We start from the raw sequence: 57,140 nt of genomic DNA on the forward strand, positions 1-57,140 counted from the left end.
ACTGTGGCTTATTGGCTATCATGCTGAAAACAAAGGATTACATCTGAGATATCAGGCCAACAGCATTAAAGCACGGCGGGTAATCTCGTATCTGACGTTAGCGAAGAATGTCTTACGACACTCCCCGCTAATTTTAAGACGAACAGTGCTAAGCACAGTTCTTAATCATCTCGCCAAAACCTACCAGAATATGGTGTTGGTTTATTAGCGCTGATTTATGGGGATCCCTCAGCGCTTCGGCGGGTTTTTTTATGGCTAAAACCTGAATCAGCGTAAAAAATGGAAAGTTGCTTTTTGCTGCCGCCTGACAGGCAGGTAAAACAAAAACATCGCCGATAAGGGACTAAGTCAACCATTTCAAACTAAGGAATATCTCTTTTTCCCCATTTCTGGCATCGACTCACCACAAAGGCCGCAAAATCTGGTAAACTATCATCCAATTTTCTGCCCAAATGTCGGGTATTGCTCATTTTTTGTTTTATTTTTAAACAATGATGACACATTCGCAGATGGGTGACGCAACTTCTGACTGGCCACGCGGTGGCTGGTAGCAGTAAAAATTCTGACTATACCTGGAGGTTTTCATGGCTGTCGCTGCCAACAAACGTTCGGTAATGACGCTGTTTTCCGGTCCTACTGACATCTATAGCCATCAGGTCCGCATTGTGCTGGCTGAGAAAGGTGTAAGTTTCGAGATCGAACACGTGGAAAAGGACAATCCGCCTCAGGATCTGATTGACCTCAACCCGAATCAGAGCGTTCCGACCCTGGTGGATCGTGAGCTGACCCTGTGGGAATCTCGCATCATTATGGAATATCTGGATGAGCGTTTCCCGCATCCGCCACTGATGCCTGTTTACCCGGTAGCTCGCGGTGAAAGCCGTCTGTACATGCATCGCATCGAGAAAGACTGGTACACGCTGATGAACACCATCATCAACGGTTCAGCTTCTGAAGCAGATGCCGCACGTAAGCAACTGCGCGAAGAACTGCTGGCGATTGCGCCGGTCTTCGGTCAGAAGCCGTACTTCCTGAGCGATGAGTTCAGCCTGGTCGATTGCTACCTTGCTCCGCTGCTGTGGCGTCTGCCGCAACTGGGTATCGAGTTCAGCGGTCCGGGGGCGAAAGAGCTGAAAGGCTATATGACCCGCGTCTTTGAGCGTGACTCTTTCCTTGCTTCTTTAACTGAAGCAGAACGTGAAATGCGTCTGGGCCGGAGTTAATCTGTATGGATTTGTCACAGCTAACACCACGTCGTCCCTATCTGCTGCGTGCATTCTATGAGTGGTTGCTGGATAACCAGCTCACGCCGCACCTGGTGGTGGATGTGACGCTCCCTGGCGTGCAGGTTCCTATGGAATATGCGCGTGACGGGCAAATCGTACTCAACATTGCGCAGCGTGCTGTCGGCAATCTGGAACTGGCGAATGATGAGGTGCGCTTTAACGCGCGCTTTGGTGGCATTCCGCGTCAGGTTTCTGTGCCGCTGGCTGCCGTACTGGCTATCTATGCCCGTGAAAATGGCGCAGGCACGATGTTTGAGCCTGAAGCTGCCTACGATGAAGATGCCAGTATCATGAATGATGAAGCGGCATCGGCAGACAACGAAACCGTTATGTCAGTTATTGATGGCGACAAGCCAGATCACGATGATGACACTCATCCTGACGATGAACCTCCGCAGCCACCACGCGGTGGTCGACCGGCATTACGCGTTGTGAAGTAAAACAAAAACAGGCCCTGGCGGCCTGTTTTGTCTTTTTAATGGCTTAATAAAAAAGCGTGATTGTGGCAATCATATTCACCACGAAACCGACTGCCATAGGGATCGCTGTCCGCTTCACCACCGCAAAAGGTGAAACGCCGGCAATTCCTGACGTAACGACCACCACTGCAGTAATCGGCGAAACCGCGCGCGCTAACGTCGTGGCAAAATGCATTGGCATAATCATAACCACCGCTGGTACGTGTAGTCCGGCTGCGATATTTGGAATAAGACTGGCAAATGACATAAACGGCGCATTGCCTGAGCCCATCACAATGGCACAAATAGCAATGACCAGCGCCATGATAATCATCACACCAATACCGCCCAGACCAGAATGCTCCGCGCCTCTGATAACCGCATCGACAGTGCCAATCGTCGTTAAGCCCTTCGCAAATATTTCACCCGCGACCACCAGCGTTACCACGTTGGCAAACTGTGTACCCATGCCGTCAAAAAACGCCTGCACATCGTCCATTGTTTCGCGCAAGTTATGTTTGCGGAAGAACTCAACAAACATCGTCAGCGTTAAACTCAGTAACATCACCACCACCAGATGCAGTTCTGACTGCATCAGCCCGGCGTGGGCGAGAAACAGCGAGCCGAGCATCAGGATTAGCGGCATTACCGGTAAAATGGCGTAATAGAGCGGCGGGACATTATCGAGAGTTTTTTGCTCTGCCTGTTCTTGATTGATATTTTTATCTTTTTTGTCAAAAGCGCGCTGCACGAAAAAGTGGGAAATCGCCACCGAGATAATGACGCAAGAGGCGACCGGAAGCTGGTAGTGGAAGAAGTAAGTGGCGATTTTCATTCCTGCTACCTGGGCAGCAAAAATAGAGTTCGTTTCCAGAATCCCCCACTCAATGGACATTGTGGTTGCGATAACCGCCACCGCAGAGAGGCGACTTACTCCCAGACTCACCAGCGTCGGAAATAAGGTGACCATCAGCAACATACCCAGACCGGAGGCGCTGGTAATAAACTGCGCCATGATTTGGCCGATGACGTAAGTGGCCGACAGAATAAGATACGGCGAGCGAATGAGTTTTAACGGGCGGCTTAACAAGCTCACCATCGCGCGACTGGCTCCTATGCGCTCCATGTAGCGGGCATAACCGCCCACCGCCATAATCGACAGCCCCAACCCGGCAATGCGGTTGGATAGCATACGCAGAATTTCATTATAAATATCGACGATCAAGTAGCCGCTGCTTTTGGCGGGATCGAGTACACCACCAAACCCTAACCAGACACCGCACATCATCAGGAGGATACCTGCGGCAGCCAGTACCACCTGAGGTTTGTAGTTTTTCAGGATCAAATAGCCCATCGTAATTAATACGATGACAGATATAATTATGCCGAACATTGTTGAACTCCGTGTCAAAAGAAAACGGTCAATCCCATAAACGGCAGATTGAAAACAATGATGTTATATTTTTTGCAAGGCTATTTATGGTGCTGGTGTCGTATTTTTAAATTGTGGTTGAGGGGATTTTTCATTAAAAAATATGCATTTATGATTGTTTGGCAAGAACACATTCATAATAATCATAATGTCTGTGAATAGTCTTATGAATAATTCAATCGGGATGTTTTTATCTGCGTTACATTAATTTTTCACAATAGTTAATTATGATAATGATGAGGTACAAAGAGAAAAAACCGCCATTTCCCCCTACTTTCAATCCTGTGATAGGATGTCACTGATGATATTAATCACACTGACCTTACAGAATGGGCTTTATGAACGCATTTGATTCGCAAACTGAAGATTCTTCACCTGCAATTGGTCGCAATTTGCGTAGCCGCCCGCTGGCGCGTAAAAAACTCTCCGAAATGGTGGAAGAAGAGCTGGAACAGATGATTCGCCGTCGTGAATTTAGCGAAGGTGAACAATTACCGTCTGAACGCGAACTGATGGCGTTTTTTAACGTCGGGCGTCCTTCTGTGCGCGAAGCGCTGGCAGCGTTAAAACGCAAAGGTCTGGTGCAAATAAACAACGGCGAACGCGCTCGCGTCTCCCGTCCTTCTGCGGACACCATCATCGGCGAGCTTTCCGGCATGGCGAAAGATTTCCTTTCTCATCCTGGCGGGATTGCCCATTTCGAACAATTACGTCTGTTCTTTGAGTCCAGCCTGGTGCGTTATGCGGCTGAACATGCCACCGATGAGCAAATCGATTTGCTGGCAAAAGCGCTGGAGATCAACAGTCAGTCGCTGGATAACAACGCGGCATTCATTCGTTCAGACGTTGATTTCCACCGCGTGCTGGCAGAGATCCCAGGAAACCCAATCTTCATGGCGATCCACGTTGCACTGCTCGACTGGCTGATTGCCGCGCGTCCAACGGTTACCGATCAGGCGCTGCACGAACATAACAACGTTAGCTATCAACAGCATATTGCGATCGTTGATGCGATCCGTCGTCATGATCCCGACGAAGCCGATCGTGCGTTGCAATCGCATCTCAACAGCGTCTCTGCTACCTGGCATGCCTTCGGTCAGACCACCAACAAAAAGAAATAATGCCACTTTAGTGAAGCAGATCGCATTATAAGCTTTCTGTATGGGGTGTTGCTTAATCGATCTGGTATAACAGGTATAAAGGTATGTCGTTTATCAGACAAGCATCACTTCCGAGGTATTTATGGCAACGAATTTACGTGGCGTAATGGCTGCACTCCTGACTCCTTTTGACCAACAACAAGCACTGGATAAAGCGAGTCTGCGTCGCCTGGTTCAGTTCAATATTCAGCAGGGCATCGACGGTTTATATGTGGGCGGTTCAACCGGCGAAGCCTTTGTACAAAGTCTTTCCGAGCGTGAACAGGTACTGGAAATTGTCGCCGAAGAGGCGAAAGGTAAGATTAAACTCATCGCTCACGTCGGTTGCGTCAGCACCGCCGAAAGCCAACAACTTGCGGCATCGGCTAAACGTTATGGCTTCGATGCCGTCTCCGCCGTCACACCGTTCTATTATCTTTTCAGCTTTGAAGAACACTGCGATCACTATCGGGCAATTATTGATTCGGCAGATGGTTTGCCGATGGTTGTGTACAACATTCCCGCCCTGAGCGGGGTAAAACTGACCCTGGATCAGATCAACACACTGGTTACGCTGCCAGGTGTTGGTGCCCTGAAACAAACCTCTGGCGATCTCTATCAGATGGAACAGATCCGTCGTGAACATCCGGATCTGGTGCTCTATAACGGTTACGACGAAATCTTCGCCTCCGGCCTGCTGGCGGGCGCTGATGGTGGTATCGGCAGTACCTACAACATTATGGGCTGGCGTTATCAGGGGATCGTGAAGGCGCTGAAAGAAGGCGATATCCAGACCGCGCAGAAGCTACAAACCGAATGTAATAAAGTCATTGATCTGCTGATCAAAACGGGCGTATTCCGCGGCCTGAAAACTGTTCTGCACTATATGGATGTCGTGTCTGTGCCGCTGTGCCGCAAACCGTTTGGTCCGGTAGACGAAAAATATCTGCCAGAATTGAAGGCACTGGCCCAGCAGTTGATGCAAGAGCGCGGGTGAGTTTTTTCCCCTTGCTCGCCCCTACCGGGTGAGGGGAAATAAACGCATCTGTACCCTACAATTTTCAAACCAAAGCGTGTGGGCATCGCCCACCGCGGGAGACTCACAATGAGTACTACAATCCAGAATATCCCGTGGTATCGCCATCTCAACCGCGCACAATGGCGGGCATTTTCCGCTGCCTGGTTGGGATATCTGCTTGACGGTTTTGATTTTGTTTTAATCGCCCTGGTGCTCACTGAAGTGCAAGGTGAATTCGGGCTGACGACGGTACAGGCTGCAAGTTTGATCTCCGCAGCCTTTATCTCTCGCTGGTTCGGCGGCCTGATGCTCGGCGCTATGGGGGACCGCTACGGGCGTCGTCTGGCAATGGTCACCAGCATCGTTCTCTTCTCAGCCGGGACGCTGGCCTGCGGCTTTGCGCCAGGCTACATCACCATGTTTATTGCTCGTCTGGTCATCGGCATGGGGATGGCGGGTGAATACGGCTCCAGTGCCACCTATGTCATTGAAAGCTGGCCCAAACATCTGCGTAACAAAGCCAGTGGCTTTCTGATTTCCGGCTTCTCTGTGGGGGCTGTCGTTGCCGCTCAGGTCTACAGCCTGGTGGTTCCGGTCTGGGGCTGGCGTGCGCTGTTCTTTATCGGCATTTTGCCAATCATCTTTGCTCTCTGGCTGCGTAAAAACATCCCGGAAGCAGAAGACTGGAAAGAAAAGCACGCAGGTAAAGCACCGGTACGCACAATGGTGGATATTCTCTACCGTGGTGAACATCGCATTGCCAATATCGTGATGACGTTGGCGGCGGCTACTGCGCTGTGGTTCTGCTTCGCCGGTAACCTGCAAAATGCCGCAATCGTCGCTGTTCTCGGGCTGTTATGCGCCGCAATCTTTATTAGCTTTATGGTGCAGAGTACGGGCAAACGCTGGCCAACGGGCGTGATGCTGATGGTGGTTGTGTTATTTGCCTTTCTCTACTCATGGCCGATTCAGGCGCTGCTGCCAACGTATCTGAAAACCGATCTGGCTTATAACCCCCATACTGTCGCCAATGTGCTGTTCTTTAGTGGCTTTGGCGCGGCGGTGGGTTGCTGCGTCGGTGGCTTCCTCGGTGACTGGTTGGGAACTCGCAAAGCGTACGTTTGTAGCCTGCTGGCCTCGCAGCTGTTGATTATTCCGGTATTTGCGATTGGCGGCGCAAACGTCTGGGTGCTCGGACTGTTACTGTTCTTCCAGCAAATGCTTGGACAAGGGATCGCCGGGATCTTACCGAAACTGATTGGCGGTTATTTCGATACCGACCAGCGTGCAGCGGGCCTGGGCTTTACCTACAACGTTGGCGCATTGGGCGGCGCACTGGCCCCAATCCTCGGCGCGTTGATCGCTCAACGTCTGGATCTGGGTACTGCGCTGGCATCGCTCTCGTTCAGTCTGACATTTGTGGTGATCCTGCTGATTGGTCTGGATATGCCTTCCCGCGTTCAGCGCTGGCTGCGCCCGGAAGCATTGCGTACTCATGACGCTATCGACGGCAAACCATTTAGCGGTGCCGTGCCATTTGGCAGCGCTAAAAACGATTTAGTCAAAACCAAAAGTTAATCCTGTTGCCCGGTCTCTGCACCGGGCCTTTCGCTAAGGGAAGATGTATGTCGTTACTTGCACAACTGGATAAAAAAATCGCTGCTAACGGTGGCTTGATCGTCTCCTGTCAGCCGGTTCCAGACAGCCCGCTCGATAAACCAGAAATCGTCGCTGCCATGGCATTAGCGGCAGAGCAGGCGGGCGCAGTCGCTATTCGCATCGAAGGTGTGGCAAACCTGCAAGCCACGCGTGCGGTGGTGAGCGTGCCAATTATCGGGATTGTAAAACGCGATCTGGTGGATTCTCCGGTACGCATTACTGCTTATATTGAAGACGTCGATGCGCTGGCACAGGCGGGCGCGGACATTATCGCGATTGACGGTACTGACCGAGCGCGTCCGGTGCCTGTTGAAACACTGCTGGCACGTATCCACCATCACGGTTTACTGGCGATGACCGACTGTTCAACGCCGGAAGATGGCCTGGCTTGCCAAAAGCTGGGGGCCGAAATTATTGGTACTACGCTTTCTGGCTATACCACGCCTGAAACGCCAGAAGAGCCGGATCTGGCGCTGGTGAAAACATTGAGCGACGCCGGATGTCGGGTGATTGCCGAAGGGCGTTACAACACGCCAGCGCAGGCGGCAGACGCAATGCGTCACGGTGCGTGGGCGGTGACGGTAGGTTCTGCTATCACACGTCTTGAACACATTTGTCAGTGGTACAACACAGCGATGAAAAAGGCGGTGCTATGACCACACTGGCGATTGATATCGGCGGTACTAAACTTGCCGCCGCGCTGATTAGCGCTGACGGGCAGATCCGCGACCGCCGTGAACTTCCTACGCCAGCCAGCCAGACACCAGAAGCCCTGCGTGACGCCTTATCCGTATTAGTCTCTCCGTTGCAAGCTCATGCGCAGCAGGTCGCCATCGCTTCAACCGGCATTATTCGTGACGGCAGCTTGCTGGCGCTGAATCCGCATAATCTCGGTGGATTGCTACACTTTCCGTTAGTCAGAACTTTGGAACAACTTACCGATTTACCGACCATTGCGCTTAACGATGCACAGGCCGCAGCATGGGCGGAGTATCAGGCATTGGAAGGCGATATAAGCGATATGGTGTTTATCACCGTTTCCACCGGCGTTGGCGGCGGCGTGGTGAGCTGCGGCAAACTGCTTACCGGCCCAGGTGGGCTGGCGGGGCATATCGGGCATACACTTGCCGATCCGCACGGCCCGGTCTGCGGGTGTGGACGCACAGGTTGCGTGGAGGCGATTGCTTCTGGTCGCGGCATTGCGGCGGCGGCGCAGGGCGAACTGGCAGGCGCGGATGCGAAAACCATTTTCACACGCGCCGGGCAGGGCGATAAGCAAGCGCAGCAACTGATTCACCGCTCCGCACATGCGCTGGCAAGGCTGATCGCTGATATTAAAGCCACAACTGATTGCCAGTGCGTAGTGGTCGGTGGCAGCGTTGGTCTGGCAGAAGGGTATCTGGCGCTGGTGGAAACGTATCTGGCGCAGGAGCCAGCGGCATTTCATGTTGATTTACTGGCGGCGCACTACCGCCATGATGCAGGTTTACTTGGGGCTGCGCTGTTGGCCCAGGGAGAAAAATTATGATGATGGGTGAAGTACGGTCATTACCGTCTGCCGGATTGCATCCTGCGTTACAGGATGCGTTAACACTCGCCTTAGCCGCCAGACCGCAAGAAAAAGCACCGGGTCGTTACGAATTACAGGGTGACAATATCTTTATGAATGTCATGACGTTTAACACTCAATCGCCCGTCGAGAAAAAAGCGGAATTGCACCAGCAATACATTGATATCCAGCTGTTATTAAACGGTGAGGAACGGATTCTGTTTGGCATGGCAGGCACAGCGCGCCAGTGTGAAGAGTTCCACCATGAAGATGATTACCAGCTTTGCAGCACCATTGAAAACGAGCAAGCCATCATCCTGAAACCGGGAATGTTCGCCGTGTTTATGCCAGGAGAGCCGCATAAGCCGGGATGCGTTGTTGGCGAGCCTGGTGAGATTAAAAAGGTGGTCGTGAAGGTTAAGGCTGAGTTAATGGCTTAAAATTATCTGGATAATTCGTTTTAGAAATTCGCCAGACACTGTCTGGCGAATTCATTGTTACCACGCTTAAACTTCCAGCCAGTTCATAATGCCGTCTGCCGCTTTACGACCTTCGGCAATGGCGGTAACGACCAGATCGGAACCACGGACGATATCGCCACCAGCAAAGATTTTCGGGTTACTGGTCTGGAAGGCGTTGTCGCTGCCTTCCGGTGCGATGATGCGGCCTTGCGAATCCAGCTCGACGCTGTGTTTCGCCAGCCATTCCATGCTGTGTGGACGGAAACCAAACGCCATGATCACCGCGTCTGCTGGGATGATATGTTCGGAACCGGCAACGATCTCCGCACGGCGGCGACCCTTAGCGTCCGGTTCGCCCATTTCGGTACGCACCATTTTCACGCCGCAGACTTTACCGTTGCCATTCACTTCAATACCCAGCGGCTGGACGTTAAACTTGAACTCAACACCTTCTTCCCGCGCGTTTTTTACTTCGCGGCGGGAACCTGGCATATTCTCTTCGTCACGACGATAGGCACAGGTTACGTGCTTCGCTCCCTGGCGCACGGAAGTACGCACGCAGTCCATCGCGGTATCTCCACCGCCAAGGACTACCACGCGTTTGCCTTCCATGCTGACGAACAGTTCTTCGCGGGTTTCGCCAAAGCCCATTAACTGCTTGGTGTTGGCGATAAGGAACGGCAGCGCTGCGTACACGCCATCGGCATCTTCGTTTTCCAGCCCGCCGCGCATTGACTGATAAGTCCCGACGCCAAGGAACACGGCATCGTAATCTCTCAGGAGATCGTCCAGCTGTACATCGCGGCCCACTTCGGTATTGAGTCTGAAATCAATACCCATACCAGTGAAGATTTCACGGCGGCGCGTCATTACCTCTTTTTCCAGCTTAAAGGCCGGAATACCGAAAGTCAGCAGGCCGCCAATTTCCGGGTGACGATCGAAGACGACCGCTTTTACGCCGTTGCGCGTCAGGACATCCGCACACGCCAGACCTGCCGGGCCTGCGCCGATAATCGCCACTTTTTTACCGGTCTGTTTCACGCCGGACATATCCGGACGCCAGCCCATTTCGAACGCTTTATCATTGATATAACGCTCAATGTTGCCGATGGTCACCGCGCCAAACTCATCGTTCAGGGTGCAGGAACCTTCGCACAGACGATCTTGCGGGCAGACACGTCCGCATACTTCCGGCAGAGTGTTGGTCTGGTGCGACAGTTCTGCCGCTTCAAAAATACGCCCTTCGTTGGCGAGCTTCAGCCAGTTCGGGATGTAGTTATGTACCGGGCATTTCCACTCACAGTATGGGTTGCCGCACGACAGACAGCGGTCAGCCTGGGCTTTGGCCTGGCCTTCGGAAAACGGCTCGTAAATTTCAACAAACTCAATTTTACGGATCTTCAGCGGTTTCTTTGGTGGATCAACACGCTGCAGGTCGATAAATTGATAAACATTCTGACTCATTGTTGCTACCCCTTACTGCGCCTGCACGCGCAACTCTGCTGCGCTACGACTACGGTGACCCAGCAGTGCTTTTACATCACTGGACTTCGGTTTAACCAGCGCAAATTTAGTGGCGAAGGTTGACCAGTTCGCCAGAATCTCTTCACCACGCTGGGAACCGGTATGCTGAACATGCTCGGTGATAAGACCACGCAGATGCTCTTCATGGATCGCCAGGGAGTCAACGTTCAGCACTTCCACCAATTCCGGGTTAACGCGTTTGCGGAAATCACCGCTTTCATCGAGAACGTAAGCGAAGCCGCCGGTCATGCCTGCGCCGAAGTTAACGCCGGTTTTACCCAGAATACAGACGATACCGCCCGTCATATATTCACAACCGTTGTCGCCAATACCTTCTACCACGGTGATAGCACCGGAGTTACGCACGCCGAAACGTTCACCCGCGCGGCCTGCGGCATACAGACGACCACCGGTTGCGCCATACAGGCAGGTGTTGCCGATAATGCTTGCTTCATGGCTGCGGAAGGCCGAGCCAACCGGAGGACGAATGGCAATCAGGCCGCCAGCCATGCCTTTACCGACATAGTCGTTGGCATCGCCCGTCAGATACAGCTCTACGCCGCCCGCGTTCCACACGCCGAAACTCTGGCCCGCAGTGCCGTTGAAGTACGCTTTGATCGGATCGGCTGCCAGCCCCTGGTCGCCGTGCGTTTGCGCGATATAGCCTGAAAGCGACGCGCCGACAGAACGGTCGGTGTTGCGAATATCGAACCAGAAGGTTTTGCTCAGGCGTTCATCGACAAATGGTTTCGCCTGTTGCAGCAACTGCGCGTTCAGCAAGCCGTTATCAAACGGCGGGTTGTTTTCGGTACAGTACAGCGCCTTACCTGGATGCGGCTCGGCAGTCTCCAGCAGCTTCGACAGCGCCAGTTTCTGCTGTTTGGCGGTGAAACCGTCCAGCTCTTTAAGCAGGTCGGTGCGACCAATCAGATCCACCAGACGTGTTACGCCCAGCTGTGCCATTAGCTCGCGGGTTTCACGGGCGATAAACTCAAAGTAATTCGTCACCTTGAACGGCAGGCCGTGATAGTGATTCTTACGCAGTTTGTCATCCTGAGTTGCTACACCGGTGGCGCAGTTGTTCAGGTGGCAAATACGCAGATATTTACAGCCGAGCGCCACCATCGGACCGGTACCGAAGCCAAAGCTTTCCGCGCCAAGAATTGCTGCTTTGATGATATCAACGCCGGTTTTCAGGCCGCCATCAACCTGCAAACGAATCTTATGACGCAAGCCGTTGGCAACCAGCGCCTGCTGCGTTTCAACAAGCCCCAGCTCCCATGGGCAGCCTGCGTATTTCACTGATGAAAGTGGACTTGCGCCGGTGCCGCCGTCATAGCCTGCGATGGTGATTAAATCGGCATAGGCTTTCGCCACGCCAGTCGCGATGGTGCCAACGCCTGGTTCGGAAACCAGCTTCACGGAGATCATCGCTTTCGGGTTAACCTGCTTGAGGTCGAAAATAAGCTGCGCTAAGTCCTCGATAGAGTAGATATCGTGGTGCGGCGGCGGGGAGATCAGCGTCACGCCCGGCACTGAATAGCGCAGTTTGGCGATGTAAGGAGTGACTTTATCGCCCGGTAACTGACCGCCTTCGCCCGGCTTCGCGCCCTGGGCGACTTTAATCTGAATGACGTCGGCATTGACCAGGTACGCCGGAGTAACACCGAAGCGACCGGAAGCGACCTGTTTGATGCGCGAGACTTTGTTGGTGCCGTAGCGGGCAGGGTCTTCACCACCTTCACCGGAGTTCGAGTTACCGCCGATGCTGTTCATCGCTTCTGCCAGCGCCTCGTGGGCTTCCGGGCTTAACGCGCCGATAGACATTGCGGCGGTGTCGAAGCGTTTAAACAGTTCGCTTGCCGGTTCAACATCAGCAATATTGACCGCGTTTTCACCCGGCGTAATTGCCAGCAGATCGCGCAGCGTGGTAGCCGGACGTTCATTAACCAGCTTTGCGTATTCCTGATAGTCGCTGTACTCGCCGCTTTGTACCGCCTGTTGCAGCGTGCGCACCACGTCCGGGTTGTAGGCATGGTATTCGCCGCCATGCACATATTTCAGCAGTCCACCCTGGCTGATGGGCTTACGCGCCAGCCAGGCTCGTTTCGACAGATTCCGCAGATCCTGCTGGAAGTCTTCAAAGCTTGCCCCACCAATACGGCTGACTGCGCCCTGGAAGCACAGATCCACAACATCATTGTGCAGACCGACCGCTTCGAACAGTTTTGAGCAGCGGTAAGAGGCGATGGTGGAGATGCCCATTTTGGACATGATTTTGTACAAACCTTTGTTGATGCCGTTACGGTAGTTGAGCATCACGGTACGATAATCTTTGGCAATCGCATGGGTGTCTACCAGGCGGCCCAGCGTTTCATAGGCAAGGTATGGATAAATAGCCGTCGCGCCGAATCCCAGCAACACGGCGAAGTGGTGTGGGTCGCGGGCGCTGGCGGTTTCGACGATGATGTTGGCATCGCAACGCAGGCTTTGATCGACCAGACGGGTCTGGATTGCGCCAACTGCCATCGGGGCCGGAACCGGCAGGCGATCTTTAGCGATATTCCGGTCGGAGAGCACCAGCAGCACGGTGCCGCTACGTACCATTTTTTCGGCTTTGTCGCACAGTTCTTTGACAGTTGCTTCGAGCGTGGTTTTAGTGACGTCAAAGGTGATATCCAGTGTATCTGCGCGGTAGTGCTCCTCTTTAATCGTCGTGAGCTGTTTGAAATCGGAGTAGAGCAGGATCGGCGATTTAAAGCTTAAACGGTGCGCCTGGCCCTCTGCTTCACAGAATACGTTCATTTCACGACCGATGCTGGTGGCGAGCGACATAACATGCGCTTCACGCAGCGGGTCGATTGGCGGGTTAGTGACCTGGGCAAACTGCTGGCGAAAGTAGTCGTAAATAATGCGCGGCTGGCTGGAGAGCACGGCAAACGGGGTATCATCGCCCATCGAACCGACGGCTTCCTGGCCGTTTTCGCCCAGCACGCGGATCACCGAATCCAGTTCTTCCGCGCTGTAGTTAAACTGTTTCTGGTAGCTGGCAAGCGTGTCGTCATCCAGTTCGCGGCTACCCACTTCTTCATCAGGCAAATCTTCAAACGGCACCAGACGGCGGACGTTTTTCTCCATCCACTCTTTATATGGATGGCGGCTTTTCAGGTCGTCATCGGTTTCTGCCGAGTGCAGAATGCGCCCACTGCGAGTGTCGATCACCATCAGTTCGCCCGGTCCCACGCGACCTTTTTCGACCACTTCGTCAGGCTGATAATCCCAGATGCCGACTTCAGAGGCGCAGGTGATGAGCTTATCTTTGGTGATGACGTAGCGCGCCGGACGTAGACCGTTACGGTCGAGGTTACAGGCAGCGAAGCGACCATCGGACATCACGATGCCCGCCGGACCATCCCACGGCTCCATATGCATGGAGTTAAAGTCGAAGAAGGCGCGCAGTTCCGGGTCCATATCCGGGTTATTCTGCCAGGCGGGTGGCACTAACAGACGCATGGCGCGGATGATATCCATCCCGCCCGCCAGCAGCAGTTCCAGCATGTTATCCATGGAACTGGAGTCTGATCCGGTTTCGTTGACGAACGGTGCGGCGTCGTGCAGATCAGGGATAAGCGGCGTCTGGAATTTATAAGTACGCGCACGTGCCCACTGGCGGTTACCGGTAATGGTGTTGATTTCACCGTTATGCGCCAGGTAGCGAAACGGTTGCGCCAGCGGCCAGCGCGGTACGGTGTTGGTGGAGAAGCGCTGGTGGAACAGGCAGATGGCCGATTCCAGACGCAGGTCCGCAAGATCCAGATAAAAGCGCGGCAGATCTGCCGGCATACACAGACCTTTATAGATGTTCACCAGATTCGACAGGCTACAGACGTAGAAGTCTTTGTCGGCTTCGAGACGCTTTTCAATGCGGCGGCGGGCGATAAACAGACGGCGCTCCATATCGCGCGGACGCCAGCCTGCCGGGGCGTTCACAAAAATTTGCTCAATGCGTGGCAGAGAGGAGAGGGCGATTTCACCCAGCACGCCTTCGTTGGTGGGGACATCACGCCAGCCCACAATCGACAACGTTTCGCGTTGCAGTTCTTCTTCAACAATGCGGCGTGCGGCAGCGGCGAGTTCAGGATCTTTATTCAGGAAGAGCATCCCGACGGCGTAGTTTTTTGCTAAACGCCAGCCGTGCTCCTGCGCAACGATGCGAAAAAAGCGATCCGGTTTTTGTAACAGCAAGCCGCAACCGTCACCGGTTTTACCATCGGCGAGAATCGCACCACGGTGCTGCATGCGGGCCAGTGCGTGTATTGCAGTACGCACTACCTTGTGGCTAGGTTCGCCTTCTATGTGGGCGATCAGGCCGAAACCACAGTTATCCCTCTCAAGGGATTTATCGTACAACATATCGTGAACCTCCCCCAGGCTCTGCGGAAACCCCACTTCCGAACCGCTGCGCACGGGCACAGAAAGAGCGTGGCGACGGGGGTTGCGTCTCATACGCGCGCCTCGCATTCGCCCCCTTGTTGTCCTTTTCGCATCGGTTAATACGGTGAAGAGGGGATCTCAATTACTGCATAAATATGATGAGCAGACTGCTCATCCAGAAAGCTTCCAGCGGATTTCCAACTTATCGGGAAAGCTGATACAGGTCAAATGGCAAGCTTATTGGTACAGAAATGTGCTTTAGCGCAAAGTTCTTTGTTAATTTATTGAAATTAAAATGGATTTGTTAATTAAGGTTAAAAGGGGAGTCGTTAGGGAAACAGCCAATTCCTGACTGTCATGAAGGCTCGTTAACCCTTATCCTGCCTTGAACTGACGAGAAAACCAGCATTTTATACTGCTTTAATTGGTAATAGCGTTTCATGCTACTGTTTTTGCCTAAAAACCATAAGGAGATAAAAAAATCTGAGACAAGATAAGCAAAAGTGATTCAGGTGACTCTGCATGAAATTTCGGTAATTTTGATTGATTATGCAGATGGTAAAAGCAGGGCGGGGCGATTGATCCAGGTCATCGCCGAATTGAACTAAAAATGGCAGGCTTTGGCCTCTTTTCAAGGCGCAGTCTATCAGATTATGCAGTTACAGAAATTAGTCAATATGTTTGGTGGGGATCTCACCCGTCGTTATGGGCAAAAGGTGCATAAGCTGACGCTGCACGGCGGTTTTAGCTGCCCTAACCGTGACGGTACCATCGGGCGCGGTGGCTGCACATTTTGTAATGTTGCCTCGTTCGCCGACGAAGCGCAGCAACACCGCTCCATTGCCGAACAACTGGCGCACCAGGCGAGTTTAGTTAACCGCGCTAAACGCTATCTGGCCTACTTTCAGGCATATACCAGCACCTTTGCGGAAGTTCAGGTGCTGCGTTCTATGTATCAGCAGGCGGTGAGCCAGGCCAATATTGTCGGTTTGTGTGTTGGAACCCGCCCGGACTGCGTGCCGGATGCGGTGCTGGATCTGCTTTGCGAATATAAGGACCAGGGCTACGAAGTGTGGCTGGAGCTGGGGCTGCAAACCGCCCACGACAAAACGCTGCATCGTATCAATCGCGGCCATGATTTTGCCTGTTATCAGCGTACAACCCAGCTGGCACGTCAGCGCGGGCTAAAGGTGTGTTCTCACTTAATTGTCGGCCTGCCAGGCGAAGGGCAGGCTGAATGTTTGCAAACGCTGGAGCGAGTGGTTGAAACCGGCGTGGACGGTATAAAGCTGCATCCGCTGCATATTGTGAAAGGCAGCATTATGGCGAAAGCCTGGGAAGCGGGGCGTTTGAACGGTATTGAACTGGAGGATTACACGCTCACTGCCGGAGAAATGATTCGCCATACGCCACCGGAAGTTATCTACCACCGCATTTCTGCCAGCGCCCGCCGCTGCTTGCTCCGCTGTGGTGTGAAAATCGCTGGACGGGAATGGTCGAGCTGGACCGTTATCTGCATGAGCATGGCGTACAGGGATCGGCGCTGGGACGTCCGTGGCTACCTCCAACGGCGTAGGCCAATGAGGGGCGTTCCGCATTTCTCACACAATTTATAACGTAACTTTCAGAATTGGGTATTATTGGGGCAGGTTGTCGTGAAGGAATTCCCTAATGAAGCAAATTCGTCTGCTGGCGCAGTATTATGTTGACCTGATGATGAAGTTAGGTCTGGTGCGCTTCTCAATGTTGCTGGCGCTGGCCCTCGTCGTTCTTGCCATTGTGGTACAAATGGCGGTAACCATGGTGCTGCATGGTCAGGTCGAAAGCATTGATGTTATTCGTTCTATCTTCTTTGGTCTGTTGATTACGCCGTGGGCAGTCTACTTTCTTTCGGTGGTCGTAGAGCAACTGGAAGAGTCACGACAACGCCTGTCACGCCTGGTGCAAAAACTGGAAGAGATGCGCGAGCGTGATTTGAGCCTCAACGTTCAGTTAAAAGACAATATTACCCAGCTTAATCAGGAAATTGCCGTTCGTGAAAAAGCAGAAGCAGAATTGCAGGAAACCTTCGGCCAACTGAAAATTGAAATTAAAGAGCGCGAAGAGACGCAAATTCAGCTCGAACAGCAATCCTCTTTCTTACGTTCTTTCCTTGATGCTTCACCCGATCTGGTTTTTTATCGAAACGAAGATAAAGAGTTTTCCGGCTGTAACCGCGCGATGGAATTGCTAACCGGGAAAAGCGAAAAACAACTGGTGCATCTGAAACCTGCTGACGTTTACTCGCCAGAAATCGCTGCGAAAGTCATTGAAACCGATGAGAAAGTGTTCCGTCATAATGTGTCACTGACCTATGAACAGTGGCTGGATTATCCCGACGGACGTAAAGCCTGTTTTGAAATCCGTAAAGTGCCGTACTACGACCGCGTAGGTAAACGCCACGGCTTGATGGGTTTTGGGCGCGACATTACCGAGCGTAAGCGTTATCAGGATGCGCTGGAACGCGCCAGCCGAGATAAAACCACGTTTATCTCCACCATCAGTCATGAGTTGCGTACGCCGCTAAACGGCATCGTCGGCTTAAGCCGTATCTTGCTGGATACTGAACTGACTGCCGAGCAGGAAAAATATCTCAAAACCATCCATGTTTCCGCCGTCACTTTGGGGAATATTTTCAATGATATTATTGACATGGATAAGATGGAACGGCGTAAAGTTCAGCTTGATAACCAGTCGGTTGATTTCACCAGCTTCCTGGCCGACCTGGAAAATCTCTCCGCACTACAGACGCAGCAAAAAGGCTTGCGTTTCGTTCTTGAGCCGACGCTGCCGTTACCGCATCAGGTTATTACCGATGGGACGCGTTTACGGCAGATCCTGTGGAACCTCATCAGTAATGCCGTCAAATTCACCCAACAAGGTCAGGTTACGGTGCGTGTGCGCTACGATGAAGGCGATATGCTGCATTTTGACGTGGAAGACTCCGGCATCGGCATTCCGCAGGATGAGCTGGATAAAATCTTCGCCATGTATTACCAGGTGAAAGACAGTCATGGCGGTAAGCCTGCCACCGGCACCGGTATTGGTCTGGCCGTTTCTCGTCGTCTGGCGAAAAATATGGGCGGCGATATTACGGTTACCAGCGAACAGGGTAAAGGTTCAACCTTTACGTTGACGATCCACGCCCCGTCGGTGGCTGAAGAGGTAGATGATGCGTTTGATGAAGACGATATGCCTTTACCGGCGCTGAATGTGCTGCTGGTGGAAGACATTGAACTGAACGTGATTGTTGCGCGTTCTGTGCTGGAAAAATTAGGTAACAGCGTTGATGTCGCCATGACCGGCAAGGCGGCGCTGGAAATGTTTAAACCGGGCGAATACGACCTGGTGTTGCTGGATATTCAGTTGCCAGATATGACCGGGCTGGATATCTCTCGTGAACTGAAGAAGCGTTATCCTCGCGAGGATTTGCCGCCACTGGTGGCCTTAACCGCGAATGTGCTGAAAGACAAACAAGAGTACCTTAATGCTGGAATGGATGATGTGCTGAGTAAGCCGCTTTCTGTTCCGGCGCTAACCGCGATGATCAAGAAATTCTGGGATACCCGGGATGATGAGGAGAGCACGGTGACAACAGAAGAGAACAGCAAATCTGAAGTATTACTCGATATTCCCATGCTGGAACAGTATCTCGAACTTGTAGGACCGAAGCTGATTACCGATGGGTTAGCGGTGTTTGAGAAGATGATGCCGGGCTATGTGAGTGTGCTGGAGTCGAATCTGACGGCGCAGGATAAAAAAGGCATTGTTGAGGAAGGACATAAAATTAAAGGCGCGGCGGGTTCCGTGGGGTTACGCCATCTGCAACAGCTGGGTCAGCAAATTCAATCTCCTGACCTCCCCGCCTGGGAAGATAACGTCGGTGAATGGATTGAAGAGATGAAAGAAGAGTGGCGTCACGACGTAGACGTGCTGAAAGCGTGGGTGGCAAAAGCCACTAAAAAATGACCCCGGATAGACCGGGGCGCGCGAATACTGCGCCAACACCAGGGTAATCTTGGCTGCGCCGTAAATTATTATGATGCGTTACAAGGGCACAGCACTGTTTTTCAGGCCGCACGCAGTTAAGATAGCAAAACTTAAATGATTTGTTTCGTGAATCAGTTAAATGTGTGATGCATAGCATTTTTATTAAAAAAATTAATGTGTTTTAGTCAATTGCGGAAGGGTAATCACAATGAAGAAAATTGGCGTAGTTCTGAGCGGATGCGGCGTCTATGACGGTTCTGAAATTCATGAAGCGGTGTTGACGTTATTAGCTATTTCACGCAGCGGTGCGCAGGCGGTCTGCTTTGCACCGGATAAGCCGCAGGTTGATGTTATCAACCATTTAACTGGCGAAGCGATGACGGAAATGCGCAATGTGCTGATTGAAGCGGCACGTATTACGCGTGGTGAGATTCGTCCTCTGGCCCAGGCCGATGCCGCTGAACTGGATGCATTAATTGTGCCGGGGGGTTTTGGCGCGGCGAAGAATTTAAGCAATTTTGCCAGTCTTGGTAGCGAATGCACCGTTGACCGTGAATTAAAGGCGCTGGCGCAAGCGATGCATCAGGCCGGAAAACCGCTTGGCTTTATGTGTATTGCCCCAGCGATGCTGCCGAAAATTTTCGATTTCCCGCTGCGTTTGACCATCGGTACTGATATCGATACCGCAGAAGTGCTGGAAGAGATGGGCGCGGAGCATGTGCCATGTCCGGTCGATGATATCGTGGTTGATGAAGACAATAAGATTGTCACCACCCCGGCATATATGCTTGCACAGAACATTGCAGAGGCGGCGAGCGGCATTGATAAGCTGGTTTCCCGTGTGCTGGTTCTGGCTGAATGAGTAAAAGCCGCTTAACGGTGTTTAGTTTCGTTCGCCGTTTTCTTCTGCGGTTAATGGTTGTCCTCGCCGTTTTCTGGGGCGGGGGCATCGTGTTGTTTAGCGTTGCGCCAGTCCCCTTCTCAGCGGTAATGGTCGAGCGGCAGGTCAGTGCCTGGCTGCATGGCAATTTTTGTTACGTGGCGCATTCTGACTGGGCCAGTATGGATCAAATCTCGCCGTGGATGGGACTGGCGGTGATTGCCGCAGAAGATCAGAAATTTCCTGAGCACTGGGGCTTTGATGTCGTTTCCATTGAGAAAGCTCTGGCGCACAACGAGCGCAATGAACATCGTATTCGCGGCGCATCAACGATTTCTCAGCAAACAGCCAAAAATCTCTTTTTATGGGATGGGCGTAGCTGGGTACGAAAAGGGCTGGAGGCCGGGTTAACGCTGGGGATAGAAACGGTCTGGAGCAAAAAGCGTATTCTGACGGTTTACCTGAATATCGCCGAATTTGGCGACGGTGTGTTTGGCGTTGACGCTGCGGCACAACGTTATTTCCATAAACCCGCGAGCAAACTGACCCGGTCGGAAGCTGCGTTACTGGCAGCGGTATTACCTAATCCACTTCGTTTCAACGTTTCCGCGCCATCAAGGTACGTGCGTAGCCGTCAGGCGTGGATTTTACGGCAGATGTATCAGTTAGGTGGTGAGTCGTTTATGCAACAGCACCAGCTGGATTAAGCTTCGCGCGAAGCGAGGGCCTGCGTTTTGCTCTCACGAGGTTGCAGATCTTTCTGCAAGGCAATAGCCAGTGCCGGTTGGGCGATAAATCGTTTCCATAACCGCTCTTGCTTACGCAGACAACACCGCTTCGACCAGGTCGCCAGGGGAATCAACGTGCTTTCACCAATGTTGTCGCAGAGGACGGGGATAATCTCTGACTCACTGATGCGGTGACAGAGGATATTCTGTGGCTTCAGCGACATCGTCACGATACAGTTATCCTGCAAATAACGCTTCAGCTGTTTCAGTAACTGGTGCAGCTGTGTAACGTCTTCTTCGTAACGGCATTTTTCAGCAAATTCGGTCAGGGTGATGGAAGGCTTGCCGTCGAAATCGGCGATCACATCGTAGACATAACCGGTTCCGTAATCTGTCTCAACAGTACCGTGATAACGCGGTATTCCACTCCAGTCTTTTAACCGGCGACTAAGATGCGCGTAGTACTTTAACTCACGGCAGAGCTCTTTATCGCCACCATCGCCACGATAGTAAACAATTTTGATACAGCGTTGGGCATCTTCCGGATGCGCATAACATTTCCGATGTCTTCCGGTGCCCAGGGGACTTTGTTCAGATAAGCGAATCATGCCATCTCCTGGAAATATTTTCTGACAGTCTCCAGTATGGTCGATTAACTTAAACGAAACCTCAACGATGCTTCTTAAGGTTTTCTTAAGGTTCTCCTGAAAGTAAAAAGCGCACGAAATGTACAATTAACGTTGATTGATAACGATTTCACTACGCGCTTATCTTATTGCCCCGCAGGGCTAAAAGGGGATTTTGAGGGCGTTTAAATGGCAGAGTGCCGAAGATTAATCTTCATCAAAACCAGAGTTAAAGAGGGCGATAACGGCGGCCAGTGCTTCCTCTTCCTGTGGACCGGTTGCTTCAACTTCAATCTGCCGTCCTTTCGCAGAATCCAGCATCAGCAGCGCAATAACGCTGTTGGCTTCAGCCTCGGTGCCTTCGTCATTACGTAACAGCACTTCAGCGTCAAAACCCTGCATTAATTCAAAGAGTTTCATAGCAGGCCGGGCATGCATGCCCAGCTTGTTAGTGATTTCAACAGTTTGCTTGACAGTCATGGTTTGCGTTTTTCCAGCGTACGATGGCGTGACTGGACGTTTTTACCGCGCGAACGGAAGTAGTCTGCCAGTTGCTCTGCAATATACACCGAACGGTGCTTCCCGCCGGTACAACCAATGGCGACCGTCAGGTAGCTACGGTTGTTGGTTTCCAGCATAGGTAACCATAGCTCAAGATAGCTTCGCGTCTGATAGATAAAATTGTGTACTTCTGTGTGGCGATCGAGAAACGCGGCGACAGGCTTGTCGAGGCCGGTCATTGGACGCAGTTTCGGGTCCCAGTGTGGGTTGGGCAGGAAACGGACGTCAAAGACATAATCTGCGTCGATTGGAATACCGTGTTTGAAGCCGAAAGATTCAAAGACCATTGTCAGTTCACGTTCACGTTTACCCAGCAGACGGGTACGCAGCATTTCAGCCAGCTCGTGAACGGACATTTCTGAGGTATCGACAATCAGGTCCGCTCGCGAACGCAGAGGCTCCAGCAGATCGCTTTCTTTATCGATAGCACTTTCCAGCGACAGGTTTTTGCTGGAAAGCGGATGCAGTCGGCGCGTGTCACTGTAACGACGAATTAAGGTATTACGATCGGCATCGAGGAACAGTAGTTGCGGTGAGAAAGCGTCAGGCAGGTTACTCATCGCCTGTTCGAATATTTCTGGTGACTCCGGCATATTACGAACATCAATGCTGACGGCGGCAGAAATCTCGCGATCGGCCAGAGTTCGAGCCAGATCGGGTAACAACACTACGGGAAGGTTATCCACGCAGTAAAAACCCATATCTTCCAGCGCACGCAGGGCGACAGATTTACCTGAACCTGAACGTCCGCTGACGATCATCAGTACCATGTACTGTTTCTCCTCACAACGTCTAAAAGAGACATTACCGAATAACTACGCTTCATCCGGAGTACCTTCGGTATCCGTAATGATTTGATACAGCTCTTCATCGCTCTGGGCTGCGCGTAAACGGCGGCAGATGGTTTTGTCTGCCAGGCGTTTCGCCACCAGCGACAGAGTATGCAAGTGCGTTTTGGTTTGATCTGCCGGCACCAGCAGAGCAAAAAGTAAGTCCACCGGTTGGTTGTCGATGGCATCGAAAGCGATAGGCGTTTCGAGTTGAACGAAAACGCCAACGGCGCGCAGAGTATCTTCTTCCACTTTGCCATGCGGAATGGCAATACCATTGCCGATACCGGTACTGCCCATTTTTTCCCGCGTCAGGATAGCCTCAAAAACCACCTGAGGCTGCAGGCTAAGTTGTTTCGCCGCCAGCTCGCTGATGATTTCCAGGGCACGTTTTTTGCTCTGACAGTGGACGCGGCTTCGCGTACATTCCCTGTTAAGAACACTGCTAAGCTGTAGAGTTGTATCATTATTTGTCATAATTTCACCTAAGAACCTGCCCACTCAAACAGGGGAACAGGCTCGGAGCATTAACCGTACAAATGGCCCGTTGTGCCGCACAACAGGCCGCCATGCACATGCTAATTGCCCGGACAATTAGTGTTGTTTCAGTTTATCTTTATGTTTGGTCAGTTGGCGTGCCAGCTTATCAATTAAGCCATCAATGGCAGCGTACATGTCCTGACCTTCCGCGCTGGCATGAATTTCACCACCGTTTACATGCAGTGTTGCATCTGAGGTGTGGGTGACTTTCTCCACTTTCAGTACAACATAGACCTGGTTAATTCGGTCAAAATATTGCTCAAGTTTGGCAAATTTGGCAGTAACAAATTCGCGCAGTGCCTCGGTGATCTCGACGTTATTTCCGGTAATGTTGAGCTGCATAGCGTCTTCCTTATCAGTTGGGTCAAACGAGCTGTTTACGCTGGTTTGACGGCGGAATGGATAAAGACTCTCGGTACTTCGCAACAGTGCGGCGTGCCACCATGATACCTTGTTCCGACAGCAAAGAGGTTAGCTTGCTGTCGCTCAACGGTTTCGCTGGGTTTTCTGCCGCGATTAATTTCTTCACCAGCGCACGAATCGCCGTGGAGGAAGCTTCGCCGCCGCCCTCGGTATTGACGTGACTGGAAAAGAAATACTTCAGTTCAAAAATGCCTCGTGGACTATGCAGGTACTTTTGCGTGGTCACGCGAGATATCGTCGATTCATGCATTTCGACAGCCTGGGCGATATCGGCCAGCACCATCGGTTTCATATATTCTTCGCCTTGCTCAAAGAAGGCTTGCTGCTGTTCAACGATACAGCGACTCACGCGCAGTAGCGTATCGTTACGGCTTTCCAGACTCTTGAGCAACCATTTGGCATCCTGCAGATTGCTGCGGATAAACTGGCTGTCACCATCGTTACGCGCGTTATTGCACATTGAGGCATAGTGCTGGTTGATTTGCAGACGTGGAATACTGTCGCTGTTGAGTTCCACCGTCCAGTGACCGTTATGTTTACGCACCAGCACATCTGGAATGACATATTCCGGCTCGCCGGTTTGAATCGACTGACCGGGGCGCGGATCGAGCGACTGGATAAGATTGACGGCTTCTTTCAGCACATCTTCTTTCAGACGCGTGACGCGCATTAAGGTGCGGAAGTCGTGATTGGCCAACAGATCGAGATGATCGGCAATGATCAGTCGGGCCTCTTCCAGCCTGGGTGTGGTTTTGTCGAATTGGGAGAGTTGGATCAGAAGGCAGTCGCGCAGATCTTTCGCTGCCACACCGACGGGATCAAAACGCTGAATGCGTTTAAGGACAGCTTCAACTTCATCGATGTCAATCTCTTCATCGCCCATGCTTTCGAGAATATCTTCCAGTGGAACGGTGAGATAACCTGTATCATCAACGGCATCGACGATAGAGGTAGCAATAGCGCGGTCGGTGTCGGAAAACGGCGTCAGTTCGACCTGCCACATCAGGTAATCCTGTAAAGTCTGCGTCGTTTCGCCCTGATAGACCGGTAGCTCGTCGTCGATGTAGTCACCGCTGGTGCCGGATGGTGTACCGGCGGTGTAGATGGTATCCCAGCTGGCATCGAGCGGTAGTTCTTCCGGCATCTCTTTTTGTTCGAGCGCGTCGGCGGTATCAAGCGTTTCACTGTCTTGCGTTTCGCGGGTGTCGATTTCTTCATGAGTGTCGATTTGCTCAAGCAGCGGATTACTCTCCAGCGCTTGCTGAAGCTCCTGCTGAAGTTCCAGCGTCGACAACTGCAACAGACGAATTGCCTGTTGGAGCTGTGGCGTCATCGCCAGTTGTTGGCTAAGCCTGAGTTGCAAACCTTGCTTCATGTTCAGAATCGTACTCTCCTGCTAAAACGTCGCAAACTTCTACCCTATCAGAGTCTGAAGTCTTCCCCAAGGTATACACGCTTAACGTGTTCGTCTTGTAAGATTTCTGTAGGCGTGCCGTGGGCGATCAAATGCCCCTGACTGACGATATAAGCGCGTTCACAAACCGCCAGTGTTTCACGCACGTTGTGGTCAGTGATCAGCACGCCCAGGCCGCTGTCGCGCAGGTGCTCAATGATGCGTTTGATATCGATAACCGAGATCGGGTCAACCCCGGCAAACGGTTCATCGAGCAGAATAAATTTCGGATTCGCAGCCAGTGCGCGGGCAATTTCTACACGGCGACGTTCCCCCCCGGAGAGTGACTGGCCCATGCTGTCACGCAGGTGCTCAATGTGAAACTCTTCCATCAGCTCGTTCGCGCGGTCTTCACGTTGTTCTGCCGTCAAGTCATCGCGAATTTGCAGTACCGCCATCAGGTTATCGTAAACGCTGAGGCGACGGAAAATGGAGGCTTCCTGCGGCAGATAGCCGATACCGCGGCGCGCGCGCGCATGCAGAGGCAGCAGACTGATATCGTCATCATCAATAATGATGTTGCCTGCATCGCGAGGCACAATGCCTACAACCATGTAGAAAGTGGTGGTTTTACCGGCACCGTTTGGCCCCAGCAGACCGACAATTTCCCCGGAGTTGACGGTCAGGCTGACGTCTTCTACCACGCGGCGGCCTTTATAGGCTTTTGCAAGGTTTTTTGCAGTTAATGTTGCCATAACGAATTAATTACCCTTCTTCTGTGCCGGGGTCTGGCCTTTGTTGTTTTTGTCCTGCAACTGCGATGGCACCAGAACGGTCGTTACACGCTTACCTTTATCGCTAAAAGCCTGCATTTTCTGCTCTTTCACCAGGTAAGTGATCTTATCGCCCTTAATGTTGCTATCGACCTGCTGCAGATAAGCATTACCCGTCAGAACGACAAAATCTTTTGCCAGTTCGTAGTGCATCTGGGAAGCGTGACCTTCAACGGGTTTACCGTTGTCCTGCATCTGGTAGAACGTTGCCGGTTTACCGTAGCCGTCAATTACTTCTTTACCTTGTTCGCCGCCCGGACGGGTAACGACCACTTTGTCGGCATTAATTTTGATGGTGCCCTGAGTGACGATGACATTACCGGTAAAGGTAACCACGTTGCCTTGCATATCAAGAGATTGCTGGTCCGATTCAATGTGGATCGGCTGATCAGTGTCTCCGGTTACGGCAAATGCCGGAATGCTGGCGGCCAGAAGTGAGCTGGCAAGCACAAGATTAAGGCTGAGTTTGTTTGTTTTGAATTTCATAGGATGTTCTAACCTTTTCAATCAGCTCGGCGTTCTTGCTGCGTAAGTTGCCGCGCATTTTCAGACCGCTGGAGTTAAATGTTGTTCCGTATAACGTGACGAGGTCTTCAGAGGTAACATCCTGCGTCACCAGATTGATCTGCGCGTTATCCGTCGTGATTCTGCGAAGTTGAGAGTCCGGCACGAGGGCGTTGACTTCAACGTGTCCATATAAATAGAGCATCCGGTCATTGGTCAGTTTGGCTTTATCTGCTTTTACGGACCATGTCGGGATTTTATCCTTATCAAACGTGGTAAGTACCGGCTGCGTAAACCACGAAACGGCCTGATCGGAATAATATTCAACGTGTTGAGCAATCAATCGATAACTTAGTGCCCCTTCTGGGTTATAGACGAGCGTGTCCGTATGCTCGCTTTTATAGGTGGGATCATTGTTGTCGACGACCGCCTGGGTGGTGTCGTCTTTTTCGGCCATATTAATGCCGATCATCACCAGAACCGCCAGTGATAGCACAATGATAACCCAACGTCTGGCTTTACTCATATCGATTGCCCTTTGGCTTCATCCAGTTTGCCCTGCGCCAGGAGTAATAAGTCGCAAACTTCTCGCACTGCACCACGCCCGCCAGCAATGCGCGTCACGTAATCGGCGCGCGGGATCAACAGTGGGTGTGCATCGGCCACGGCGACGCTTAAGCCCACTTTTTCCATTACCGGCCAGTCGATGAGATCATCGCCGACATAAGCCACATTTTCTGGGGCGATCGCCAGTTTTTCCAGCAGATCGCTAAAGGCGATAAGTTTATTCGACTGCCCCTGATACAAATGAGTGATCCCCAATGTGGCACAGCGATCTTCTACCAGTTTAGCCTTTCGCCCGGTAATGATAGCGACTTCAATATCAGAGGTGAGCGCACAACGAATGCCATAACCGTCACGAACATTGAACGCTTTCAGCTCTTCGCCGTTATTGCCCATATAAATCAGGCCATCTGACAGAACGCCATCGACGTCGAGGATCAGCAGACGAATGTTTTCTGCTTTTGCCATAATGTCGGCGCTGACAGGGCCGTAACAGGTCGCAAGCGACGCACCTGCTTTGCTCATTGTTGTTTATCCTTGAATCTTTACACTACGCCTGCACGCAGTAAATCATGCATATGTAACACACCGAGTAAATGGTCGCCATCGGCAACCATCACGGAGGTGATATGGCGGGACTGCATTAAGTTCAGTGCCTCAACGGCCAGAATGCCAGGGCGCACACGTATTCCCCCCGGCGTCATCACATCGGCAATACTTAACTGACGAACATCCACGCCCATATCGAAGACACGGCGTAAATCACCGTCGGTAAAGATGCCTTCAATCACCATATTGTCATCGCAAATGACAGTCATACCAAGATTTTTGCGGGTAACTTCCAGCAACGCGTCACGCAGGCTGGCCGTTTTCTTAACATGCGGGATCTCATCGCCCGTATGCATAATATCGTTTACGCGCAGCAGAAGTTTACGACCCAGTGCGCCGCCGGGGTGTGAGAGCGCAAAATCTTCAGCAGTAAAGCCGCGTGCTTTTAACAGCGCAACGGCGAGGGCATCGCCCATGACCAGCGTGGCGGTGGTGCTGCTGGTCGGCGCCAGCCCTAACGGACAGGCTTCTTTCGCTACTTTAACACACAGATGCACATCTGCGGCGCGCGCCATGCTGCTCTCCGGGCGACCGGTGATGCAGATTAACGGCACGTGAAGACGCTTAAGCACTGGAATTAAGGCCGTGATTTCACTGGATTCACCAGAGTTAGAGATAGCAATCACCACGTCCTGCGGGGTAACCATACCTAAATCGCCATGCGCGGCTTCACCAGGATGGACGAAAAATGCAGGTGTACCGGTGCTGGCAAACGTTGCCGCCATTTTGCGTCCAATATGCCCCGATTTCCCCATCCCCATGACCACAACTTTCCCTTTACACCAGAACATCTTTTCACAGGCAAGCGTGAAATTCTGATTGATGTATTGATCAAGCTCCGTCAGGCATTCACGTTCAATCGCCAGGACTTCTTTACCTGCTTGCTGAAAGTCAAAACCCGGTTGTAACTCTACGTGCGACATAATGCGTTTCCAGTTATTCAACGAGTATTGGCGATAACCAGTACAACATCGCCAGCCATACGATAAATCCGCCAGTTAATAATACCCCTACACCACGGCCCGGTTGCGGGGAGCGCCGCCAGCACAGCAACGCAAAAATAATGCTCACCAGCAACATCACGCTGTAGTCACGACTGTACGCCAGTGGATCAATCTCTCCAGGCGTTATCAGCGCGGGTAAACCCAGCACGATGACAATATTAAAAATATTTGCGCCAATGATATTCCCGACAGCAATGTCGTTTTCACCTTTGCGAACTCCCGCTATTGTGGTTGCCAGTTCCGGCAGGCTGGTTCCGATAGCAATAGCCGTCAGACCCATCGTCAACTCGCTGATGGCACAGTAATTCGCCAGCACCGTGGCGTTATCAACCACCATCCGCGTGGCCACTGGCATGATGATCAGCGCAATGCCGAGCCATAAAAACGCGACGGACAATCCACCTTCACGCGGCAGCTCTGCAAGCTGCTCTCTGGCCAGGCTGTCACTCCCCTGACGTTCAGCCTGACGTGCAAGTTTAACAATGAACAGCAGCCATAGCACAGCCAGAAAGAGGAGAAAGATACCATCGCTGCGACTGAGTTGTCCGTCATAGAGTACGGAACCGGCCACCACGCTGACCAACAACATTAAGGGCAATTCACGGCGCAGAACATCGGAATGGACGGTAAAAGGACGAAACAGCGCAGCCAGGCCGAGGATCAGCAATATATTGATAATGTTTGAGCCGAGGGCTGTACCAACGGCTAAATCGCGTTGTTCGTGCAGTGACGCGGCAAGCGAGACGATGATTTCTGGTAACGATGTACCAATACTGACCACCGTCATGCCGATGATCAGCGGCGGGATGCCAAAGGTTCGGCAAAGAATGGACGCGGCAAAAACCAGGCGGTCGGCACTGTAAACGACCAAAAGTAAACCAACAATTAACAGTGCCGTAGCTAAAAGCATCTAACGTCCTTTCTTCAGGTATACTCGCCGGTCCGCTGAAGATTTTCAGAAAGCCGTAACAGATTCTTAATTTTGACTTTATGCGGCTAAAAAGTAAAACAAATGCCAGCTTTCGCTAACCACGGTGGGTAATATTCTGTAAATATGTTGGGTTCAAGGTTAAATTGAGCGCCATGCTTATAAAATCAACGCAAGACGAAGGGTGAATTATGGAGCAGTCTGTGGCGAATTTAGTCGATATGCGCGATGTCAGTTTTACGCGTGGCAATCGCTGCATCTTCGAGAATATTTCCCTGACCGTGCCGCGAGGGAAGATCACGGCGATCATGGGGCCATCGGGCATCGGTAAAACGACGCTACTCCGTCTGATTGGCGGGCAAATCGCACCAGATCATGGTGAGATCCTTTTCGATGGTGAGAATATTCCGGCGATGTCTCGTTCGCGCCTGTATACCGTGCGCAAACGGATGAGCATGTTATTTCAGTCCGGGGCGTTGTTCACTGATATGAACGTATTTGACAACGTCGCCTATCCACTGCGCGAACATACCCAACTTCCCGCGCCATTGTTGCATAGTACGGTGATGATGAAGCTGGAGGCCGTTGGGCTGCGTGGCGCGGCTAAACTTATGCCTTCAGAACTTTCCGGTGGGATGGCGCGGCGTGCAGCGCTGGCGCGTGCGATTGCCCTGGAGCCGGATCTCATCATGTTTGATGAACCCTTTGTTGGGCAAGATCCGATCACGATGGGCGTGCTGGTGAAGCTGATTTCTGAGTTGAACAGCGCGTTGGGCGTGACTTGTGTGGTGGTTTCTCACGATGTGCCGGAAGTATTAAGTATTGCGGATCACGCCTGGATCCTGGCAGACAAAAAAATTGTCGCGCATGGCAGTGCCCAGGCGTTGCAGGCGAATCCTGATCCGCGCGTACGTCAATTTCTGGACGGGATAGCTGACGGGCCTGTTCCATTCCGTTATCCTGCCGGCGATTATCACGCTGATCTTTTACCAGGGAGTTAAGCCACTCATGCTGTTAAATGCGCTGGCGTCGCTCGGACATAAAGGGATTAAAACCCTGAGAACGTTCGGGCGGGCCGGGTTAATGTTATTCAATGCGCTGGTCGGCAAACCGGAATTTCGCAAACATGCGCCACTGTTGGTGCGTCAGCTCTATAATGTTGGCGTCCTGTCGATGCTGATTATTGTGGTTTCTGGCGTGTTCATCGGAATGGTGCTGGGTCTGCAAGGTTATCTGGTTCTGACCACTTATAGTGCGGAAACCAGCCTGGGTATGCTGGTGGCGTTATCGCTACTGCGTGAACTGGGGCCGGTGGTTGCCGCGTTGTTGTTTGCCGGGCGTGCTGGTTCGGCGCTAACCGCAGAAATCGGCCTGATGCGCGCTACGGAGCAACTCTCCAGTATGGAGATGATGGCAGTAGACCCGTTGCGTCGGGTTATTTCTCCCCGTTTCTGGGCTGGGGTTATTTCATTACCACTGCTGACGGTCATCTTCGTCGCCGTGGGGATCTGGGGCGGCTCGCTGGTCGGCGTCAGTTGGAAAGGCATTGATAGCGGATTCTTCTGGTCGGCAATGCAAAATGCCGTCGACTGGCGTATGGATCTGGTCAACTGTCTGATCAAGAGCGTGGTGTTCGCCATTACGGTGACGTGGATTTCGTTGTTTAACGGCTACGACGCAATCCCGACGTCTGCCGGGATTAGCCGGGCAACCACTCGCACCGTTGTCCACTCGTCTCTGGCTGTTCTGGGGCTGGATTTTGTGCTGACCGCATTGATGTTTGGGAATTGAGTTCATGCAAACGAAAAAAAATGAAATTTGGGTGGGTATCTTTTTATTAGCAGCACTGCTGGCGGCGCTGTTTGTTTGCCTGAAGGTGGCAAACGTGACGTCCATGCGAACTGAACCAACCTACACGCTTTATGCGACGTTCGATAACATTGGCGGCCTGAAAGCACGCTCTCCGGTTAGCATTGGTGGCGTTGTAGTGGGCCGGGTGGCAGATATTACGCTGGACCCGAAAACCTATCTGCCGCGCGTGACGCTGGAAATTGAGCAACGTTATAACCATATTCCTGATACCAGTTCGCTAAGCATTCGTACTTCTGGTCTGCTGGGGGAACAATATCTGGCATTAAACGTCGGTTTTGAAGATCCGGAACTGGGGACTGCTATCCTGAAGGATGGCGATACCATTCAGGACACCAAGTCTGCGATGGTGCTGGAAGATCTCATTGGTCAGTTCCTTTACGGCAGTAAAGGCGATGACAATAAGAATAGTGGAGATGCGCCAGCTTCTGTGCCAGGTAATAATGAAACCACTGAACCTGTGAGTACAACGAAATAATTTCAGGAGAACCGACGCATGTTTAAACGTTTAATGATGGTCGCGTTGCTGGTGATTGCACCGCTGAGTGCGGCAACCGCGGCAGACCAGACCAATCCGTATAAGCTGATGGACGAGGCGGCGCAGAAAACGTTCGATCGCCTGAAGAATGAGCAACCGCAAATTCGGGCCAACCCGGACTACCTACGCACCATTGTTGATCAGGAACTGCTGCCATACGTACAGGTGAAATACGCCGGTGCGCTGGTGCTGGGCCAGTATTACAAGAGTGCAACTCCAGCTCAACGTGATGCTTACTTTGCTGCTTTCCGTGAGTACCTGAAGCAGGCTTACGGTCAGGCGTTGGCGATGTATCACGGTCAAACCTATCAGATAGCGCCAGAACAGCCGCTGGGTGATAAAACCATTGTGCCTATTCGCGTTACCATTATTGACCCGAATGGCCGCCCGCCGGTGCGTCTGGACTTCCAGTGGCGTAAAAACTCCCAGACGGGCAACTGGCAGGCTTACGACATGATTGCCGAAGGCGTCAGCATGATCACCACCAAACAAAACGAGTGGGGAACGCTGCTGCGTACCAAAGGTATTGACGGTTTGACTGCGCAACTGAAATCGATTGCTCAACAGAAAATTACTCTGGAAGAGAAAAAATAATGAGCGAGTCACTGAGCTGGATGCAGACGGGTGACACACTGGCGTTATCCGGAGAGCTGGATCAGGACGTTCTGTTACCGCTTTGGGAAATGCGTGAGGAGGCGGTGAAGGGGATGACCTCCATCGATCTTAGCCGTGTATCCCGCGTTGATACGGGTGGACTGGCGCTACTGCTCCATCTTATTGATCTGGCGAAAAAGCAGGGCACTAACGTGACGCTTCAGGGGGTAAACGACAAAGTGTATACCCTGGCAAAATTGTATAATTTGCCTGCTGATGTTCTGCCTCGTTAAATTTTTTCAGGCCGGATATGGCGTTAACCGCCTGTCCGGCAAACCAGCCTGCAAGTTGAGCCTTGTCTGATTTATCAGCGAGGCTTTTTGCTTATTTATGCCAGCGTAACTTTGCTCTAAGATGTTTCGCTGGTTTATTAACTGATGATTGAAGATCCCATGGAAAATAATGAAATTCAGAGCGTGTTGATGAACGCTCTCTCCCTCCAGGAAGTCCACGTTTCCGGCGATGGCAGCCATTTTCAGGTTATTGCCGTGGGTGAGTTGTTTGATGGCATGAGTCGGGTAAAAAAACAGCAGACGGTCTATGGTCCGCTGATGGAATATATTGCGGATAACCGCATTCATGCTGTGTCGATCAAAGCGTATACCCCTGCGGAGTGGGCGCGCGATCGCAAACTGAACGGCTTTTGAGCTATGGGCGATTCGCCGGTAGCGGATATGAATTGTTAACTGAGAACAAACTAAATGGATAAATTTCGTGTTCAGGGGCCAACGAAGCTCCAGGGCGAAGTCACAATTTCCGGCGCTAAAAATGCTGCTCTGCCTATCCTTTTTGCTGCACTACTGGCAGAAGAACCGGTAGAGATCCAGAACGTCCCAAAACTGAAAGACGTCGATACATCAATGAAGCTGCTAAGCCAGCTGGGTGCGAAAGTAGAACGTAATGGTTCTGTGCATATTGACGCCCGCGACGTTAATGTATTCTGCGCACCTTACGATCTGGTTAAAACCATGCGTGCTTCTATCTGGGCGCTGGGGCCGCTGGTAGCACGCTTTGGTCAGGGGCAAGTTTCACTGCCTGGCGGTTGTACGATCGGTGCGCGTCCGGTTGATCTACACATTTCTGGCCTCGAACAATTAGGCGCGACCATCAAACTGGAAGAAGGTTACGTTAAAGCTTCCGTCGACGGTCGTCTGAAAGGCGCACATATCGTGATGGATAAAGTCAGCGTTGGCGCAACGGTGACTATCATGTGTGCTGCAACCCTGGCAGAAGGCACCACGATTATTGAAAACGCAGCGCGTGAACCGGAAATCGTCGATACCGCGAACTTCCTGATCACGCTGGGTGCGAAAATTAGCGGTCAGGGCACCGATCGTATCGTTATCGAAGGTGTGGAACGTTTAGGCGGCGGTGTCTATCGCGTGCTGCCTGATCGTATCGAAACCGGTACTTTCCTGGTGGCGGCGGCGATCTCTCGCGGCAAAATTATCTGCCGTAACGCGCAGCCAGATACTCTGGACGCCGTGCTGGCGAAACTGCGTGACGCTGGAGCGGACATCGACGTCGGCGAAGACTGGATTAGCCTGGATATGCATGGCAAACGTCCGAAGGCAGTTAACGTACGTACCGCGCCGCATCCGGCATTCCCGACCGATATGCAGGCCCAGTTCACGCTGTTGAACCTGGTGGCAGAAGGCACCGGATTCATCACCGAAACGGTCTTTGAAAACCGCTTTATGCATGTGCCAGAGCTGAGTCGTATGGGCGCGCATGCCGAAATTGAAAGCAATACCGTTATTTGTCACGGTGTTGAAAAGCTTTCTGGCGCACAGGTTATGGCAACCGATTTGCGTGCTTCAGCGAGCCTGGTGCTGGCTGGTTGTATTGCAGAAGGGACGACGGTGGTTGATCGTATTTATCACATCGATCGTGGCTACGAACGCATTGAAGACAAACTGCGCGCTTTAGGTGCAAATATTGAGCGTGTGAAAGGCGAGTAATCGTCTGAGAGCTGGCAGCCCCGTTCGCGGGGCTACCGCCAGAGCACTTATTTTTTCGGTCTAGTGTAGCTACGCACCAACTGTGTTCTGTCGATAAACTCATGCGTCTGCGGATCATGGTAGCGTGATGGCCAGATAACCCAGGGGTCAGTTCCCAGGGCTTTTGCAATAATCATCTCTCCTTTCGGCCAGGGGCGCGATAATGCGTTCGCCAACGTAGAGGAACTCAAACCATTTCTGCGAGATTCTGCCGCCATTGACGTTCCTTTCTTGCGCAAACCCGCAATGATGTCTGCGGGATGCCAGTCAATGAAATTACTTTCCATCTTTCCTCACTCCTTAAGTTAGTCGCTATCATTCAGAACGAATGTTCTGTTGCGTATTACTATACTCCTGATGGCGGCTTGCTCTAAAAAGTTCCTGTAAAGGATGTGAATATTCAGAATATATAAAGATGTATGCACTAGTTTTCAGACATTATTACGCTGAATAAGTGTTTTTATGGAATTTACTGGAGCCATCCCGCGCACTGCGCGGGATGAGGCGAAGGGATTAACGATCGCGTTGGACCGCGATATGCGCGAGGCCGATGAGAGCCTCTCGCCACGGGGTGTCCGGGAGCACCTGTAACGCTGCGATGGCTTTGTCTGCTTCTTCCTCGGCACGCTGACGCGTCCATTCAAGAGATCCACAAGCGTTCATTGCTTCCAGAACCGGTTCCAGAAGATGGCGACCGTTACCCTGTTCAATGGCGGTACGGATCATCTGTGCCTGTTCTGGTGTGCCATGATGCATCGCATGCAGCAACGGCAGTGTCGGTTTACCTTCGTTCAGATCGTCGCCGACGTTTTTACCCAACTGTTCGCCATCGGCATTGTAATCGAGCAAATCGTCGATCAACTGGAAAGCGGTGCCGAGATAGCGCCCATAATCCTGCAGGCCTTTCTCCTCCTCCGACGTACAGCCAGCCAGAATCCCGGAACACTGCGCGGCAGCCTCAAACAGACGCGCGGTTTTGCTATAGATAACGCGCATGTAGTTTTCTTCAGTGATGTCCGGGTCGTTAACGTTCATCAGTTGCAGAACTTCACCTTCTGCGATGACGTTTACGGCTTCTGACATGACTTCCAGCACTTTGAGCGAACCGAGGCTGGTCATCATCTGGAACGCGCGGGTATAAATAAAATCGCCAACCAGCACGCTGGCGGCATTGCCAAATGCGGCGTTGGCGGTAGCTTTACCCCTGCGCATATCTGATTCATCCACAACGTCGTCGTGTAGCAGAGTCGCCGTGTGGATAAACTCGATCAGGGCAGCAATGATGACATGCGCATTTCCCTCATAGCCAACCGCTCGTGCAGCCAGTACAGCAATCATCGGGCGAATACGTTTACCGCCGCCGCTGACGATGTAATAGCCTAACTGATTGATCAGTTGGACGTCAGAATTAAGCTGCTCGAGAATTGCCGCATTAACACCCGCCATATCTTGCGCGGTTAACTCATTGATTTTTTCTAAATTCATCGCAAAAGCCGGGCTTTTCGCCCCGATTACCTTACTGTGAACAAAGGCAACTTAGGGTTTATGGTTAGGAATATAGGGTGATTGTACTGAAAAAATGGCACAGATAAACGTTACCGTACAAGTTGTGTTTTTTTTCTTCGTGTATTGACTGTAGCACTTGTCAAAGGCGTACGTTTTGCGTAATATTCGCGCCCTATTGTGAATATTTTTATAGCGCACTCTGAATCATTGAAAAGGTGTGCGCGGAAGCGGAGTTTTATATGTACGCGGTTTTCCAAAGTGGTGGTAAACAACACCGAGTAAGCGAAGGTCAGACCGTTCGCCTGGAAAAGCTGGACATCGCAACTGGCGAAACTGTTGAGTTCGCTGAAGTGCTGATGATCGCAAACGGTGAAGAAGTCAAAATCGGCGTTCCTTTCGTTGATGGCGGCGTAATCAAAGCTGAAGTTGTTGCTCACGGTCGTGGCGAGAAAGTTAAAATCGTTAAGTTCCGTCGTCGTAAACACTATCGTAAGCAGCAGGGCCATCGTCAGTGGTTCACTGATGTGAAAATTACTGGCATCAGCGCCTAAGACCTGAGGAGAGATTTCAAATGGCACATAAAAAGGCTGGCGGCTCCACACGTAACGGTCGCGATTCAGAAGCTAAACGCCTGGGCGTTAAGCGTTTCGGTGGTGAATCCGTTCTGGCGGGTAGCATCATTGTTCGTCAACGTGGCACCAAATTCCACGCTGGCGCTAACGTAGGTTGCGGTCGTGACCACACTCTGTTTGCTAAAGCAGACGGTAAAGTGAAATTCGAAGTTAAAGGCCCGAAAAACCGTAAATTCATCAGCATCGAAGCTGAATAAGTTTTTCGCGTCCCGGTAACGGATGAAAGCCCCGCAACGTGTTGCGGGGCTTTTTACATTCGATAACCGGTAAAAATGTGCATCGTGCGGCGTTAATCCGCAAATGTGCTTTGCAGGGAATACGGTATGAAGCAGCAGGCAGGCATTGGCATTCTTTTGGCGCTCACCACAGCAATTTGTTGGGGGGCGCTGCCAATCGCAATGAAGCAGGTGCTGGAGGTGATGGAACCTCCGACAATCGTGTTTTACCGTTTCTTGATAGCGAGTATTGGCCTTGGTGCCATTCTTGCGGTGAAGAAGAGGTTGCCGCCATTACGCGTGTTTCGTAAGCCACGCTGGTTGATTTTGTTAGCAGTGGCGACCGCCGGACTGTTTGGGAACTTCATTCTGTTCAGCTCGTCCTTGCAATACCTGAGCCCGACCGCTTCGCAGGTGATTGGGCAACTCTCGCCGGTTGGCATGATGGTTGCCAGCGTATTTATCCTGAAAGAGAAAATGCGCAGCACTCAGGTTGTGGGGGCTTTGATGCTCCTGAGTGGCCTGGTAATGTTTTTTAACACCAGTCTGGTTGAGATATTTACAAAGCTCACCGATTACACCTGGGGAGTTATCTTTGGGGTCGGTGCGGCGACGGTTTGGGTGAGTTATGGCGTGGCGCAAAAGGTTTTATTGCGTCGGCTGGCCTCACCGCAGATCCTGTTTTTGTTGTACACTTTATGTACAATCGCGCTTTTCCCTCTGGCAAAGCCTGGGGTGATAGCGCAGCTTAGCCACTGGCAGCTCGCATGTTTAATTTTTTGCGGACTGAATACATTGGTAGGATATGGCGCCCTGGCGGAAGCGATGGCTCGCTGGCAGGCAGCGCAGGTGAGCGCGATCATCACGCTCACCCCACTGTTTACGCTGTTTTTTTCAGATCTTTTATCACTGGCCTGGCCCGATTTCTTCGCCAGACCGATGTTAAACCTTTTAGGTTATCTCGGTGCGTTTGTCGTGGTTGCGGGCGCGATGTATTCCGCCATTGGTCATCGTATTTGGGGCGGATTACGTAAGCATACAACGGTGGTATCGCAACCCCGCGCAGGCGAATGATTTACGGAGAATAAAATGAAGTTTGTTGATGAAGCATCGATTCTGGTCGTTGCAGGTGATGGCGGTAATGGTTGCGTGAGCTTCCGCCGCGAAAAGTATATTCCGAAAGGCGGCCCGGATGGCGGTGACGGTGGTGATGGTGGTGACGTATGGATGGAAGCCGACGAGAACCTGAACACGCTTATCGATTATCGTTTTGAAAAATCTTTCCGTGCAGAGCGCGGTCAGAACGGCGCAAGCCGCGATTGTACCGGTAAGCGCGGTAAAGACGTCACGATTAAAGTGCCGGTTGGTACGCGCGTTATCGATCAGGGGACCGGCGAAACCATGGGCGATATGACCAAACACGGTCAGCGTCTGCTGGTTGCCAAGGGCGGCTGGCACGGTCTGGGCAATACCCGCTTCAAATCATCGGTTAACCGTACTCCACGGCAGAAAACCAACGGTACGCCGGGTGATAAGCGCGAGCTGCTGCTGGAGCTGATGCTGCTGGCTGACGTCGGTATGTTGGGGATGCCAAACGCGGGTAAATCGACCTTTATTCGCGCGGTATCGGCGGCTAAACCGAAAGTGGCAGATTATCCGTTTACCACGCTGGTACCAAGTCTGGGAGTGGTACGAATGGACAACGAGAAAAGCTTCGTTGTTGCCGATATTCCTGGGCTGATTGAAGGTGCTGCGGAAGGCGCAGGTCTGGGTATTCGCTTCCTGAAGCACCTGGAACGTTGCCGCGTACTGTTGCACCTTATCGATATCGATCCGATTGACGGCACCGATCCGGTTGAAAACGCGCGTATTATTATCAGCGAGCTGGAAAAATACAGCCAGGATCTGGCGGCGAAACCGCGTTGGTTAGTCTTCAACAAGATCGATCTGCTGGATAAGGCAGAAGCTGAAGAGAAAGCGAAAGCGATCGCTGAGGCGCTGGGCTGGGAAGATAAATATTATCTGATCTCTGCAGCAAGCGGACTGGGCGTGAAAGATCTCTGCTGGGATGTGATGACCTTTATCATTGAAAACCCGGTCGTGCAGGCAGAAGAAGCGAAACAGCCTGAGAAAGTCGAATTCATGTGGGATGATTATCACCGTCAGCAGCTTGAAGAGATTGCTGAAGAGGATGATGAAGACTGGGATGACGACTGGGACGAAGACGACGAAGAAGGCGTTGAGTTCATTTACAAGCGTTAATCACTGATGATAAACGCCAAATAAGCCTGATGTGCTACGTCTATCAGGCCTACAAGAGAATTTCAATATATTGAATTTGCACGATTTTGTAGGCCGGATAAGGCGTTCACGCCGCATCCGGCATAAACGAAGCGCACTTTGTCAATAATCTGAAACCCCGGTCATGCGCCGGGGTTTCTCTTTAAACTAATTATTCTGATAAATATCTTTATACAACCGGCTTTCAAAACGCACTAATGGAATACGGCGATTACGCTGATCTGCTGGTTCTACGGCATAGCCAGAAAGATATTGTACAAACGCCATTCGTTGCCCGCTCGCCGTGGTAATGAATCCCGCCAGGTTATACACCCCCTGCAACGACCCCGTTTTCGCTGAGACTTTGCCATCCACCCCCGCTTGATGCAGACCTGCACGGTACTGCAAAGAGCCGTCATAGCCCGCCAGCGGCAGCATGGAGATAAAGTTAAGTTCGTTGTCGTGTTGGGCAATATATTGCAGCACCTGCATCATCGTGGCGGGGGCAATCAGGTTATGCCGCGAAAGCCCTGAACCATCGGCAATAATGGTGTTACCAATATCGACACCGGCTTGCTGGCGCAGGATCTGACGTACGGCGTCCGACCCGGCCCGCCAAGTTCCGGGCACGTTAAAGCGCACATGACCAATCATGCGGAAAACCGTATCGGCGATCATGTTGTCCGACTTTTTCAGCATAATCTTAAGCAGATCGTGCAACGGAGCCGACTGTTTACTGGCAACTACCGTTCCGGGGGCGTTAACCTGAGTCTGGCGTAGCAGTGTTCCGCTCCAGGTGATACCTGCCTGTTTTAACTCATCTTTCAGAATTGCACCGGCATAGCTGGCGCCATCCTGCACGGCAAAAGCCAACGGGAGCGGCTCAGAACGTTGTGGCAGGCATCCCGTTAACGTAAAGCGGTTCAGGTCGCCTGGTACGACATCCAGTTCACAGTATTGCGCTTCGGCAGAGCCACGGGGAAGGGTGCGAACCTGGCTGAACATCGTAACGGGGTAATAAGATGCCACGCGTATAAAAGCCATATCACCAGGTTTTGGGGCACTGTATAGCGAGACGGAGAAACAGTTGCGGTCAACTATGGCGGCAGCAGGTGGAGCGCTAAAGCATTGTGTCATGTCATTCCATGGCCAGCCGGGGGCTTTATCGTGGCTGGCGAAAATGGAGGTATCTATCAACACATTGCCATCGATTTGGTTGACGCCAGATTTTTTCAACGTCGTGACCATATTGCGAATATCCTGACGTTTTAATGTCGGATCGGCACCAAATCGCGCCACTAAGTCACCCTTAAGTACGCCGTTTTCCACGTTGCCTTTGGTTTCAAGCGTAGTGGTAAAACGAAAATCGGGGCCGAGTTGAATCAACGCCGCCAGCGCAGTAATCACTTTCTGCGTACTGGCGGGCAGTGCCATCTGCTGACTGTGGTAGTCAATAGCGGGGGCCGACGCGCCGACTTTTTGCACCATAAGAGCAAGGTTGGCGCCTGCGGGGAGTTGAGTAATGTACTCATCAACATTCGCGGCCTGAACACTGAACGCTATACAGCTGGTCAATCCAATGATAAATCTGGAAAATCGCATAATCTCGCGCTAACAACCTGGAATCGAGTCGTCATACTACGGCGCAACGCCCTATAAAGTAAACGATGACCCTTCGGGAACTTCAGGGTAAAATGACTATCAAAATGTGAATTGTAGCTGACCTGGGACTTGTATCCGGGTCGGTATTTTTTTGCTTCTGGTCCCGGTGAGGAGTTATGCCGGGCAGGCCGAACAGCCGGGGTGGGTGGAGACTCACCCCATCAGGAATATTCAAGAGGTATAACAAATGCAAGCTATTCCGATGACCTTACGCGGCGCTGAAAAATTACGCGAAGAGCTGGATTTTCTGAAATCTGTGCGCCGTCCTGAAATTATTGCTGCTATCGCGGAAGCGCGTGAACATGGCGACCTGAAAGAGAACGCCGAATACCACGCAGCTCGTGAACAGCAGGGCTTCTGCGAAGGCCGTATCAAAGACATTGAAGCCAAGCTGTCGAACGCGCAGGTAATTGATGTCACCAAAATGCCCAACAATGGCCGTGTGATTTTTGGTGCTACCGTAACGGTGTTGAATCTGGATTCTGAGGAAGAACAGACTTATCGCATCGTTGGCGATGACGAAGCTGACTTTAAACAGAACCTGATTTCTGTAAACTCACCCATTGCTCGTGGCCTGATCGGCAAAGAAGAAGATGATGTTGTGGTCATCAAAACGCCGGGCGGCGAAGTAGAATTTGAAGTCATCAAGGTGGAATACCTGTAAGAATTACCCAATACTCAAGATGTTGATGTATTGTAAAGAAAGGAAAAAGGCCGCTATGCGGCCTTTTATCAACGAACAGAGCGTGGCATTTTGCTCTCCTGCCTGCGGAAAACCCCTCGTTTTACACAGCAAATGTGTGTAACTTTAGGATAATCTTAGCGTGGCAGCGAGATTTTACGTTCTTTAGTTGGGCGATAAAGCACCAGCGTTTTACCGATGACCTGTACATTACAGGCGCCGGTTTCGCGCACGATAGCTTCCACGATCAAGGTTTTAGTTTCGCGATCTTCGGTGGCGATTTTCACCTTGATGAGTTCATGGTGCTCTAACGCTTGTTCAATCTCGGCCAGTACCCCTTCGGTCAAACCATTACTGCCAAGCAGAACAACTGGCTTGAGCGGATGTGCCAGACCTTTCAGGTGCTGTTTTTGTTTAGTACTCAGATTCATCGTATTTTTTGCTTACGTTGGGATTGAAAACGGGTCATTCTACCGCCATCTCCCATATATCGCCAAATCGGCGCGTAAAAATTTACGCAATTGGTTACGATGAGTTATCCCAATGGGAAAGTTAAATGACAGGTAAGAAGCGTTCTGCCAGCTCCAGTCGCTGGCTTCAGGAACACTTTAGCGATAAATATGTTCAACAGGCACAGAAAAAGGGGTTACGTTCCCGTGCCTGGTTTAAACTTGATGAAATACAGCAAAGTGACAAACTCTTTAAACCGGGAATGACGGTTGTCGACCTTGGCGCTGCCCCGGGGGGGTGGTCACAATATGTGGTCACCCAAATTGGCGGTAAAGGCCGCATCATCGCTTGCGATCTTTTACCTATGGATCCTATCGTTGGTGTGGACTTTCTTCAGGGCGATTTTCGTGATGAACTGGTGATGAAAGCATTGCTGGAGCGCGTTGGCGACAGCAAAGTCCAGGTTGTCATGTCTGATATGGCACCAAACATGAGCGGAACACCGGCGGTGGATATTCCCCGTGCCATGTATCTGGTGGAACTGGCGCTAGAGATGTGTCGTGATGTATTAGCGCCAGGTGGCAGTTTTGTAGTGAAGGTGTTCCAGGGCGAAGGTTTCGATGAGTATCTAAGGGAAATTCGCTCCCTGTTTACGAAGGTCAAAGTTCGTAAGCCGGACTCTTCTCGTGCACGTTCGCGGGAAGTGTATATTGTAGCGACCGGGCGTAAACCCTAACCGGGAGATTTCAGACGAAAGTTTGAAAGATGCTGGATATAGAGTATCCTGACGCTGTTTTTAACACAGTTGTAATAAGAGGTTAATCCCTTGAGTGACATGGCTAAAAACCTAATACTCTGGCTGGTCATTGCCGTTGTGCTGATGTCAGTATTCCAGAGCTTTGGGCCCAGCGAGTCTAATGGCCGTAAGGTGGATTACTCTACCTTCCTACAAGAGGTCAATAACGACCAGGTTCGTGAAGCGCGTATCAACGGACGTGAAATTAACGTTACCAAGAAAGATAGTAACCGTTATACCACTTACATTCCGGTTCAGGATCCGAAATTACTGGATAACCTGTTGACCAAGAACGTCAAAGTTGTCGGTGAACCGCCTGAAGAACCAAGCCTGCTGGCTTCTATCTTTATCTCCTGGTTCCCGATGCTGTTGCTGATTGGTGTCTGGATCTTCTTCATGCGTCAAATGCAGGGCGGCGGTGGCAAAGGTGCCATGTCGTTTGGTAAGAGCAAAGCGCGCATGCTGACGGAAGATCAGATCAAAACGACTTTTGCTGACGTTGCGGGCTGCGACGAAGCAAAAGAAGAAGTTGCTGAACTGGTTGAGTATCTGCGCGAGCCGAGCCGCTTCCAGAAACTCGGCGGTAAGATCCCGAAAGGCGTCCTGATGGTCGGTCCTCCGGGTACCGGTAAAACGTTGCTGGCGAAAGCGATTGCTGGCGAAGCGAAAGTTCCGTTTTTTACTATCTCCGGTTCTGACTTCGTAGAAATGTTCGTCGGTGTGGGGGCATCACGTGTTCGTGACATGTTCGAGCAGGCGAAGAAAGCAGCACCGTGCATCATCTTTATCGATGAAATCGACGCCGTAGGCCGCCAGCGTGGCGCAGGTTTGGGTGGTGGTCACGATGAACGTGAGCAGACGCTGAACCAGATGCTGGTTGAGATGGATGGTTTCGAAGGTAACGAAGGTATCATCGTTATCGCAGCTACTAACCGTCCGGACGTACTCGACCCGGCACTGCTGCGTCCTGGCCGCTTTGACCGTCAGGTTGTGGTTGGCTTGCCAGATGTTCGCGGTCGTGAGCAGATCCTGAAAGTTCACATGCGTCGCGTACCGCTGGCACCGGATATCGACGCGGCAATCATTGCGCGCGGTACGCCTGGTTTCTCCGGTGCGGATCTCGCGAACCTGGTGAACGAAGCGGCACTGTTCGCTGCTCGTGGCAACAAACGCGTTGTGTCGATGGTTGAGTTCGAGAAAGCGAAAGACAAAATCATGATGGGTGCGGAACGTCGCTCCATGGTGATGACGGAAGCGCAGAAAGAATCGACGGCTTACCACGAAGCAGGCCATGCGATTATCGGTCGCCTGGTGCCGGAACACGATCCGGTGCACAAAGTGACGATTATCCCACGCGGTCGTGCGCTGGGTGTGACCTTCTTCCTGCCTGAGGGCGACGCAATCAGCGCCAGCCGTCAGAAACTGGAAAGCCAGATTTCTACGCTGTACGGCGGTCGTCTGGCAGAAGAGATCATCTACGGGCCGGAACATGTTTCTACCGGTGCGTCCAACGATATTAAAGTTGCGACCAACCTGGCACGTAATATGGTGACCCAGTGGGGCTTCTCTGAGAAATTGGGTCCGCTGCTGTATGCGGAAGAAGAAGGTGAAGTGTTCCTCGGCCGTAGCGTGGCGAAAGCAAAACATATGTCCGATGAAACGGCACGGATCATCGACCAGGAAGTGAAAGCACTGATTGAGCGTAACTATAATCGTGCGCGTCAGCTTCTGACCGACAATATGGATATTCTGCATGCGATGAAAGATGCTCTCATGAAATATGAGACTATTGATGCACCGCAGATTGATGACCTGATGGCACGTCGCGATGTACGTCCACCAGCGGGCTGGGAAGAACCTGGCGCTTCTAACAATTCTGGCGACAATGGTAGTCCAAAGGCTCCGCGTCCGGTTGATGAACCGCGTACGCCAAACCCGGGTAACACCATGTCAGAGCAGTTAGGCGACAAGTAAGTTCCCGTATCAGATGACTGTATTTGTACCAAAAACCCCGGGGCGTGCTCCGGGGTTTTTTCTTATCAATTCATACCAGGGATAACACCATGAAACTCTTTGCCCAGGGCACTTCACTGGACCTTAGCCATCCTCACGTAATGGGGATCCTCAACGTCACGCCTGATTCATTTTCGGATGGTGGCACGCATAACTCGCTGATAGATGCGGTGAAACATGCGAATCTGATGATCAACGCTGGCGCGACGATCATTGACGTTGGTGGCGAGTCCACACGCCCAGGGGCGGAGGAAGTTAGCGTTGAAGAAGAGTTACAACGTGTTATTCCTGTGGTTGAGGCAATTGCTCAACGCTTCGAAGTCTGGATCTCGGTTGATACCTCTAAACCCGAAGTCATCCGTGAGTCAGCGAAAGTCGGCGCTCACATTATTAACGATATCCGCTCCCTATCCGAACCTGGGGCGCTGGAGGCTGCTGCAGAAACCGGTCTGCCCGTTTGCCTGATGCATATGCAGGGAAATCCAAAGACCATGCAGGAAGCCCCAAAGTATGACGATGTCTTTGCGGAAGTGAATCGCTACTTTATTGAGCAAATAGCACGTTGCGAGCAGGCGGGTATCGCAAAAGAGAAATTGTTGCTCGACCCCGGATTCGGTTTCGGTAAAAATCTCTCCCATAACTATTCATTACTGGCGCGCCTGGCTGAATTTCACCATTTCAACCTGCCGCTGTTGGTGGGTATGTCACGAAAATCGATGATTGGGCAGCTGCTGAACGTGGGGCCGTCCGAGCGCCTGAGCGGTAGTCTGGCTTGTGCGGTCATTGCCGCAATGCAAGGCGCGCACATCATTCGTGTTCATGACGTCAAAGAAACCGTAGAAGCGATGCGGGTGGTGGAAGCCACTCTGTCTGCAAAGGAAAACAAACGCTATGAGTAATCGTAAATATTTCGGTACTGATGGGATTCGTGGTCGTGTAGGGGATGCGCCGATCACACCTGATTTTGTACTTAAGCTGGGTTGGGCTGCGGGTAAAGTGCTGGCGCGCCATGGCTCTCGTAAGATCATTATTGGTAAAGACACGCGTATTTCTGGTTATATGTTAGAGTCTGCACTGGAAGCAGGTCTGGCGGCTGCCGGTCTTTCTGCGCTCTTTACCGGTCCAATGCCAACACCGGCTGTGGCTTATCTGACGCGGACTTTCCGCGCAGAAGCCGGGATTGTGATATCTGCATCGCATAATCCGTTCTACGATAATGGTATTAAATTCTTCTCTATCGACGGTACCAAACTGCCGGATGCGGTAGAAGAGGCCATCGAAGCGGAAATGGAAAAAGAGATCAGCTGCGTTGATTCGGCAGAACTGGGTAAAGCCAGCCGTATCGTTGATGCTGCGGGTCGCTATATCGAGTTTTGCAAAGCCACGTTCCCGAACGAACTTAGCCTCAGTGAACTGAAGATTGTGGTGGATTGCGCAAACGGTGCGACTTACCACATTGCGCCGAACGTGTTGCGTGAACTGGGGGCGAACGTTATCGCTATCGGTTGTGAGCCGAACGGTGTAAACATCAATGCCGAAGTGGGGGCTACCGACGTTCGCGCGCTACAGGCCCGTGTGCTGACAGAAAAGGCGGATCTCGGTATTGCCTTTGACGGCGACGGCGATCGCGTGATTATGGTTGACCATGAAGGCAATAAAGTCGATGGCGATCAGATCATGTATATCATCGCGCGTGAAGGTCTTCGTCAGGGCCAGCTGCGTGGTGGCGCAGTGGGGACATTGATGAGCAACATGGGGCTGGAACTCGCCCTGAAACAGCTAGGTATTCCATTTGCGCGCGCGAAAGTGGGTGACCGCTACGTACTGGAAAAAATGCAGGAGAAAGGTTGGCGTATCGGTGCAGAGAACTCCGGTCATGTGATCCTGCTGGATAAAACCACTACCGGTGACGGCATCGTTGCTGGTTTGCAGGTGCTGGCGGCGATGGCGCGTAACCATATGAGCCTGCACGACCTTTGCAGCGGCATGAAAATGTTCCCGCAGATTCTGGTTAACGTGCGTTACACCGCAGGTAGCGGCGATCCGCTGGAGCATGAATCAGTCAAAGCTGTGACCGCAGAAGTTGAAGCGGCGCTGGGTAGCCGTGGACGTGTGCTGTTGCGTAAATCCGGTACCGAACCGTTAATTCGCGTGATGGTCGAAGGTGAAGACGAAGCGCAGGTGACTGAATTTGCACACCGCATCGCCGATGCAGTAAAAGCCGTTTAAAGCGTTAGATAACTGGCTAAAAAGGCGGCGATTGTCGCCTTTTTTCTCGGCGAACACATCGGTTTTGCTGTTTTTTTCCGCAGTTGATACAATGCGATAAAATTGCCCTTGCGAAGGTCATTCGCTTTGGTTAGTATTCACACCCGCTTCAGTGGGAAAGATTAAAAACTCCCGCTTTATTGGTTGAAGCATTGGTACGCGGCAACTCCGCAAGGAACAGGTTGATTATGTACGAAGCTCTTTTAGTAGTTTTCCTTATTGTGGCAATTGGCCTTGTTGGTCTGATCATGCTGCAACAAGGTAAAGGCGCTGATATGGGAGCCTCCTTCGGAGCAGGCGCTTCCGCTACGCTGTTTGGTTCAAGTGGTTCTGGTAACTTCATGACCCGCATGACGGCGCTGCTGGCAACGTTATTCTTCATCATCAGTCTGGTGCTGGGTAACATTAATAGCAACAAAACCAATAAAGGTAGCGAATGGGAAAACCTGAGTGCGCCGGCGAAAACCGAACAAACTCAGCCTGCTGCTCCGGCTAAGCCGACCAGCGATATCCCGAACTAAAAAGTAGTATCCGTGCCGAGGTGGTGGAATTGGTAGACACGCTACCTTGAGGTGGTAGTGCCCAATAGGGCTTACGGGTTCAAGTCCCGTCCTCGGTACCAAATTCCAGAAAAGAGACGCTGAAAAGCGTCTTTTTTCGTTATTATGCCCGTCCTGAATAGCGTTGACACGTTGACCCGTCCTGAAACTCATCAACTTGACCAATTTCCGTAGTCTTTCGTACGCCAAACGAATCCGGTGCAATAGTTCGTTCAGCTTCAGTTTTGCATGCGACAAGCGATATTAATGAACTCATGATATTGACCAGCTTTGCTGGAACAGAGATCTAAATCGTTATGCGAATCACATTATATTGGTCGTAAAAAAGGCCGCATCGGCGGCCTTTATCACGAAAATTCTGAGATTACTTAACTTTATTTTCCAGATTCTCCACCTGCGGCACGCCAGAAGCGGCAGAGGAGGTGAGCAGGCCAGTTTTGGCATAACCGAAAAGTTTCTCACGGGTATCGGTGATATCCAGGTTGCGCATGGTCAGTTGACCGATACGATCATCTGGCGAGAACACAGAGTCGCCTTTTTCCATCGTCAGACGCTCTGGCTTGTAGGTCAGGTTCTCTGAGACGGTATTCAGGATCGAATAATCATTGCCACGGCGCAGCTCCAGGGTAACTTCACCGGTAATTTGGCTGGCAACCCAGCGTTGCAGGGAGTCACGCAGCATCAGCGCCTGGGAATCAAACCAACGTCCCTGATACAGCAAACGGCCCAACTGACGACCATGCGCGTGATACTGCTCAATGGTGTCTTCGTTGTGAATACCGGTCAGCAGACGTTCATACGCAATGTGCAGCAGCGCCATCCCCGGAGCTTCGTAAATACCCCGGCTTTTCGCTTCGATGATCCGGTTTTCGATCTGGTCGCTCATGCCCAGACCGTGACGACCGCCGATTCGGTTAGCTTCCAGCATCATTTCTACGTCGTCGCTAAAGGTTTTACCGTTGAGCGCCACCGGATGGCCTTGCTCAAAGCGTACTGTGACTTCTTCTGCCGGGATCTTCACGCTCTCATCCCAGAACTTCACGCCCATAATCGGGTTGACGATTTTGACGCTGGAGTTGAGGTATTCCAGATCCTTCGCTTCGTGTGTAGCACCAAGCATGTTGGAGTCCGTGGAGTAGGCTTTTTCGACAGACATTTTGTAGTCGAAACCGCAGGCAATCATAAATTCAGACATTTCATGACGGCCACCCAGTTCATCGATAAAATCAGTATCGAGCCACGGTTTGTAAATCTGCAGTTCAGCATTGGTCAGCAGACCGTAACGATAGAAACGTTCGATATCGTTTCCTTTATAGGTGCTGCCGTCACCCCAGATATTCACGCCATCTTCTTTCATGGCAGCAACCAGCATGGTGCCAGTCACGGCGCGGCCCAGTGGCGTCGTGTTGAAATAGGTCAGGCCGCCGGTGGTGTTATGAAATGCACCGCACTGAATAGCGGCAATACCTTCGGCTACCAGTTGTTTGCGGCAATCGATCAGACGTGCGTTCTCCGCGCCATATTCCATGGCACGACGAGGGATCGCATCATAATCCTCTTCGTCTGGCTGGCCCAGGTTTGCAGTATATGCATAAGGAACCGCTCCCTTTTGTCGCATCCACAGCAGTGCGGCACTGGTGTCCAGGCCGCCGGAAAAAGCGATACCAATACGTTGACCTACCGGGAGATGCTTGAGAATCGTCGTCATAAAATAACATCCTGCTTAATTAACTGATGATGAGCCTGAATTTTCGCTCTCACTGAATTTTTATGCAAAATAACTGAGTTTTCATTTAATCATCTTTTATCGGAGACAGGAAGAGTTTAGTGTGTTTTTTGTAAAATAATGCGCTTAAGGGAGCGCAGGAGAAGGCACAAGTATTCAACAAATGAAAGTTGAACTGGATATTCATTCACGTGATTAGCAATAAACGTTGACAAAATGAGGCGTGGATCACTATAATGCATGCAGATTTTACGTCCCGTCTCGGTACACCAAATCCCAGCAGTATTTGCATTTTTTACCCAAAACGAGTAGAATTTGCCACGTTTCAGGCGCGGGGTGGAGCAGCCTGGTAGCTCGTCGGGCTCATAACCCGAAGGTCGTCGGTTCAAATCCGGCCCCCGCAACCACTTTCCCTTAGAGTCCTTTTTCAAATATACTGTGAAGACTTAGGCCTTCGTAGTGGGATTTGAAAAAAATCCTTCTGGAAAGTGCTCCAGACCGCAGTTGCGGTTATAGGGTTCAGTTATATAAAGCCCCGATTTATCGGGGTTTTTTGTTATCTGACTACAGAATAACTGGGCTTTAGGCCCTTTTTTTATGTCTTGGGGGTGGGCTTGTCCACATTAGAGCAAAAATTAACAGAGATGATTACTGCGCCAGTTGAGGCCCTGGGTTTTGAACTGGTTGGCATCGAGTTTATTCGCGGTCGCACATCCACACTGCGCATCTATATTGATAGTGAAGATGGCATCAATGTTGATGATTGTGCTGATGTGAGCCACCAGGTAAGTGCTGTGCTGGATGTTGAAGATCCCATCACCGTTGCTTATAACCTGGAAGTCTCCTCACCGGGTCTCGATCGCCCACTGTTCACGGCTGAACACTACGCCCGTTTTGTCGGAGAAGAGGTGACTCTGGTTCTCCGTATGGCGGTACAAAACCGTCGTAAATGGCAGGGCGTTATCAAAGCGGTAGACGGTGAAATGATCACAGTTACCGTCGAAGGTAAAGATGAAGTGTTCGCGCTGAGTAATATCCAGAAGGCGAACCTGGTTCCCCACTTTTAATAGTCTGGATGAGGTGAAAAGCCCGCGATGAACAAAGAAATTTTGGCTGTAGTTGAAGCCGTATCCAATGAAAAGGCGCTACCTCGCGAGAAGATTTTCGAAGCATTGGAAAGCGCGCTGGCGACAGCAACAAAGAAAAAATATGAACAAGAGATCGACGTCCGCGTACAGATCGATCGCAAAAGCGGTGATTTTGACACCTTCCGTCGCTGGTTAGTTGTTGATGAAGTCACCCAGCCGACCAAGGAAATCACCCTTGAAGCGGCACGTTATGAAGATGAAAGCCTGAACCTGGGCGATTACGTTGAAGATCAGATTGAGTCTGTTACCTTTGACCGTATCACCACCCAGACGGCAAAACAGGTTATCGTGCAGAAAGTGCGTGAAGCCGAACGTGCGATGGTGGTTGATCAGTTCCGTGAACACGAAGGTGAAATCATCACTGGCGTGGTGAAAAAAGTAAACCGCGACAACATCTCTCTGGATCTGGGCAACAACGCTGAAGCCGTGATCCTGCGCGAAGATATGCTGCCGCGTGAAAACTTTCGCCCGGGTGACCGTGTTCGTGGCGTGCTCTATTCCGTTCGCCCGGAAGCGCGTGGCGCGCAGCTGTTCGTCACCCGTTCCAGGCCAGAAATGCTGATCGAACTGTTCCGCATTGAAGTGCCGGAAATCGGCGAAGAAGTGATTGAAATTAAAGCAGCGGCTCGTGACCCGGGTTCTCGTGCGAAAATCGCGGTGAAAACCAACGATAAACGTATCGATCCGGTAGGTGCTTGCGTAGGTATGCGTGGCGCGCGTGTTCAGGCGGTTTCTACTGAACTGGGCGGCGAGCGTATTGATATCGTCCTGTGGGATGATAACCCGGCGCAGTTCGTGATTAACGCAATGGCGCCAGCAGACGTTGCTTCTATCGTGGTGGATGAAGATAAACACACCATGGATATCGCCGTTGAAGCCGGTAACCTGGCGCAGGCGATTGGCCGTAACGGTCAGAACGTGCGTCTGGCTTCGCAACTGAGTGGTTGGGAACTCAACGTGATGACCGTTGACGACCTGCAGGCTAAGCATCAGGCGGAAGCGCACGCAGCGATCGACACCTTCACCAAATATCTCGACATCGACGAAGACTTCGCGACAGTTCTGGTAGAAGAAGGCTTCTCGACGCTGGAAGAACTGGCCTATGTGCCGATGAAAGAGCTGTTGGAAATCGAAGGCCTTGATGAGCCGACCGTTGAAGCACTGCGCGAGCGTGCTAAAAATGCACTGGCCACCATTGCACAGGCCCAGGAAGAAAGCCTCGGTGATAACAAACCGGCTGACGATCTGCTGAACCTTGAAGGAATAGATCGTGATTTGGCATTCAAACTGGCCGCCCGTGGCGTTTGTACGCTGGAAGATCTCGCCGAACAGGGCATTGATGATCTGGCTGATATCGAAGGGTTGACCGACGAAAAAGCCGGAGCACTGATTATGGCTGCCCGTAATATTTGCTGGTTCGGTGACGAAGCGTAATAAACTGTAGCAGGAAGGAACAGCATGACAGATGTAACGATTAAAACGCTGGCCGCAGAGCGACAGACCTCCGTGGAACGCCTGGTACAGCAATTTGCTGATGCAGGTATCCGGAAGTCTGCTGACGACTCTGTGTCCGCACAAGAGAAACAGACTTTGATTGACCACCTGAATCAGAAAAATTCAGGCCCGGACAAATTGACGCTGCAACGTAAAACACGCAGCACCCTTAACATTCCTGGTACCGGTGGAAAAAGCAAATCGGTACAAATCGAAGTCCGCAAGAAACGCACCTTTGTGAAACGCGATCCGCAAGAGGCTGAACGCCTTGCCGCGGAAGAGCAAGCGCAGCGTGAAGCGGAAGAGCAAGCCCGTCGTGAGGCAGAAGAATCGGCTAAACGCGAGGCTCAACAAAAAGCTGAACGTGAGGCCGCAGAACAAGCTAAGCGTGAAGCTGCTGAACAAGCGAAACGTGAAGCTGCGGAAAAAGACAAAGTGAGCAATCAACAAGACGATATGACTAAAAACGCCCAGGCTGAAAAAGCCCGCCGTGAGCAGGAAGCAGCAGAGCTCAAGCGTAAAGCCGAAGAAGAAGCGCGTCGTAAACTCGAAGAAGAAGCACGTCGCGTTGCTGAAGAAGCACGTCGTATGGCGGAAGAAAACAAATGGACTGATAACGCGGAACCGACTGAAGATTCCAGCGATTATCATGTCACTACTTCTCAACATGCTCGCCAGGCAGAAGACGAAAGCGATCGTGAGGTCGAAGGTGGCCGTGGCCGTGGCCGTAACGCGAAAGCAGCGCGTCCGAAGAAAGGCAACAAACACGCTGAATCAAAAGCTGATCGTGAAGAAGCACGCGCAGCAGTACGTGGCGGTAAAGGTGGAAAACGTAAAGGTTCTTCGCTGCAGCAAGGCTTCCAGAAGCCAGCTCAGGCCGTTAACCGTGATGTTGTGATCGGCGAAACCATCACCGTTGGCGAACTGGCTAACAAGATGGCGGTTAAAGGCTCTCAGGTCATCAAAGCGATGATGAAACTGGGCGCAATGGCAACCATCAACCAGGTTATCGATCAGGAAACCGCACAGCTGGTTGCTGAAGAGATGGGCCACAAAGTTATCCTGCGTCGTGAAAACGAGCTGGAAGAAGCGGTAATGAGCGACCGTGACACGGGTGCTGCGGCTGAACCGCGCGCGCCGGTTGTGACCATCATGGGGCACGTTGACCATGGTAAAACCTCTTTGCTGGACTACATTCGTTCAACGAAAGTGGCCTCTGGCGAAGCGGGCGGCATTACCCAGCACATTGGTGCATACCACGTTGAAACTGAAAACGGCATGATCACCTTCCTGGACACCCCAGGGCACGCCGCGTTTACTTCAATGCGTGCACGTGGTGCGCAGGCAACTGACATCGTCGTCCTGGTTGTTGCTGCTGACGACGGCGTAATGCCGCAGACTATTGAAGCAATCCAGCATGCGAAAGCGGCTGGCGTGCCGGTTGTCGTTGCAGTGAACAAGATCGACAAACCAGAGGCTGATCCAGATCGCGTTAAGAACGAGCTCTCCCAGTACGGTATCCTGCCGGAAGAGTGGGGCGGTGAAAGTCAGTTCGTACACGTGTCTGCGAAAGCGGGTACTGGTATCGACGATCTGCTGGACGCTATCCTGCTGCAGGCAGAAGTTCTCGAGCTGAAAGCGGTACGTAAAGGTATGGCGAGCGGTGCGGTTATCGAATCCTTCCTGGATAAAGGTCGTGGCCCGGTTGCCACCGTCCTGGTACGTGAAGGTACTTTGCACAAGGGCGATATCGTTCTGTGCGGCTTCGAATATGGACGTGTTCGTGCGATGCGTAACGAACTGGGTCAGGAAGTGCTGGAAGCCGGTCCGTCCATTCCGGTGGAAATCCTCGGTCTGTCCGGTGTTCCGGCAGCGGGTGACGAAGTGACCGTTGTCCGTGACGAGAAGAAAGCGCGTGAAGTGGCACTGTATCGTCAGGGCAAATTCCGTGAAGTTAAACTGGCACGTCAGCAGAAATCGAAACTTGAGAACATGTTCGCCAACATGACCGAAGGCGAAGTTCACGAAGTAAACATCGTGCTGAAGGCAGACGTTCAGGGTTCCGTGGAAGCGATCTCCGACTCCTTGCTGAAACTGTCTACTGACGAAGTTAAAGTGAAGATCATCGGTTCTGGCGTAGGGGGTATCACCGAAACCGACGCCACCCTGGCTGCGGCATCCAACGCCATCCTGGTTGGCTTCAACGTACGTGCTGATGCCTCTGCACGTAAAGTGATTGAAGCGGAAAGCCTGGATCTGCGTTACTACTCCGTCATCTATAACCTGATCGACGAAGTGAAAGCAGCGATGAGCGGTATGCTGTCTCCGGAACTGAAACAGCAGATTATCGGTCTGGCAGAAGTTCGCGATGTGTTCAAATCACCGAAATTTGGTGCCATCGCAGGCTGTATGGTTACCGAAGGTGTGGTTAAACGTCACAACCCGATCCGCGTTCTGCGCGACAACGTGGTTATCTACGAAGGTGAGCTGGAGTCCCTGCGTCGCTTCAAAGATGACGTTAACGAAGTCCGTAACGGTATGGAATGTGGTATCGGCGTTAAGAACTACAACGACGTCCGCACTGGCGATATGATCGAAGTATTCGAGATTATCGAGATTCAGCGTACGATTGCATAAGGTTGATTGGCTGTAGGCTGGATAGGGCATCTATGCTGCATCCGGCAACTGTTGCCTGATGCGCTACGCTTATCAGGCCTACGTAATCTCTGCAATCTATTGAAATTGCATGTTTTTGTAGGCCGGATAAGGCGTTCACGCCGCATCCGGCATGAACAACGCAAAATTGCCTGATGCGCTACGCTTATCAGGCCTACGCAATCTCTGCAATCTATTGAAATTGCATGTTTTGTAGGCCGGATAAGGCGTTCACGCCGCATCCGGCATGAACAAAGCGCACTTTGTCAACAATCTGAGCCGCCTGAGAATGATGACAAACGCAAAATTGCCTGATGCGCTACGCTTATCAGGCCTACGCAATCTCTGCAATCTATTGAAATTGCATGTTTTTGTAGGCCGGATAAGGCGTTCACGCCGCATCCGGCATGAACAAAGCGCACTTTGTCAATAATCTAAAAGGGGCTTATGGCCCCTTTTTTGTCAGGAGAATTTATTATGGCGAAAGAATTTGGTCGCCCGCAGCGCGTAGCGCAGGAAATGCAAAAAGAGATAGCAATCATCCTGCAACGTGAAATTAAAGACCCTCGTCTGGGCATGATGACCACCGTTTCCGGTGTCGAAATGTCTCGTGACCTGGCGTATGCCAAAGTATATGTGACGTTCCTCAACGACAAAGATGAAGACGCGGTTAAAGCGGGCATCAAAGCGTTGCAGGAAGCTTCTGGTTTTATACGCAGTCTGCTTGGCAAAGCCATGCGCCTGCGTATCGTGCCGGAACTGACTTTCTTCTATGACAACTCACTGGTTGAAGGGATGCGTATGTCAAACCTGGTGACCAGCGTGGTCAAACATGACGAAGAACGTCGTGTTAACCCGGACGACAACAGCAAGGAGGATTAATGAGTCGTCCTCGTCGTCGCGGTCGCGACATTAATGGCGTTTTGTTGCTGGATAAACCGCAGGGTATGTCCAGCAACGATGCGCTGCAAAAAGTGAAACGGATTTATAACGCCAACCGTGCCGGGCATACCGGTGCGCTGGATCCGCTGGCGACCGGTATGTTGCCGATTTGCCTCGGGGAAGCGACGAAGTTTTCCCAGTATCTGCTGGACTCCGACAAACGCTATCGGGTGATTGCGCGTCTTGGACAGCGTACTGATACTTCTGACGCAGACGGACAAATCGTTGAAGAACGTCCGGTAACCTTTAGTGCAGAGCAACTGGCGGCGGCACTGGATACTTTCCGCGGTGATATAGAACAAATCCCTTCGATGTATTCAGCACTTAAATACCAGGGCAAAAAACTGTACGAATATGCGCGTCAGGGCATTGAAGTCCCGCGTGAAGCACGCCCGATTACCGTTTATGAATTGCTGTTTATTCGCCACGAAGGCAATGAACTGGAGCTGGAAATTCACTGCTCAAAAGGCACCTATATCCGCACAATCATTGACGACCTGGGTGAAAAACTCGGCTGTGGCGCGCATGTTATTTACCTGCGTCGTCTGGCTGTAAGTAAATATCCGGTTGAACGGATGGTGACCCTGGAACATCTGCGTGAACTGGTTGAGCAAGCTGAACAGCAGGATATTCCGGCTGCGGAGTTACTTGATCCATTACTGATGCCAATGGACAGTCCAGCTTCGGACTATCCGGTGGTGAATCTTCCGTTAACGTCTTCTGTTTACTTCAAAAATGGTAACCCGGTTCGTACCTCTGGTGCGCCGCTGGAAGGACTGGTTCGTGTTACAGAAGGTGAAAACGGCAAGTTTATCGGTATGGGTGAAATTGACGATGAAGGCCGCGTTGCGCCTCGTCGACTGGTGGTTGAATATCTGGCGTAATGTTAACCATCTTGCGATAACAGGTCGCTACGAGTAGAATACTGCCGCTTAACGTCGCGTAAATTGTTTAACACTTTGCGTAACGTACACTGGGATCGCTGAATTAGAGATCGGCGTCCTTTCATTTTATATACTTTGGAGTTTTAAAATGTCTCTAAGTACTGAAGCAACAGCTAAAATCGTTTCTGAGTTTGGTCGTGACGCAAACGACACCGGTTCTACCGAAGTTCAGGTAGCACTGCTGACTGCACAGATCAACCACCTGCAGGGCCACTTTGCAGAGCACAAAAAAGATCACCACAGCCGTCGTGGTCTGCTGCGCATGGTTTCTCAGCGTCGTAAACTGCTCGACTACCTGAAACGTAAAGACGTAGCACGTTACACCCAGCTCATCGAGCGCCTGGGTCTGCGTCGCTAATTCTTGCGAGTTTCAGAAAAGGGGGCCTGAGTGCCCCCTTTTTTCAAGCTGACGGCAGCAATTCACTGGAAACTAATGTATTGTTGCTATGAATGATCTTCCGTTGCAGAGGTTCGCGCGGCTAATGAGAGGCTTTACCCACATTTGGCTGGGTTAGGGTTGTCATTAGTCGCGAGGATGCGCAGAAGATCGTGTATTAACACCAGTGCCGTAAGGTACTGTCCAGGAAAGATAAAGGATATTACATTGCTTAATCCGATCGTTCGTAAATTCCAGTACGGCCAACACACCGTGACTCTGGAAACCGGTATGATGGCTCGTCAGGCGACTGCCGCT

55 protein-coding genes, 2 tRNA genes and 2 pseudogenes (1 of these 59 running past the window's edge) are annotated in these 57,140 nt (G+C 51.6%); 39 read left to right on the forward strand and 20 right to left on the reverse strand.

Annotated features, from left to right (window positions below):
• The 3 genes and pseudogenes from A7090_RS07645 to sspB form a co-directional block, all read left to right on the forward strand.
• Positions 1-208, forward strand: a pseudogene (locus A7090_RS07645) (IS4 family transposase); the annotation flags it as partial.
• Between the two features lie 376 nt (positions 209-584).
• Positions 585-1,223 (forward strand): stringent starvation protein SspA, encoded by a 639-nt coding sequence (gene sspA, locus A7090_RS07655; RefSeq protein ID WP_000257293.1) that lies wholly within the window; start codon positions 585-587, stop codon positions 1,221-1,223.
• A 5-nt stretch (positions 1,224-1,228) separates the two neighbouring features.
• Positions 1,229-1,726, forward strand: coding sequence for a ClpXP protease specificity-enhancing factor (sspB, locus tag A7090_RS07660; protein WP_105273567.1), 498 nt, complete (start codon positions 1,229-1,231; stop codon positions 1,724-1,726).
• Between the two features lie 43 nt (positions 1,727-1,769).
• Here sspB and dcuC read toward each other — a convergent pair whose 3' ends face one another.
• Positions 1,770-3,137 (reverse strand): anaerobic C4-dicarboxylate transporter DcuC, encoded by a 1,368-nt coding sequence (dcuC, locus tag A7090_RS07665; RefSeq protein ID WP_105273568.1) that lies wholly within the window; start codon positions 3,135-3,137, stop codon positions 1,770-1,772.
• Positions 3,138-3,505: 368 nt separating this feature from the next.
• On the opposite strand from dcuC, the gene nanR reads away from it, so the two are divergent.
• The 6 genes from nanR (at position 3,506) to nanQ (ending at position 8,981) form a co-directional block, all read left to right on the forward strand.
• Positions 3,506-4,297 (forward strand): transcriptional regulator NanR, encoded by a 792-nt coding sequence (gene nanR, locus A7090_RS07670; protein ID WP_105273569.1) that lies wholly within the window; start codon positions 3,506-3,508, stop codon positions 4,295-4,297.
• A 121-nt stretch (positions 4,298-4,418) separates the two neighbouring features.
• A complete protein-coding gene (gene nanA, locus A7090_RS07675) occupies positions 4,419-5,312 on the forward strand; it encodes an N-acetylneuraminate lyase (protein WP_105273570.1) in 894 nt (297 codons plus the stop codon).
• A 108-nt stretch (positions 5,313-5,420) separates the two neighbouring features.
• Positions 5,421-6,911: a sialic acid transporter NanT gene (gene nanT, locus A7090_RS07680; RefSeq protein ID WP_105273571.1), complete on the forward strand. Its 1,491-nt coding sequence runs from the start codon at positions 5,421-5,423 to the stop codon at positions 6,909-6,911.
• 47 nt (positions 6,912-6,958) lie between these two features.
• Positions 6,959-7,648 carry an N-acetylmannosamine-6-phosphate 2-epimerase gene (locus tag A7090_RS07685; RefSeq protein ID WP_105273572.1) on the forward strand — a complete coding sequence of 230 codons (690 nt, stop codon included), beginning with the start codon at positions 6,959-6,961 and terminating at the stop codon, positions 7,646-7,648.
• Positions 7,645-8,520 (forward strand): N-acetylmannosamine kinase, encoded by an 876-nt coding sequence (gene nanK, locus A7090_RS07690; protein WP_105273573.1) that lies wholly within the window; start codon positions 7,645-7,647, stop codon positions 8,518-8,520. The genes A7090_RS07685 and nanK overlap by 4 nt, the downstream gene beginning before the upstream one ends.
• Complete coding sequence (nanQ, locus tag A7090_RS07695) at positions 8,517-8,981, forward strand: N-acetylneuraminate anomerase (protein ID WP_105273574.1); 465 nt, start codon at positions 8,517-8,519, stop codon at positions 8,979-8,981. The genes nanK and nanQ overlap by 4 nt, the downstream gene beginning before the upstream one ends.
• 66 nt (positions 8,982-9,047) lie before the next feature.
• On the opposite strand, the gene gltD is transcribed toward nanQ, so the two are convergent.
• Both gltD and gltB read right to left on the reverse strand, forming a co-directional pair.
• Positions 9,048-10,466, reverse strand: coding sequence for a glutamate synthase subunit GltD (gene gltD / locus A7090_RS07700; protein ID WP_105273575.1), 1,419 nt, complete (start codon positions 10,464-10,466; stop codon positions 9,048-9,050).
• 12 nt (positions 10,467-10,478) lie between these two features.
• The gene (gene gltB, locus A7090_RS07705) at positions 10,479-14,939 is read right to left on the reverse strand and encodes a glutamate synthase large subunit (RefSeq protein WP_105273576.1); all 4,461 of its coding nucleotides are present in this window, start codon (positions 14,937-14,939) and stop codon (positions 10,479-10,481) included.
• 674 nt (positions 14,940-15,613) lie between these two features.
• Here gltB and A7090_RS07720 point away from each other — a divergent pair.
• The 4 genes and pseudogenes from A7090_RS07720 to mtgA all read left to right on the forward strand — a co-directional run bounded on the left by A7090_RS07720 (position 15,614) and on the right by mtgA (position 20,576).
• Positions 15,614-16,536, forward strand: a pseudogene (locus A7090_RS07720) (TIGR01212 family radical SAM protein).
• 95 nt (positions 16,537-16,631) lie between these two features.
• Complete coding sequence (gene arcB / locus A7090_RS07725; RefSeq protein WP_105273578.1) at positions 16,632-18,968, forward strand: aerobic respiration two-component sensor histidine kinase ArcB; 2,337 nt, start codon at positions 16,632-16,634, stop codon at positions 18,966-18,968.
• Between the two features lie 229 nt (positions 18,969-19,197).
• The gene (elbB, locus tag A7090_RS07730; protein WP_105273579.1) at positions 19,198-19,851 is read left to right on the forward strand and encodes an isoprenoid biosynthesis glyoxalase ElbB; all 654 of its coding nucleotides are present in this window, start codon (positions 19,198-19,200) and stop codon (positions 19,849-19,851) included.
• Positions 19,848-20,576: a monofunctional biosynthetic peptidoglycan transglycosylase gene (gene mtgA, locus A7090_RS07735; protein WP_105273580.1), complete on the forward strand. Its 729-nt coding sequence runs from the start codon at positions 19,848-19,850 to the stop codon at positions 20,574-20,576. The genes elbB and mtgA overlap by 4 nt, the downstream gene beginning before the upstream one ends.
• Here mtgA and yrbL read toward each other — a convergent pair.
• From yrbL to A7090_RS07795, 12 genes are all read right to left on the reverse strand, one after another.
• Complete coding sequence (yrbL, locus tag A7090_RS07740; protein WP_105273581.1) at positions 20,573-21,205, reverse strand: PhoP regulatory network protein YrbL; 633 nt, start codon at positions 21,203-21,205, stop codon at positions 20,573-20,575. The two genes, mtgA and yrbL, sit on opposite strands and share 4 nt — an antisense overlap.
• A 225-nt stretch (positions 21,206-21,430) precedes the next feature.
• Entirely contained in the window at positions 21,431-21,703 is a 273-nt protein-coding gene (npr, locus tag A7090_RS07745) for a PTS phosphocarrier protein NPr (protein WP_000216791.1), read from the reverse strand.
• On the reverse strand, positions 21,700-22,554 hold the full coding sequence (gene rapZ / locus A7090_RS07750) for an RNase adapter RapZ (RefSeq protein ID WP_000243741.1): 855 nt from the start codon (positions 22,552-22,554) through the stop codon (positions 21,700-21,702). Before rapZ ends, npr begins: the two co-directional genes overlap by 4 nt.
• A 45-nt stretch (positions 22,555-22,599) precedes the next feature.
• Positions 22,600-23,091 carry a PTS IIA-like nitrogen regulatory protein PtsN gene (ptsN, locus tag A7090_RS07755; protein ID WP_105273582.1) on the reverse strand — a complete coding sequence of 164 codons (492 nt, stop codon included), beginning with the start codon at positions 23,089-23,091 and terminating at the stop codon, positions 22,600-22,602.
• Between the two features lie 117 nt (positions 23,092-23,208).
• Positions 23,209-23,496: a ribosome hibernation promoting factor gene (gene hpf / locus A7090_RS07760; RefSeq protein ID WP_001176599.1), complete on the reverse strand. Its 288-nt coding sequence runs from the start codon at positions 23,494-23,496 to the stop codon at positions 23,209-23,211.
• 22 nt (positions 23,497-23,518) lie between these two features.
• Positions 23,519-24,952: an RNA polymerase factor sigma-54 gene (gene rpoN, locus A7090_RS07765; RefSeq protein WP_105273583.1), complete on the reverse strand. Its 1,434-nt coding sequence runs from the start codon at positions 24,950-24,952 to the stop codon at positions 23,519-23,521.
• 47 nt (positions 24,953-24,999) lie between these two features.
• Positions 25,000-25,725 (reverse strand): LPS export ABC transporter ATP-binding protein, encoded by a 726-nt coding sequence (gene lptB / locus A7090_RS07770; protein WP_105273584.1) that lies wholly within the window; start codon positions 25,723-25,725, stop codon positions 25,000-25,002.
• 6 nt (positions 25,726-25,731) lie between these two features.
• The gene (gene lptA / locus A7090_RS07775; protein WP_000669785.1) at positions 25,732-26,289 is read right to left on the reverse strand and encodes a lipopolysaccharide ABC transporter substrate-binding protein LptA; all 558 of its coding nucleotides are present in this window, start codon (positions 26,287-26,289) and stop codon (positions 25,732-25,734) included.
• Positions 26,258-26,833 carry an LPS export ABC transporter periplasmic protein LptC gene (lptC, locus tag A7090_RS07780; RefSeq protein ID WP_105273585.1) on the reverse strand — a complete coding sequence of 192 codons (576 nt, stop codon included), beginning with the start codon at positions 26,831-26,833 and terminating at the stop codon, positions 26,258-26,260. The genes lptA and lptC overlap by 32 nt, the downstream gene beginning before the upstream one ends.
• Complete coding sequence (kdsC, locus tag A7090_RS07785; protein ID WP_024216026.1) at positions 26,830-27,396, reverse strand: 3-deoxy-manno-octulosonate-8-phosphatase KdsC; 567 nt, start codon at positions 27,394-27,396, stop codon at positions 26,830-26,832. Before kdsC ends, lptC begins: the two co-directional genes overlap by 4 nt.
• A gap of 20 nt (positions 27,397-27,416) precedes the next feature.
• Positions 27,417-28,403: an arabinose-5-phosphate isomerase KdsD gene (gene kdsD, locus A7090_RS07790; protein WP_105273586.1), complete on the reverse strand. Its 987-nt coding sequence runs from the start codon at positions 28,401-28,403 to the stop codon at positions 27,417-27,419.
• Between the two features lie 13 nt (positions 28,404-28,416).
• The gene (locus A7090_RS07795) at positions 28,417-29,394 is read right to left on the reverse strand and encodes a calcium/sodium antiporter (protein WP_105273587.1); all 978 of its coding nucleotides are present in this window, start codon (positions 29,392-29,394) and stop codon (positions 28,417-28,419) included.
• A 209-nt stretch (positions 29,395-29,603) separates the two neighbouring features.
• Between A7090_RS07795 and mlaF the strand changes: the two genes are divergently transcribed.
• The 7 genes from mlaF (at position 29,604) to murA (ending at position 34,434) form a co-directional block, all read left to right on the forward strand.
• Positions 29,604-30,413, forward strand: a complete 810-nt coding sequence (gene mlaF / locus A7090_RS07800; protein ID WP_105273588.1) for a phospholipid ABC transporter ATP-binding protein MlaF — start codon at positions 29,604-29,606, stop codon at positions 30,411-30,413.
• A gap of 7 nt (positions 30,414-30,420) precedes the next feature.
• The gene (mlaE, locus tag A7090_RS07805) at positions 30,421-31,203 is read left to right on the forward strand and encodes a lipid asymmetry maintenance ABC transporter permease subunit MlaE (protein ID WP_000925795.1); all 783 of its coding nucleotides are present in this window, start codon (positions 30,421-30,423) and stop codon (positions 31,201-31,203) included.
• A gap of 4 nt (positions 31,204-31,207) precedes the next feature.
• Entirely contained in the window at positions 31,208-31,759 is a 552-nt protein-coding gene (gene mlaD, locus A7090_RS07810; RefSeq protein WP_105273632.1) for an outer membrane lipid asymmetry maintenance protein MlaD, read from the forward strand.
• Between the two features lie 18 nt (positions 31,760-31,777).
• Positions 31,778-32,413: a phospholipid-binding protein MlaC gene (mlaC, locus tag A7090_RS07815; protein WP_105273589.1), complete on the forward strand. Its 636-nt coding sequence runs from the start codon at positions 31,778-31,780 to the stop codon at positions 32,411-32,413.
• Complete coding sequence (gene mlaB, locus A7090_RS07820) at positions 32,413-32,706, forward strand: lipid asymmetry maintenance protein MlaB (RefSeq protein ID WP_105273590.1); 294 nt, start codon at positions 32,413-32,415, stop codon at positions 32,704-32,706. The genes mlaC and mlaB overlap by 1 nt, the downstream gene beginning before the upstream one ends.
• 159 nt (positions 32,707-32,865) lie before the next feature.
• Entirely contained in the window at positions 32,866-33,120 is a 255-nt protein-coding gene (gene ibaG / locus A7090_RS07825; RefSeq protein WP_000429656.1) for a BolA family iron metabolism protein IbaG, read from the forward strand.
• A gap of 54 nt (positions 33,121-33,174) precedes the next feature.
• Positions 33,175-34,434, forward strand: a complete 1,260-nt coding sequence (gene murA, locus A7090_RS07830) for a UDP-N-acetylglucosamine 1-carboxyvinyltransferase (RefSeq protein WP_001603857.1) — start codon at positions 33,175-33,177, stop codon at positions 34,432-34,434.
• 47 nt (positions 34,435-34,481) lie between these two features.
• Here murA and sfsB read toward each other — a convergent pair whose 3' ends face one another.
• The gene (gene sfsB, locus A7090_RS07835; protein WP_105273591.1) at positions 34,482-34,760 is read right to left on the reverse strand and encodes a DNA-binding transcriptional regulator SfsB; all 279 of its coding nucleotides are present in this window, start codon (positions 34,758-34,760) and stop codon (positions 34,482-34,484) included.
• A gap of 226 nt (positions 34,761-34,986) precedes the next feature.
• Positions 34,987-35,958, reverse strand: a complete 972-nt coding sequence (gene ispB / locus A7090_RS07840; protein ID WP_105273592.1) for an octaprenyl diphosphate synthase — start codon at positions 35,956-35,958, stop codon at positions 34,987-34,989.
• Between the two features lie 260 nt (positions 35,959-36,218).
• Here ispB and rplU point away from each other — a divergent pair, with 260 nt between their 5' ends.
• From rplU to cgtA, 4 genes are all read left to right on the forward strand, one after another.
• Positions 36,219-36,530, forward strand: coding sequence for a 50S ribosomal protein L21 (gene rplU, locus A7090_RS07845; RefSeq protein ID WP_000271401.1), 312 nt, complete (start codon positions 36,219-36,221; stop codon positions 36,528-36,530).
• A 20-nt stretch (positions 36,531-36,550) separates the two neighbouring features.
• Positions 36,551-36,808: a 50S ribosomal protein L27 gene (gene rpmA, locus A7090_RS07850; protein WP_000940595.1), complete on the forward strand. Its 258-nt coding sequence runs from the start codon at positions 36,551-36,553 to the stop codon at positions 36,806-36,808.
• 126 nt (positions 36,809-36,934) lie between these two features.
• The gene (locus A7090_RS07855; protein ID WP_105273593.1) at positions 36,935-37,900 is read left to right on the forward strand and encodes a DMT family transporter; all 966 of its coding nucleotides are present in this window, start codon (positions 36,935-36,937) and stop codon (positions 37,898-37,900) included.
• Between the two features lie 15 nt (positions 37,901-37,915).
• A complete protein-coding gene (cgtA, locus tag A7090_RS07860) occupies positions 37,916-39,088 on the forward strand; it encodes an Obg family GTPase CgtA (protein ID WP_000673561.1) in 1,173 nt (390 codons plus the stop codon).
• A 186-nt stretch (positions 39,089-39,274) separates the two neighbouring features.
• Here the strand turns inward: cgtA and dacB are convergent, their stop codons facing one another.
• Positions 39,275-40,708: a serine-type D-Ala-D-Ala carboxypeptidase gene (gene dacB, locus A7090_RS07865; RefSeq protein WP_105273594.1), complete on the reverse strand. Its 1,434-nt coding sequence runs from the start codon at positions 40,706-40,708 to the stop codon at positions 39,275-39,277.
• 247 nt (positions 40,709-40,955) lie between these two features.
• On the opposite strand from dacB, the gene greA reads away from it, so the two are divergent.
• A complete protein-coding gene (gene greA / locus A7090_RS07870; RefSeq protein ID WP_105273595.1) occupies positions 40,956-41,432 on the forward strand; it encodes a transcription elongation factor GreA in 477 nt (158 codons plus the stop codon).
• A 155-nt stretch (positions 41,433-41,587) separates the two neighbouring features.
• On the opposite strand, the gene yhbY is transcribed toward greA, so the two are convergent.
• Positions 41,588-41,881 (reverse strand): ribosome assembly RNA-binding protein YhbY, encoded by a 294-nt coding sequence (gene yhbY / locus A7090_RS07875; protein WP_001054420.1) that lies wholly within the window; start codon positions 41,879-41,881, stop codon positions 41,588-41,590.
• 125 nt (positions 41,882-42,006) lie between these two features.
• On the opposite strand from yhbY, the gene rlmE reads away from it, so the two are divergent.
• From rlmE to A7090_RS07905, 6 genes are all read left to right on the forward strand, one after another.
• Positions 42,007-42,636, forward strand: a complete 630-nt coding sequence (rlmE, locus tag A7090_RS07880) for a 23S rRNA (uridine(2552)-2'-O)-methyltransferase RlmE (protein WP_000145975.1) — start codon at positions 42,007-42,009, stop codon at positions 42,634-42,636.
• Between the two features lie 99 nt (positions 42,637-42,735).
• A complete protein-coding gene (gene ftsH, locus A7090_RS07885; protein ID WP_001107467.1) occupies positions 42,736-44,670 on the forward strand; it encodes an ATP-dependent zinc metalloprotease FtsH in 1,935 nt (644 codons plus the stop codon).
• An 89-nt stretch (positions 44,671-44,759) separates the two neighbouring features.
• Positions 44,760-45,608 carry a dihydropteroate synthase gene (gene folP / locus A7090_RS07890; RefSeq protein WP_105273596.1) on the forward strand — a complete coding sequence of 283 codons (849 nt, stop codon included), beginning with the start codon at positions 44,760-44,762 and terminating at the stop codon, positions 45,606-45,608.
• A complete protein-coding gene (glmM, locus tag A7090_RS07895; RefSeq protein ID WP_105273597.1) occupies positions 45,601-46,938 on the forward strand; it encodes a phosphoglucosamine mutase in 1,338 nt (445 codons plus the stop codon). The genes folP and glmM overlap by 8 nt, the downstream gene beginning before the upstream one ends.
• Before the next feature lie 227 nt (positions 46,939-47,165).
• Entirely contained in the window at positions 47,166-47,498 is a 333-nt protein-coding gene (gene secG, locus A7090_RS07900) for a preprotein translocase subunit SecG (RefSeq protein WP_001295556.1), read from the forward strand.
• Positions 47,499-47,512: 14 nt separating this feature from the next.
• Positions 47,513-47,599 (forward strand) — tRNA-Leu (locus tag A7090_RS07905).
• A 302-nt stretch (positions 47,600-47,901) separates the two neighbouring features.
• Here A7090_RS07905 and argG read toward each other — a convergent pair.
• Positions 47,902-49,245, reverse strand: coding sequence for an argininosuccinate synthase (gene argG / locus A7090_RS07910; RefSeq protein ID WP_105273598.1), 1,344 nt, complete (start codon positions 49,243-49,245; stop codon positions 47,902-47,904).
• A gap of 348 nt (positions 49,246-49,593) precedes the next feature.
• Between argG and A7090_RS07915 the strand changes: the two genes are divergently transcribed.
• From A7090_RS07915 to pnp, 8 genes are all read left to right on the forward strand, one after another.
• A tRNA-Met gene (locus A7090_RS07915) sits at positions 49,594-49,670 on the forward strand.
• A 207-nt stretch (positions 49,671-49,877) separates the two neighbouring features.
• Positions 49,878-50,330, forward strand: coding sequence for a ribosome maturation factor RimP (gene rimP / locus A7090_RS07920; RefSeq protein ID WP_001300397.1), 453 nt, complete (start codon positions 49,878-49,880; stop codon positions 50,328-50,330).
• 27 nt (positions 50,331-50,357) lie between these two features.
• Positions 50,358-51,845, forward strand: coding sequence for a transcription termination factor NusA (gene nusA, locus A7090_RS07925; protein ID WP_105273599.1), 1,488 nt, complete (start codon positions 50,358-50,360; stop codon positions 51,843-51,845).
• 24 nt (positions 51,846-51,869) lie between these two features.
• A complete protein-coding gene (gene infB, locus A7090_RS07930; protein WP_105273600.1) occupies positions 51,870-54,542 on the forward strand; it encodes a translation initiation factor IF-2 in 2,673 nt (890 codons plus the stop codon).
• Between the two features lie 495 nt (positions 54,543-55,037).
• Complete coding sequence (gene rbfA, locus A7090_RS07935; protein ID WP_105273601.1) at positions 55,038-55,442, forward strand: 30S ribosome-binding factor RbfA; 405 nt, start codon at positions 55,038-55,040, stop codon at positions 55,440-55,442.
• Entirely contained in the window at positions 55,442-56,386 is a 945-nt protein-coding gene (truB, locus tag A7090_RS07940; RefSeq protein WP_105273602.1) for a tRNA pseudouridine(55) synthase TruB, read from the forward strand. Before rbfA ends, truB begins: the two co-directional genes overlap by 1 nt.
• 148 nt (positions 56,387-56,534) lie before the next feature.
• Positions 56,535-56,804, forward strand: coding sequence for a 30S ribosomal protein S15 (gene rpsO / locus A7090_RS07945; protein WP_000059466.1), 270 nt, complete (start codon positions 56,535-56,537; stop codon positions 56,802-56,804).
• A gap of 246 nt (positions 56,805-57,050) precedes the next feature.
• Positions 57,051-57,140: the 5' end (the start) of a polyribonucleotide nucleotidyltransferase gene (pnp, locus tag A7090_RS07950; protein ID WP_105273603.1), read on the forward strand. It continues 2,046 nt past the right edge of the window; 90 of the gene's 2,136 nt are visible here — the first part of the coding sequence; the start codon lies at positions 57,051-57,053; its stop codon lies off the right edge, out of view.

Source organism: Escherichia sp. MOD1-EC7003, from assembly GCF_002965065.1.
In the GTDB taxonomy this organism is placed as follows: Bacteria; Pseudomonadota; Gammaproteobacteria; order Enterobacterales; family Enterobacteriaceae; genus Escherichia.

What these genes read in the sequence shown, in the direction of transcription:
- dacB (WP_105273594.1), bottom strand. Translation starts at nt 40,708, where the DNA reads ATGCGATTTTCCAGATTTATCATTGGATTGACCAGCTGTATAGCGTTC.
- rbfA (WP_105273601.1), top strand. Translation starts at nt 55,038, where the DNA reads ATGGCGAAAGAATTTGGTCGCCCGCAGCGCGTAGCGCAGGAAATGCAA.
- gltB (WP_105273576.1), bottom strand. Translation starts at nt 14,939, where the DNA reads ATGTTGTACGATAAATCCCTTGAGAGGGATAACTGTGGTTTCGGCCTG.
- nanR (WP_105273569.1), top strand. Translation starts at nt 3,506, where the DNA reads ATGGGCTTTATGAACGCATTTGATTCGCAAACTGAAGATTCTTCACCT.
- yhbY (WP_001054420.1), bottom strand. Translation starts at nt 41,881, where the DNA reads ATGAATCTGAGTACTAAACAAAAACAGCACCTGAAAGGTCTGGCACAT.
- ispB (WP_105273592.1), bottom strand. Translation starts at nt 35,958, where the DNA reads ATGAATTTAGAAAAAATCAATGAGTTAACCGCGCAAGATATGGCGGGT.
- ptsN (WP_105273582.1), bottom strand. Translation starts at nt 23,091, where the DNA reads ATGACAAATAATGATACAACTCTACAGCTTAGCAGTGTTCTTAACAGG.
- nanK (WP_105273573.1), top strand. Translation starts at nt 7,645, where the DNA reads ATGACCACACTGGCGATTGATATCGGCGGTACTAAACTTGCCGCCGCG.
- A7090_RS07795 (WP_105273587.1), bottom strand. Translation starts at nt 29,394, where the DNA reads ATGCTTTTAGCTACGGCACTGTTAATTGTTGGTTTACTTTTGGTCGTT.
- yrbL (WP_105273581.1), bottom strand. Translation starts at nt 21,205, where the DNA reads ATGATTCGCTTATCTGAACAAAGTCCCCTGGGCACCGGAAGACATCGG.
- nanQ (WP_105273574.1), top strand. Translation starts at nt 8,517, where the DNA reads ATGATGATGGGTGAAGTACGGTCATTACCGTCTGCCGGATTGCATCCT.
- kdsD (WP_105273586.1), bottom strand. Translation starts at nt 28,403, where the DNA reads ATGTCGCACGTAGAGTTACAACCGGGTTTTGACTTTCAGCAAGCAGGT.
- elbB (WP_105273579.1), top strand. Translation starts at nt 19,198, where the DNA reads ATGAAGAAAATTGGCGTAGTTCTGAGCGGATGCGGCGTCTATGACGGT.
- rpsO (WP_000059466.1), top strand. Translation starts at nt 56,535, where the DNA reads ATGTCTCTAAGTACTGAAGCAACAGCTAAAATCGTTTCTGAGTTTGGT.
- mlaC (WP_105273589.1), top strand. Translation starts at nt 31,778, where the DNA reads ATGTTTAAACGTTTAATGATGGTCGCGTTGCTGGTGATTGCACCGCTG.
- lptB (WP_105273584.1), bottom strand. Translation starts at nt 25,725, where the DNA reads ATGGCAACATTAACTGCAAAAAACCTTGCAAAAGCCTATAAAGGCCGC.
- glmM (WP_105273597.1), top strand. Translation starts at nt 45,601, where the DNA reads ATGAGTAATCGTAAATATTTCGGTACTGATGGGATTCGTGGTCGTGTA.
- murA (WP_001603857.1), top strand. Translation starts at nt 33,175, where the DNA reads ATGGATAAATTTCGTGTTCAGGGGCCAACGAAGCTCCAGGGCGAAGTC.
- rapZ (WP_000243741.1), bottom strand. Translation starts at nt 22,554, where the DNA reads ATGGTACTGATGATCGTCAGCGGACGTTCAGGTTCAGGTAAATCTGTC.
- ftsH (WP_001107467.1), top strand. Translation starts at nt 42,736, where the DNA reads ATGGCTAAAAACCTAATACTCTGGCTGGTCATTGCCGTTGTGCTGATG.
- mtgA (WP_105273580.1), top strand. Translation starts at nt 19,848, where the DNA reads ATGAGTAAAAGCCGCTTAACGGTGTTTAGTTTCGTTCGCCGTTTTCTT.
- rlmE (WP_000145975.1), top strand. Translation starts at nt 42,007, where the DNA reads ATGACAGGTAAGAAGCGTTCTGCCAGCTCCAGTCGCTGGCTTCAGGAA.
- sspA (WP_000257293.1), top strand. Translation starts at nt 585, where the DNA reads ATGGCTGTCGCTGCCAACAAACGTTCGGTAATGACGCTGTTTTCCGGT.
- A7090_RS07685 (WP_105273572.1), top strand. Translation starts at nt 6,959, where the DNA reads ATGTCGTTACTTGCACAACTGGATAAAAAAATCGCTGCTAACGGTGGC.
- mlaF (WP_105273588.1), top strand. Translation starts at nt 29,604, where the DNA reads ATGGAGCAGTCTGTGGCGAATTTAGTCGATATGCGCGATGTCAGTTTT.
- gltD (WP_105273575.1), bottom strand. Translation starts at nt 10,466, where the DNA reads ATGAGTCAGAATGTTTATCAATTTATCGACCTGCAGCGTGTTGATCCA.
- rplU (WP_000271401.1), top strand. Translation starts at nt 36,219, where the DNA reads ATGTACGCGGTTTTCCAAAGTGGTGGTAAACAACACCGAGTAAGCGAA.
- nanT (WP_105273571.1), top strand. Translation starts at nt 5,421, where the DNA reads ATGAGTACTACAATCCAGAATATCCCGTGGTATCGCCATCTCAACCGC.
- arcB (WP_105273578.1), top strand. Translation starts at nt 16,632, where the DNA reads ATGAAGCAAATTCGTCTGCTGGCGCAGTATTATGTTGACCTGATGATG.
- nanA (WP_105273570.1), top strand. Translation starts at nt 4,419, where the DNA reads ATGGCAACGAATTTACGTGGCGTAATGGCTGCACTCCTGACTCCTTTT.
- dcuC (WP_105273568.1), bottom strand. Translation starts at nt 3,137, where the DNA reads ATGTTCGGCATAATTATATCTGTCATCGTATTAATTACGATGGGCTAT.
- sfsB (WP_105273591.1), bottom strand. Translation starts at nt 34,760, where the DNA reads ATGGAAAGTAATTTCATTGACTGGCATCCCGCAGACATCATTGCGGGT.
- infB (WP_105273600.1), top strand. Translation starts at nt 51,870, where the DNA reads ATGACAGATGTAACGATTAAAACGCTGGCCGCAGAGCGACAGACCTCC.
- ibaG (WP_000429656.1), top strand. Translation starts at nt 32,866, where the DNA reads ATGGAAAATAATGAAATTCAGAGCGTGTTGATGAACGCTCTCTCCCTC.
- cgtA (WP_000673561.1), top strand. Translation starts at nt 37,916, where the DNA reads ATGAAGTTTGTTGATGAAGCATCGATTCTGGTCGTTGCAGGTGATGGC.
- truB (WP_105273602.1), top strand. Translation starts at nt 55,442, where the DNA reads ATGAGTCGTCCTCGTCGTCGCGGTCGCGACATTAATGGCGTTTTGTTG.
- npr (WP_000216791.1), bottom strand. Translation starts at nt 21,703, where the DNA reads ATGACTGTCAAGCAAACTGTTGAAATCACTAACAAGCTGGGCATGCAT.
- mlaD (WP_105273632.1), top strand. Translation starts at nt 31,208, where the DNA reads ATGCAAACGAAAAAAAATGAAATTTGGGTGGGTATCTTTTTATTAGCA.
- folP (WP_105273596.1), top strand. Translation starts at nt 44,760, where the DNA reads ATGAAACTCTTTGCCCAGGGCACTTCACTGGACCTTAGCCATCCTCAC.
- lptC (WP_105273585.1), bottom strand. Translation starts at nt 26,833, where the DNA reads ATGAGTAAAGCCAGACGTTGGGTTATCATTGTGCTATCACTGGCGGTT.
- lptA (WP_000669785.1), bottom strand. Translation starts at nt 26,289, where the DNA reads ATGAAATTCAAAACAAACAAACTCAGCCTTAATCTTGTGCTTGCCAGC.
- rpmA (WP_000940595.1), top strand. Translation starts at nt 36,551, where the DNA reads ATGGCACATAAAAAGGCTGGCGGCTCCACACGTAACGGTCGCGATTCA.
- secG (WP_001295556.1), top strand. Translation starts at nt 47,166, where the DNA reads ATGTACGAAGCTCTTTTAGTAGTTTTCCTTATTGTGGCAATTGGCCTT.
- nusA (WP_105273599.1), top strand. Translation starts at nt 50,358, where the DNA reads ATGAACAAAGAAATTTTGGCTGTAGTTGAAGCCGTATCCAATGAAAAG.
- kdsC (WP_024216026.1), bottom strand. Translation starts at nt 27,396, where the DNA reads ATGAGCAAAGCAGGTGCGTCGCTTGCGACCTGTTACGGCCCTGTCAGC.
- greA (WP_105273595.1), top strand. Translation starts at nt 40,956, where the DNA reads ATGCAAGCTATTCCGATGACCTTACGCGGCGCTGAAAAATTACGCGAA.
- mlaB (WP_105273590.1), top strand. Translation starts at nt 32,413, where the DNA reads ATGAGCGAGTCACTGAGCTGGATGCAGACGGGTGACACACTGGCGTTA.
- argG (WP_105273598.1), bottom strand. Translation starts at nt 49,245, where the DNA reads ATGACGACGATTCTCAAGCATCTCCCGGTAGGTCAACGTATTGGTATC.
- sspB (WP_105273567.1), top strand. Translation starts at nt 1,229, where the DNA reads ATGGATTTGTCACAGCTAACACCACGTCGTCCCTATCTGCTGCGTGCA.
- hpf (WP_001176599.1), bottom strand. Translation starts at nt 23,496, where the DNA reads ATGCAGCTCAACATTACCGGAAATAACGTCGAGATCACCGAGGCACTG.
- A7090_RS07855 (WP_105273593.1), top strand. Translation starts at nt 36,935, where the DNA reads ATGAAGCAGCAGGCAGGCATTGGCATTCTTTTGGCGCTCACCACAGCA.
- rpoN (WP_105273583.1), bottom strand. Translation starts at nt 24,952, where the DNA reads ATGAAGCAAGGTTTGCAACTCAGGCTTAGCCAACAACTGGCGATGACG.
- mlaE (WP_000925795.1), top strand. Translation starts at nt 30,421, where the DNA reads ATGCTGTTAAATGCGCTGGCGTCGCTCGGACATAAAGGGATTAAAACC.